Raw genomic sequence first — 48,423 nt, 5'->3', positions numbered from 1 at the left:
GCCCCCGCTGCGCCCCGCGCCGCCCCCCCCCCCCCCGCCGCCCCCCCGCCCCCCCCCCCCCCCCCCCCCCCCGCCCGGCCCCCCCCCCCCCCCCCCCCCCCCCCCGCCCCCGGGGGGGCGCCCCCCCCCCCCCCCGCGGCTCGGTAGCGGGCCACCGAAGTGACAGTTCGATTGGCCATCGGGCCTGGGGCGGCAAGGTGGCGCCAAGTATCCACCACGTGATCATTCGGAGTTTGTGAAGACATCTGAAGATCGCGTGATGGCCGTGGCCGACAGCGTAGACCCCGACCGCTGGATCGTCACCTGCAACGACCTGATGGGGCGGATCGCACACCGGTTCAGCCGGGTCGAGCCGCGTCGCGCAGCGGATGCCTACGTCCGGGGCCTGTTGTCGGACGTGGAGCGGAAGAACTGCTGGAACCTGGCCGAGCACGCTGGGCTGACGGGGCCCCCAGACCATGCAACGCCTGCCGCGGACCGCACGCTGGGACACCGGGGGCGTACGCGATGAGGTGCGCCACTACGTGAGCGAACACCTCGGCGGCAATGGAGTCCTGATCGTCGACGAGACCGGTTTCCTCAAAAAGGGCTGCCGATCGGCCGGGGTGCAACGTCAATACACCGGTACGGCAGGCCGGATCGAAAACAGTCAGGTCGGCGTGTTCCTGGCCTATGCCACCCCACGCGGGCGGGCATTGACGATCGCCGTCTTTACCTGCCTGAGCACTCCTGGCTGGCCGACCAGCCCCGCTGCCGATCCGCCGGCGTGCCGGACCCGATCGCGTTCGCCACCAAACCCGCCCTGGCCGCGGACATGATCGCCGCGTAGAGGTCGTGGACCACCAGCCGCTTCGGGCCCGCTTCCTCCAGTTCGACCAGGTCGATGTACCAACCGCCTTCGAGTGCGTCGACGAAGGTGACCGGCCTGGTGATCTGTATCCCTTCGTCGGCGATTACGAAGCAGCGATCGGTCGTGGGTCGGCCGGGAACCCGCCACGGGGGAAGGATCTCAACGTCGTAGGCCACGATGTTGTCGCCGGTTCGAACACCGGAGCACCATTGCCCACTGCGGTGGCGGACACGTACCTCTTGAAGGGTCACGAATCGCAGTATGATTGCGTCGGGATGCAGCGCGCCCCGGCCGTTGTTTCTGCAAGGAGTTGTCCGGGACGGTTATGTCACTGCTCCATGCCCCAGTCGTTGAAGTGGACATGGAGCGGGGTGACTTGACGGATGCCGAGTGGGAGCGGCTACGGCCGTTCCTGCCCGTCAGTGACGGACGTTGTGGCCGGTGGCGGGATCACCGGCAGGTGATCAACGGGATCTTGCACCGAGTGCGGACTCGGGTGCAGTGGCGTGATCTGCCGGAACGGTACGGACCGCGGAAGAAGCCCCACCGCCTCACGGCCGACAAGGCCTACAGCAACGGGCCGGTTCGGGACTACCTACGCCGCCGCGGCATCCGGCACACCATTCCCGAGAAGACCGACAGCCAGGCCGCCCGACTGCGCAAGGGCTGGAGGTCACGCTGTGCTACGACTGGATCGACAGTCGGCACAGGCCCCATGACGAGCACTGCTCCCTGCGACGGTGCTCGCACCGTGGAACGCCGCCGTACTCGGCGATCCCGGTCACGGGTGGTCTCCTTCCTCCTCGCGGCCATGCAGATAGTCCTCGAAGGTGGGGCGTCGATCTCTTCGGCGCGACCACAGGGTTACGGCCACCAGTACGAAGGGGGCCATCGCGAGCCTGAGCGCCCGGCGGCCCAGCCGACGGACCACGGTGAGCAGTTCCTTGAGCGTCTGCCAGGGGTGTCTCAGGGCCACGACGGTCAAAATGAAGGCCGCGCCGCCGAGGCTGATCCCCGAGAAGTCGTCGGGGTCGTGTCGCCCCTTCTCCTCGGTCACAGAGCGGAACTGCAGGCGAAGGGCAGGAGCTTGATGCTGCGGACCATGGAACCTCCCAAGTCAGCATGAACATCAGGGTCGCATTTGAGCCGCGATTGTGAGCGTACATCCGGGAGCTTCACATGGCTCCCGACCATTGAGTCGACGGGATCTCATCGAAACAGCAGAAACCGCACATCCAGACCGCCAGGGGACGAAAGCGGGCAGCTCGGAGGCACCCGGCAGCCTGAACCGATCATGCTCTCATGGCGGAAAGCCGACGGTCATGTCCCCAATCAAGACAGGGCGAACGTTGGCTGCTGCGGCACTAAACAGCGGGGGAAGTCTCAGAAGTCGGCACCCAGTTGAACTCCGGGCAGAACCGGGCGTAGGTGACCAGCTTCCAGGTGGCGTAGTCATCCGTCCGGCCAGCCGAGCGCAGCAGGTGCTTGACCCAGGTGTGGGCGATGCGTTCGTCCCGGCTCATCTGGGTGTCGATCTCGTCGAGCATGCGGCACGCGACCGTGAAGTCCTCTTCGGTCAGGGCCGACAGGTCGATCTCGACTCCGTTCAGGGTGAAGGCGGAGACCAGCCGGCTGGTGTTGAAGCGGGTGCGGCGCTCATCCTTGAACGCCGCGTGTGAGGAGAGCGCCGCCATCAGCTTCTGGCGGCCGTCCACCGGGGAGCCGATGCCCAGGTCCAGGTCGCGGGTCTCCAGGTTGAGCTGGATGCCGAACGAGCCGACGTCGCGAGGCATCCGCCCGGTCCACGACTCGACCAAGCGGGCCGCCCTTCGCACGGATCTGCAGGAGCGGATCGTCCTCAGCCCGCCGGTTCAGCCAGAACCCTTCCGCCCGCGCGAACTCATCGTCGGAGAACTGAGCGGGGTCGGCCCATCTGGCGGCCAGGATGGCTTCTATGTTCAGGGCGCTGCGCAAGGCTGTCCCGCACGATCCACGGCAGCTGCTCGCCCTTCTTCACACGGAGATCAACGACGAGCCGGACCGGGGGATACGCCAGAGATCATTTGTTGCGACCTCTTAGTCGTCCGCCCTGCCAAAGCGACGTGTTGGGGCATGGGGAGGAATAGCTCACAAAGCGTCCACCGATAGGTCACCTTCTGCAAGCGCTTGGCAATCGGGAACGGATTCCGGGGGATTACAACGGTGACATGATCCCCGTTCCCACTCCCGCGTTGCTCAAGCAGATCGCGGCAAACGAGAACAATGTCTACGCCTCCTACCGTCGGCTGATCGATGCTGCCCTCGCGAAGCAGGCCACGCGTGGCGACTCCTACCAGCGGCTCGTCGTCCAGTGGAGCAAGCTCAACCTCATCCCTCCCGGGGAGGCCAAGGAGGGTACGGCACGACGCAGGGCGGCCGAGCTGCCGCAGTTCGTCACTGATCTCAACCAGCTTCTCGCCCCCGCGGCTACCCAGGCGCAGCAGCCGGCGGAGGATTTTCCACCGGTGGCAGGGAGCCCGTGGATCATCCGGCTGCTGAAACTGGTCGAGGAGAAGGTGGTCCGCCCGATCGAGACTGGTTCGCCGCGAGCGATGGCGAGTGTGCGGACCTGCTTCGGGGACGAGGCCGCCGCGGCGGCCGCCCCCCGGTTCCGGGAGATCCTGCAGCAGCTGCAGGCCATCCATACCCGCTCAGACGGCAAGAGCAAGGGGATGCTCTACAACCCGGAGCTGCCCCGCTCGATGGGGGCGCTCGGGCGGGGCAGCGGCGCGGCCGCACGCATCGACCTGTCCTCCGAGTTTCGCCCGCACCTCATGTCCGACGTGAAGGCTGCCTCCACCCTGGTGCACGAGGGTTCGCACACGCTCGCGGTGGAGCCCACTGTCGACTTCGCCTACCGCGACGCCCACGCCCACTACTTGCTGCCGCCGAAGCTGGCTCTCCTCAACGCGGGCAACTACGAGCAGGTGGTCATCGACCTGATCGGCGGAATGCCGGGCCAGCTCAACGCCGGGGAGGTCCAGGCGCTACGGGACGGTGCCGGCGACTCGCTGGCGCAGGTGCACGCACTGATGTGCTCACGAGTGGTCCGCGCCTGGGTTCGCGTCTACGACCTGATCGGCCTGGCCGCGAACGGGCGGATCACCCCCCAGGAACTGCGCGGACTGCCGCCGATGCCTTCAGACTCCGAACCACTGCTCACCGCTGTGCTGAGAGAGCTCTTCGCCCAGCTCGAAACCCTGATGAGCGCGGTGAACACCTACCTCGTCCTCAGGCTCGGCGCCCAGCCGGGAGGCGGGCTCAACCGCGCTCCGGAGCAGCGCACCAAGGACGATCCCGGCGCGCACCCGCAGCCGGCAACGCCCGACGACACCCAGCCCCTGACCTTCGAGTCGACGCCCACCGCGACCACAATCACCGTCTCCTTCGGCTGGGCCTCGCAAGGCGCCCCGGACGCCGTCGCCAGAAACATCCTCTTCGAGCTGACCGACCACATCTGGGAGGGCAAGCAAGCCGCCTTCAGCGGCTCAGAAGTGGCCCACGTCGTCCAGTCGATCCAGCTCACCGACCGCCCAGCGCTCCGCATGATGCTTGAGGACTACTACGCGAGTCTGAGCAGAAAGACCAAGATCGACTAGGGCGTTTTAAATGATCACGAGGCGCTGACTGTGGGTGTCGGTGATCGATAAACAACAAGGTCTCCGGTAGTTGGTTAACGGCGTCAGGACGGACTGGAGGTGCCGGTCACACGATGCTGACCGGTGGTGAGTCCGGGAGCGCGGCGCTCGGGGGCCTGGAGAAGGGGACAGGGAAGATCCTGTCCCCTTCTAGCAACCGGCGAGGGGCCCGCTACTGCGGCGGGTTCTCCTCCGCGTCACGCAATGCCTGGCCGGAGGCGTTCTTCAGGTTGGCCACCCAGGCGTAGAGCCGCTGTTTGAGCGTCTGGCTGGCACTGCTGTAGGAGTTGTCGAGTTGGTAGGGGTCCACGGACAGGTCGTACAGCTCATGCTCGCCCGTGTCGTAGGCGACGTAGTTCAACGGACCGTGCGTGCCGAGCGTGTTGGGCTTGGCTCGCAGGCCGACGTAGACGGGGGCTCCCCCGGTAGCCAGCGCCTGCGCATCACCGGGATCCTGCGGTTCCAACAGGTTGTTCTGGGTATTCGTGTTGAGAGTGCTAGGCCCGGCGTGCTCGTTCAGGAAGGCCAGACGCCACCGCGACGGCGTGACCCCCTTGAGGAACGGTACAAGTGACCGGCCGTCGACGAAGCTGGGCGGTGTCACCCCGGCGAGTTCGGCGAAGGTGGGCGCTAGGTCGACGTTGAGGGTGAAGGAGTTGACAACCGCTCCGGCGGGAACGCCGGGCCCTCGGATGACCAGCGGGATATTGAGGTCTTCCTCGTAGGCAGTGTTCTTGCCGGAGTTCAGCCGATGCTGTCCCTGGTGGAAACCGTTGTCGGAGGTGAAGACGATGTAGGTGTTGTCGAGCACGCCCTGCGCCCGCAGGGTGTCGATGGTGTCCTGGACAAGGTCAGTGACCGATCGAAGTGACTCCCTGCGCTTCTCGTACAGGGCGTCGATGTTGTCTATCTGGGTCTGTGTGAGCTTGGCCTTGTTCCGTATCCAGGCCGGCTTGTCGCTCACGTCGTCTTCGTTGAACGACGGAGTCCGCGGAGCCTTGGCGCCGGCGTAGATGCCGGCGTAGCGGGGCGGCGGGGTCGCCGGCCCGTGGGGAATGTAAGGAGCGACGTAGGTGAAGAAGGGCTTGTTCGGGTAGTTGGTGGTGGTGTTCTTGATGAAGGTGGTCAACTTGCGCGAGATCACGTCGACCCCGTAGTCCGACGGTGCGCTGCCGTAATGGACGGTCGTGCCGTTGTCGTTGACGTCGTAGTTGTACTCGGAGTAGGGGCTTCCGCCGTTGGGGCTGAACCAACGGGTCCATCCGGGTGGGATATAGGTGCTGCTCGGCGCCCCGTTGGGATAGCCGTTCAGGTACTTGCCGAAGAACCCCGTCCGATACCCGGCGCTCTGGAGCCACGTCGCGATCGTCGAATTCTCCAGCCCCTTGTTGTACACGGACTCGAATCCACCGCCGCTGGCGGCATCGTTCGTAAAGATCCCCGTGTTGTGGGCGAACTGCCCGCGCAGCGTCGACGTTCGCGACGGGCAGCAGAGGGAAAGCTCGACGAACTGCTTGTTGAATGTGGTCCCCTGGCTGGTCAGGAGCGTCTGGAGCCCGGCGTCCTTGCCGAAGACGTCTTCGTCGAGATCGTCGGTCAGAATGAAGACGATGTTGGGTTGCGTCGTCGCCGCCAACGCCAGCGAACCCTCGAATCTCAGACCCGCGTAGACGGCGCTCGCGAGCAGGATGAGCAGGGTCAACGAGAGCGTCAATCTCCGACGATGTGCCGTGTACGATTTCACACCTGCGCCCTTTCTTCCTGTGCTTTCAGATTTATTGCCGTGTGTCCTCGCAGTTGTCTCGGCGCATCACCCCCTTGCCGGGTATAGGCAAACCGCCGGGTTCGTCACCCCTGGTGGTGGTCTTCACAGTGCTCACCCCGGAGGCAGACAGCCCCGATGCCCGCCGATGCGGCAGACATCGCGAGACAGGGATACGGTGGCGGCGCACGCGGCCGTATGCCACGCGCGACGCGGGATGGGTCCATCCAGGACGGCACGCCGGCCGCATGCAGGCATGCGCCGCGGCTGGTGACGCCTGGGCTGGATGAGGGTTGGAGAGTGTCAGCGGGCGGATGCCGGGCGACACAGGGCACTGCTCACCCGTGCCAGATCGATGTGCCGCCGCACGATGGCGTGGAACTCGAATCCACAGCGGGCGTACGGCGTCATGGGTCTATCGAACTCATAGAATCCCTATACGTCAAGTAGGGAATTTCGGCATATGGGTGCCATGTTGCTGCCGTGGCTCGTCTGTCGGACTTTCCCCGGGTGACAGGGCGGCTGGCCAGATGGGAGCTGCTGGCCTTGGCGGCGCGCGCGGTCGGCTCGCGCAGTGCCTCGGGCCGCATCACGATGCCCTTGCCGTCCACGGACAGCACCAGCACCCATCGGCCGGGGCGAGGCTGCGGGCGCAGCGCGGAGTAGAAGTCGTCGATGTCGGCCGCGGCGGCCTGGGCGAGTGCTTCAGCTTGTCGTTCGCCCAGCTTGACGCCGGTGTTACGGCCGATCGCCGCTGCGGCAGATTCGAACGAGCCTCGGACCGACTCGATCGCGGCCAGCCGCCGCAGCCCGTGCGAAACCTGCGGTGGCGCGGGTACGTGCGAAAGAAGCCGCCCGGCGCGGCCTCGCGTTCGAGGGTGAGATAGTCCGGCCCGGCGCAGGTAGTAGCTGAGCTGCAAACCGGCAGGCCCGGCTCCGATGATCAGATGACGATGGACGTGCTCGCCGATCCGTTCGTGGTCATCGGGCGGGGCGCTCCACGGGGGGTGTCGTGCTGCCGTAGCCCTCTGTGATGACCCGCTGGGCGGCCATCGCGTACGCCTCGGGGTCGTCGGGGGCGAACGTCGCCAGCCCGTCGACGTAGCGGTTGAACATGCAGAACGCCGCCGCGATCAGCACCGTGTCATGGATCTCGACATCCGTCGCGCCCTCCGCCCTGGCCGCCGCGACGTCCTTGTCGGAGACCTGCTGCCCGCCCTGCTGTACGGCTGCCGCGATGCCGAGCAGAGCCCTCAGCTTGGGCGAGACGGGAGCGGCGTCCACATCGGTCCGCACCTGCTCGACCAGGTCCATCCCCTCAGCGAGCTGGGCCGCAGCGAACGCGGCGTGCGAGGAGTAACAGAACTTGCAGCGGTTCAGCGACGACACGTACGCCGCGATCAGCTCCCGGTCCCCGCGCGACAGCGTGCTCTCCCCACGCAGCAGCACCTCGGCCAGATGGTTCAGCGGCGCGGCGGTCTCCGGGCGGTAGTTCATCAGCCCCATGATCCCGGGAGCATCGGTGTTCAGAGTGATATGCGGCATTCCGTTTCCTTCTGTGGTGGGGTGTTCAGCCGGCGTGCTGGGATTCGGCGAGCAGCGCCAGGTAGCCGTCGGAGGCGATGCGCTCCGCCCGCGCCGCGTACACCTCGGGGTCGTCGGGGGCGAACGTCGCCAGCCCGTCGACGTAGCGGTTGAACATGCAGAACGCCGCCGCGATCAGCACCGTGTCATGGATCTCGACGTCCGTCGCGCCCTCCGCCCTGGCGGCCGCGATGTGCTTGTCGGAGACCTGCTGCCCACCCTGCTGTACGGCTCCCGCGATCCCCAGCAGCGCCCTCAGCTTGGGCGAGACGGGGGCGGCGTCCAGGTCCGCGCGCACCTGCTCGACCAGGTCCATCCCCTCGGGAAGCTGGATCGCGGCGTATGCGGCGTGCGAGGAGTAACAGTAACGGCAGCGGTTGAGAGACGAGACGTAGGCCGCGATCAGTTCTCGCTCCCCGCGCGACAGCGTGCTCTCCGCCCGTAGCAACACCTCGACGAGCTCGTTCAGCGGGCGCGCCGTCTCCGGGCGGAACCGGAAAAGGCCGCGAATGCCAGGCTCGTCGGAGTTGAGGGCGATGTGGGGCATGGACACTCCCTACAGGGTGGACGGCGGACAAGCCTGGGCTCACGGTCTGGCTCAGAGAGGTCTGAGCTCACACGGGAGGTCTGAGCTCACACGAGTCTGGACTTCACGGGGGTTTGAGCTTTCGGTCCGAGCTTTACACAGGTTTCGGCGAATGGTCTATTCGCGGCAAACGCCCTCATGATCTGCACATGGGCGCTCGGCTGTCAACGGGCGAGTTACGCTCATGGCGCATATTCACGGCTCATTTATCGAATTGCGGCATCGCCGAAACCCCCGCCGCTTGCGGCCTATCTCCGGCATCTGAGCGTCTCTTGTCGTCCTTCCAAGGCGGCGTAGCTTCACGGAAGCCACCCTCTTTACCCCTTCCCTCAAAGAGGAGCGCCTAATGTCCGAACACCCCAACGCCACCATCGCCCGCAGCAGTTACGAGGTGCCGGCGATGACGTCGGCCGCGCCGATGACCTGGTCTTGGGCGGTGTGTAAGCGGTGCGGGTCGAGCAGGCTGGTCACCAGCCGGTAGGAGCCGGTGCCCCGCCCCGTGGCGGTGGTGATGGCGATCACGCACTCCACGACGCGGACCGCGAGCCCGCCCAGCATCGAGAGGTTGGGAGCCGTCGCTGCAGCGGCGCAAGACCGGCAGGCGGCGGTCATTTCGGACGCGGACCAGCACGTGGGCGCCGGTGCCGGTGATCGCGCAGTTCAGCTTCTGGGCGGCGATGTTACGGTCGGCCAGCACAATCATGCCCTCGCGCAGGCGGACACCTAATCGACAGCCACCCGGTGCCGGCCGGATGCGACTCCCAGGGCACCTCCTCCGGCGAGAGGTTCAGCATGAAGGCGACCTCCACGCTGGTGCCGGATTCCGGCTCGTCCACTCCGGCCAGCAACCGCAGCAGGGTGGACATGCGCACCGTTCTCGCTGATCAGCCCGATCCGGTGGCCGGGTGCGGCGGTGAGCGAGACGCCGTCGAGCACGCGCCGTGCCCCCAGTGTCCGTACGAGATCGCGGGCGAGCAGCGCGTCACTCACCGGCGGGCCCCCCGGTCTCCAGCAGCCGCCCCCCGGACAGCTCCAGCCGGCGCCCCACCTTGATCTCCGCGAGGAACCGCTCGTCGTGGCTGACCACCACGAACGCCCCCTCGTACGCGCTGAGCGCGCTCTCCAACTGCGCCACGCTCACCAGGTCCAGGTTGTTGGTCGGCTCATCCAGCAGCAACAGCTGGGGCGCCGGCTCGGCGCACAACACGCAGGCCAGCGTGGCGCGCAGCCGTTCGCCGCCCGACAACACGCCCACCGGCAGGTGCGCACGCACGCCGCGGAACAGGAAGCGGGCCAGCAGGTTCATCCGCTCCGCTTCCAGCATGCCGGGTGCGAACGCGGCCAGGTTCTCGGCCACGGTGCGCTCGACGTCGAGCAGGTCGAGCCGCTGCGACAGGTAGGCCACCCGGCCGTCGGCCCGCCTAATCGTGCCGCTGTCGGGCTCCAGGTCGCCGCTGATCAGGCGCAGCAGGGTGGACTTGCCCGCGCCGTTGGGACCGGTCAGCGCGATGCGCTCGGGCCCGCGGACGGTCAGGTCGATGCCCGGCCCGGCGAACAGGCCGCGGGCCTGCAGGCGTTCGCCGTGAAAGACTGTGCGCCCGGCGGGCACATTGGTGCCCGGCAGCTCCAGCGCGATCCTCTGGTCGTCGCGCAGCACCCGTCCGGCCTCGTCGAGCCTCGCTTTGGCATCGCTGACACGGGCGGCGTGCATCTGGCCCGCCCGCCCAGCGGACTCCTGGGCGCCCCGTTTCATGTTCCCGGCAAAGATCCGCGGCAGGCCGGCGTTCTTGAGGTTGCGGGCGGCGTTGCCGGCCCGGCGCTCGGCGCGCTCGCGGGCCTGCTGCATCTCCCGCTTCTCACGCTTGAGCTCCTGCTCGGCGCTGCGCACGTTGCGTTCAGCGGCCTCCTGCTCGGCGCGCACGGCCTCCTCGTACGCGGTGAAGCCGCCGCCGTAGAAGCGGATCTCGCCGCGGTCGAGCTCGGCGATGCGGTCCATGCGGTCGAGCAGGGCCCGGTCGTGGCTGACCACGAGCAGGCAGCCGTTCCAGTCGCCGAGCACGTCGTAGAGCCTGCGGCGCGCGCCGAGGTCGAGGTTGTTCGTCGGCTCGTCGAGCAGCAGGACGTCAGGCCGCTTGAGGAGCTGCGCGGCCAGGCCGAGCGAGACGACCTGGCCACCGCTCAGCGTGGCCAGCGTGCGGTCGAACGCGAGGTCTCCGAGCCCGAGCCGGTCGAGCTGGGCACGAGTGCGCTCCTCGATGTCCCAGTCGTTGCCGATCGTGGTGAAGTGCTCCTCGCTGGTATCGCCCGATTCGATGGCGTCCAGCGCGGCGATCACCGGGGCGATGCCGAGGACCTCGGCCACGGTCAGGTCGCCGGTAAGGGGCAGGCTCTGCGGCAGGTAGCCGAGCACGCCGTCGACGGACACGCTGCCACCGCGGGGCGCGTATTCGCCGGCGATCAGCTTGAGCAGCGTGCTCTTGCCCGCGCCGTTCGGGGCGACGAGGCCGGTGCGGCCGTCGCCGACGGTGAAGGACAGGTCGCTGAAGACGGGCGTGTCGTCAGGCCAGGAGAAGGACAGGTGGGAGCAGACGATGAACGCATCGGACATGCGAAAGACCTCGTACGAGAACGCGGGCGCGCCGAAGCCGCCCGGCAAGGGGGACAGGGATTCGGGGAATGACGACAAAGGCCACATCGGCGGCGGTCATGTGCGCCTGCCGGGGCCGATCAACCTCCGGTATCACCCGGAGATGTCGTCGTCACCTGCCACGTCTGGTCTCCCAGCTTCCGATCTCAAGCGTCTTTCACCATAGCAGTCGCCGGCATCAGCGGGTAACGGCCGTCTGGGTCTCCTTCTTGCGAGCCCGGTAGGCCGCCGCTTTGATCTTGTTGCCGCATGACTCCATGCCGCACCACTCCCGGCGCCCGCCGCGCGACCGGTCGATGAAGATCTTGGTGCACTCGGGGTTGGCGCATTCCTTCATCAGCGGCACCTCTGGCCCGCTGAGCAGCTCGATGGCGTGCCGGGCCACGGTGGACAGCGCCTGCACGGGGGTTGCCTCAACCCAGCGCCCCTTGGCCGTGAGCTGGGGCGCCGCAGGGGGCTTGCGCGCGGTCTCGTTCAGCAGGGCGAGCGCCTCGTTGTCGTACGCGTCACCGGCGAGCCGGGCGGTGACCAGTGCGTAGATGGCCTCGCGTACCGCCACTGCCTGGGCCAGATCCGCCTCCTGACAGGGGGAGGCGGCGTCGACGACGCCGGACTCCAGGTACCAGGCGTCGAGCCGGTCGGGGACGTCGAGCGTCTCCACGCGTTCCGTGCGGCGCGCGCGGAGCGTGCAGGCGAGGTCGAGCGCGGGGTTGCCGCACAAAAACACGTGCTTCACATCACCAGTTTGACAGGTGACTTCAAGGCACACAATCGCCGTCACCCCTTAAATCGGTGACGGCGGGAGGCGGACTTGTTCGGTCCAGAAGGCGCCCCTCTCGTTCGACGATCCGGCCGACAACTCGCTGTGGCCTTCGTCGATCCTGCCGCGCTGGTCGCGTGGGCGAAGCGCGCGGACGCCGGTCCGTACGCCAGGATCGGCGTGCCGGACCGGATCGTGTACGACAATCCCCGAGACCATGGTCATGCTGGCCGCCATGACGGCAGTGACAGAGCGGATCCGGGTGCGGTCGGAAGTGCTGCTCGCGCCCCTGCGCGATCCGGTGCTGCTGGCCAAGCAGAGCGCCAAGCTCGATCGGTTGTCCGGCGGCCGGTTCACCTCGGTCTCGGGATCGGTGCGCGGGAGGACGACTTCCAGGCCGTGGGCGCCGATCATGCCGGACGGGGGCGGCGGATGGACGAGCAACTGGCGACCATGCGCCGAATCCGGGCCGGCGAACCGGTCGCCCCGGGTCTCGGGCCGGTCGGTCCGGCCCCGGTGAGCGCGAGCGGCCCTGAGCTCCTCTTCGGCGGGTTCGCACGGCCGGCGCTGGCCCGGATCGCACGCTGGGGCACCGGCTACATATGCCGCTCCCACCTGAATACGCGGTGGCGCTGTTCGAACCTGCTGGCGTGACCTTCTCAGTCAAGGGGTGGCTGCTGCTGTTCGCCGCTCGCCGATGAGCGCCCCGCTTGATGCGCACTCCAGCTACCATGGACTGGCAAGTCCAGTCCGGAGGGCGGTCATGCGCACTCTGACCCGCAAGGGGGCCGCGACGCGGCAGCGCATTCTCGAGGGTGCGGCAGCGCACATCCGCGAGCACGGCGTGGCCAACATGACGCTCGACGACGTGCTAGCCAGGACGGCGACGAGCAAGAGCCAGCTCTTCCACTACTTCCCGGCCGGCCGGGAGGAGCTCCTGCTGGCCGTGGCCCGCTTCGAGGCCGACCGGGTGCTGGAGGACCAGCGGCCCCAGCTCGGCGACCTCACCTCCTGGCCCGCCTGGCAATCGTGGCGGGACAAGGTCGTCGACCGCTACCGCAGGCAGGGCCGCCTGTGCCCGCTCAACTCCGTCATGTCACAGCTGGGCAGCCGCACGCCCGGCGCCCAGGCCGTGGTCACCGAGCTGATGCACCGCTGGCAGGCCGAGATCGCCACCGGCGTGCGGCACATGCAGGACGCCGGCGAGATCGACCCGGGCCTGGACCCCGACCGCGCGGCTGCCGCCCTGCTCGCCGGCATCCAGGGCGGCGTACTGATCCAGATGTCCACCGGCGAGATCGACCATCTGGAAGCCGCCCTGGATATGGGCATCGCCCACCTGCGCGCCAGCAAGCTTGCGTCGCCTTGACGGAGGGCTCACCCTCCGGGAGCGGCGGGCGCGACCTGTCGCCACGCCCGCCGTCCCGCCTATTCGTGCTCAGAAAACCTGGGCGAAGCAGGCGAGGGCGACGGCCGTCGCGAGCACGGCCAGCGACAACGCCTTCATAAGATTCGATATACGCAACGGGATGCTCCCTTCCGTGGTGAAGCCGCCGACGCAGGACGCCGGCCGGCGGCGGGTCAGGCGACGGCGGTCGCCCGGATGGTGACGGGGATGTTGCCGCGAGTGGCCTTGGAGTAGGGGCAGATCTGGTGGGCGGCCGCGCCGAGCTCGGCGGCGGTCTGCTCGTCCACGCCGCCGAGCTCGAGGTTGAGGACGGCGGCGAGGCCGAACTCGCCGCCGTCGCCGTGGCGCAGGGTCACCTCGGCCGTGATGCTCGTGCTCGTGAGCCTCACCTTGCGCTGCGCCGCCGCCCTCCTGACCGCGCCGAGGAAGCAGGCGCCCCAGCCGGCGGCGAACAACTGCTCGGGGTTCGTGGCTCCCCCGGCCCCGCCCAGCTCCTTGGGGATGGCGAGGGTGGTGTCGAGGAGACCGTCGTCGGCCGCGACGCGGCCTCCGTTGCGGCCCTCTCCTGTCACGGTGACGACCGCGGTGTAGCTGGCAGCCATGGCAGTTCCTTCCCGACGCGCATCTCTCATTCTGAACGGGCACACCATCGGCGTCACCCGTCTAACTGGTGACGATGCTCGCAGCATCACCGTCACCTGTCAAGGCAGTGACGATTGGCCATCTTTGGACTTTAAAGTCCATTTTTGGATACGCAAGCTGACAAGTGTTCGTCCCAACCTCCTCGAATCTGCTTGCGAACGGAGTGGCACCCTCATGTCCGTGGATCACCACTACCTGCTCGGACGTTCCGGGCTGCGCGTCAGCCTGCTGGCACTGGGCACGATGAATTTCGGCACCGGCGGTTTCCATGCCGCGTACGGCAAGACCGAGGAGGAGGCCCGCCCGATCTTCCGCCGCTATCTCGAAGCGGGCGGGAACTTCATCGACACCGCGAATTTCTACATCGCCGGCGAGAGCGAGACCATCCTCGGCAACCTCATCGCGGAAGCCAAGATGCGCGACAGGGTGGTGCTCACCACCAAGTTCACCAACAGCGTCGCCCCCGGAGATCCGAACGCGGGGGGAACGGCCGCAAGCACATGATCAGAGCGGTCGATACGTCACCGCGCCGCCTGCGCACCGACTACATCGACCTGTTCCTGCTGCACACCTGGGACCGGATCACTCCCGTCGAGGAGGTCATGCGGACCTTCGACGACCTCACCCAGGGCCGGAAAGATCCGCTACGCGGGCCTGTCCGACGTGCCCAGCTGGTACGCGGCGCGGGCCCAGACCTACGCCGAGACCCACTCCCTCGTACCGGTGGTCAGCCTTCAACTGCCCTACTCCCTCATCGACCGGGCGATCGAGCTGGAGCACGTCGCCATGGGACTGAGCCTGGGACTCGGCATCACCGCACGGAGCCCGCTCGGCGGCGGCTTCCTCACCGGCAAGTACCGCAGTGCCGACCAGGGCTTGGCCGGAGACGGTCGGCTCAGCGGCGCGGGCTCCCCCGGACGCTCGTGGACGGAGCGGGAATGGCGGCTACTGGCGGCGGTCGAGAGCGTCGCCGACAAGCTCGGCGTGACGATGGCCCAGGTCGCGCTCAACTGGGTCGCCACCCAGCCCGGTGTCGCCTCGGCGATCGTCGGGGCGAGCAGCGCGGACCAGCTCGACGCCAAACATGGCGGCCCTCGACTTCGAACTGCCGGCCGAGCTGCGCGCCGAGCTCGACGAGGCGAGTTCCGTGCCGCCCCTGTCGGTCTACCAGATGTTCACGCCCGACTATCAGAGCTGGCTGGTCAGTCCGGGCGTCAAGGTCGGGGACAAGCCTGCCGGGTATGCCCCCGCCGTACGGAACTGGGCACCCGAAAGCAGCGGTTGACGGACTTCGCATGCTGTGCGTGCGGCTAGTCCGTCACTCGGCCGTGGCTGCCACGAAGGCCGTCACGGCACGGGCGAAGGCGTCCGGCTGTTCGACGTGACCGAGTGGCTCCTCAGCCGATGGCCCTTCTACCGGGTCCTCTCTAAAGTTAGAGCTCGCTGAGAGCCGACGAACCTGGGACATCAACCGGGTCCGCCTCTTTCAGGACCTCGGTCATCTCGGCCAGTCGTGGAATCATCTTCGTGATCTCCTTCTCGGTGATCTCGCCGCTGCGGGCGTCAAGGACGAAGCGGTTCGGTTAGCCCCGGCCAGGGCCTGCGCCCGCTGCGCGACCCGGACGCCCCAAGCGATGACGACGGCGAAGAGGAGTAGGGGGGCCTTGGGGCCAATGGGTACAGCGTTGGACTCTCCCACCGTGGGAGAGTCCACCATGGTGGCGTGCAAGACGAACTTCTCACCATCGGGCGCTTCGCCCGCCTGTGCCGGCTCAGCGTCAAGCAGCTACGGCACTACGACGAGATGGGGCTATTGCCTCCGGTCCGCGTGGATGCCAGCTCCGGCTACCGCTATTACACACCTGAACAGGCACGTGATGCCCTGACCATCGCCCTGCTCCGTGAGATGGATCTTCCCCTGGCTGTGATCGCTCAGGCGCTGGCTGCCGAGCCTGAGTCCAGGGCACAGATCCTGCGCGCTGAGCGGGACCGGCTGGCCGAGCGGATCAGCAGGGACCAGGCACGGCTGGAGATGCTGGAGCGGCTGGCGGAGGGCGGCCTGCCCGGCTATGAGGTGACGATGGGCAGAGAGCCGGAGCGACGGCTGGCAGTGGTGCGAGCGGTCTGCACCCCTGCGGAGATCGGAGAGAAGGTCGAGGAGTGCGTAAGCCGGCTGCTGCCCGTACTCGGCAAGGCGAGAATCGCATGGAAGCTGCCACTGTGGGCGCTGTACCCGCTGGATCTGGAAGAGCGGATGGAGATCGCCGTCGGAGTGCAGACGCCGCAGGGGGACGGGACGCCCGGCCTGGAGTTTGAGGCGCTTCCCGGCGGACCCATTGCCGAGACCATGCACATCGGGCCCTATGCCCAACTGCCCTTGGCCTACAACGCTCTCTTCTCCGCCATCCACGAGCGCGGGCTGCGCCCGCAAGCGCCCGTACGTGAGGCCTATCTCGTCGGGCCGGCAGAGGCGCCGCAAGAAGAACTGATGACCCGGCTGATCATCCCCGTCCAGGAAAGCATGGCATGACCACGGTAATAGACATTGATGCCCGGGGTACGCAGCACTGCGAGACGACAGCTCTGGGGGTGCTGCTGCGGCACCAGGGACTCGACCTGTCCGAGCCCATGCTCTTCGGCCTCGGCTCCGGTCTGTCGTTCATCTACTGGGACGGCAAGAACATGGGCTTCCCCTTCCTCGGGGGACGGGTCAAGCCTTTCGACCTCACCAGAAACCTGGCCACCAGGCTCGGGCTGGAGCTCCTGGTCCAGGAGACCACCTCCCCCCGCAGGGCTTGGGAGAACGTGGTGGCCCCCATCGACGCCGGCCACCCCGTCGGACTGCAGCTCGACAGCTACTACCTGGACTACTTCGGGTCGAAGGTGCACTTCGGCGGTCATGTCGTGGCCATGCACGGCTACGACGACCACGACGCCTACCTGGTGGACACCGACCAGCAAGGCGGAACGGTATCCACCAGCCTGACCAGCCTCGCCGAGGCCAGGGCCGCGCGCGGCCCGATGACCGCCAAGCACCGGTCCTTCACCCTCACCGCTCCGAGGAACCTGCCCTCCCCACACGGCCAGATCATTCCCGCCATCACCGCCTGCGCGGACGCCTTCCTCAACCCGCCCATCGCCAACCTCGGCTACCGAGGCATCGAGAAGGCCGGAAAGCTGGTGCGCACATGGCTCCAGCGGACCGACAACCCGCAGCGGGACCTACCGCAGGCTGCCCTCTTGATGGAGAAGGCCGGCACCGGCGGTGCCCTCTTCCGTAACCTCTACCGCGACTTCCTCGACGAATGCGCCCAACTGCTCGACAGCAGCCACCTGCGCACCGGCCACGGGCTGTACACCGAGGCAGCCACCCTATGGACGGAAGTCCCAGCACTGATCACAAAAGCCGGTGAATCAGGCAGTGCGCAGTGCCTCGTACAGGCAGGCACCATCCTCTGCGATCTTTCACGCATAGAGCGCTAGGCCATGCAGGCGCTGAGCCGCCTTGGGGAGTAAAGCCCGGAACGCGATCCAGCCCGGACAGGCTTCAAAAAACATCGTTAACTGAAGACCCTTGACCAGGCGCCCGGAGACGCCGAAACGCCTTCAACAACTCCTTCAAAACCCCGGTCTTCAGCAGCCTTCGGAAGCCGTTTTCTGATCCGAGCGTGCCGCCCGCTCAGCCGTCGTAGGACCTGCTCGACGCCTCGAAAGCCCGCCGGGTGCCGGCGCATCTTCGCGGAGAAGAAACCCGGCATGGACACCGACCGGTCCGAGCTCACCACGGCGCTAGCGTTCATGCAGCCTGGCGAAACGCGAGCCAGAGTGATGCCAATCTGAGCCAATATGGCTTGCCGATGGCATCACGGTGTGCCATAGTGATGCCATGGACCTGACCCCGTATGTGACCTCCCTCGGTCGCGAGCTGCTGACCGCCGTCGAAACCGGTGATGGTGACGCCAGTGTGCTGATCGAGCGGTTGACTGTGTCGATGGAGTCGGCGATCCGGCTCACCCTGCTCGAGGCGTTGTCGGCGGCTGCCGACGAGATCACCCGAGACCTGGCTCCCGGTTCGGTCCAGGTGCACCTGCGTGGACGTGACCCGAACTTCGTCGTGACGGTTCGGCAGGCGGAGCAGCCACTCGAGGACACCCCGGATCTGGGCGCGGTGTCGGCTGATGACGCCGCGGCGAGCTTCGAGGACGGCCCAGTGGCACGGATCAACGTCCGCCTCCCGGAACAGCTCAAGGCCGCGATCGAGGAGGCGGCGGGCAAGGAAGGTCGCTCGCTCAACGCCTGGCTGGTGCGGGCCGCCTCGACCGCGCTGCGTGCCCCGGAGCGCGACCACGGCTCCGACCGGCGCGGCAAGCGCAGCGCGCAGCGTTACACGGGCTGGGCTCGCTAGCCCACGCCGACACCCAGGACCACTTTCTTCCTACATCTCTGACCAGCGGAAATGTCTTCTGACTCATTCTGAGGGGATAGCCATGCCTGTTTTTGCCACGCCTGAACCGATTTCCGCCACCATCGAGCTCTCCGTCGGTGACGTGCAGATCATCGCGAGCGACCGGACCGACACCGTCGTCGAGGTGCGGCCGAGCGACGAGTCCGACGAGTCCGATGTGGACGCCGCGCAGAAGACGCGCGTCGAGTACGCCAACGGCACGTTGACGGTCCGTGGGCCGAAGGCCCGCATGCTCGACTTCTCCAAGAAGACCAGGTCGGTCGACGTGCTGATCGAACTTCCCACCGGCTCGCACGTGCACGCGGACCTGTCGGTAGCGGACCTGCGCGGCGTCGGCACGCTGGGGGAGTGCCGGCTCAAGGCGTCGGTCGGGCATTTCCGCCTCGACCGGACCGGACCGCTTCGACTGGCCACCTCCGGTGGCGACATCACCGTCGAAACGGTCGCGGGCAACGCCGATGTCTCCACCAGCACCGGGCGCGTGCACATCGGCGAGATCGGCGGCACCGCCGTCATCAAGAACTCCAACGGCAACACCGACATCGGCACCGTCACCGGCGAACTGCGGGTGCGCTCGGCCAACGGCGACATCTCCGTCGACCGGGCCGACGCCATGGTGGAAGCCAAGACCTCCAACGGAACCATTCGCGTCGGCCAGGTCACGCGCGACACCGTCACGCTGCACACCTCGACCGGCCACCTCGAAATCGGTGTCGCCGCCAGCACCGCCGCATGGCTCGACCTGAACACCTCGCACGGGCGGGTGGAGAACTCGCTGGACGGTCTCAGCGAAGCACCGGAGAAGTCCGAGCAGACCGTCGAAATCCGCGCGCACACGTCGTTCGGCGACATCACCGTCCGCCGTTCCTGACCAGATCTCGAAGGGGTTCTCATGACCACGCCATCCCAATCTGCGATCACGGCGACCGGACTGCGCCGGTCGTACGGCGACCACGTCGTGCTCGACGGCGTCGACCTGAACGTCCCGCGCGGCACCGTTTTCTCGTTGCTCGGCGCCAACGGCGCCGGCAAGACCACCACCGTCAAGATCTTGTCCACCCTGATCCGCGCCGACGGGGGCAGCGCGCGGATCGCGGGTCACGACCTGTCCGCCGAGCCGGACGCGGTGCGTGCCGCGATCGGCGTCACCGGCCAGTTCTCGGCGGTCGACAACCTGCTGACCGGTCAGGAGAACCTGACCCTGATGGCGGATCTGCACCACCTCGGCCGGAAGGCGGGCAGGCGCAGGACCGCCCAGCTGCTCGAACAGTTCGACCTCGTCGATGCAGCCAAGAAGACAGCGGCGACCTACTCCGGCGGGATGCGGCGGCGGCTCGACCTCGCGATGACGCTGGTCGGCTCACCGCAGGTGATCTTTCTCGACGAGCCGACCACCGGGCTGGACCCGCGCAGCCGCCGCGCCATGTGGCAGATCGTGCGGGAGCTCGTGGCGGGTGGCGTCACCATCTTCCTCACCACCCAGTACCTGGAGGAGGCCGACGAGCTCGCCGACCGGATCGCGGTGCTCGACCACGGGAAGATCGTCGCCGAGGGCACCGCGGACGAGCTCAAGCGGCGCATTCCCGGCGGCCACGTCCTGCTGCGGTTCGCCGACGAGCGCGACCTCGAATCCGCCGCGCGCGCCGTGGGCCAGGTATCCCGCGACAGCGACACGCTCGCCCTGCGCGTACCGCACGACGGCAGCCTCAGGTCGCTGAAGGCGCTGCTCGACCGACTTGACCACAACGGGGTCGAGGTCGACTCGCTGAGCGTGCACACTCCCGACCTCGACGACGTCTTCCTCGCTCTCACCGGCAACAAGGAGAAGGTGACCGCACGATGAGCACTGTGTCGTACGCCCTGACCGACTCGGCGACGATGCTTCGCCGCAACCTCAAGCGCATGGTGCGCTACCCGTCCATGACACTGCAGCTCATCGGCATGCCGATCGTCTTACTGCTGTTGTTCGTCTACGTCTTCGGCGGCACGCTCGGCGCCGGGCTCGGCGGCGTCTCCGGCGGACGTGCGGAGTACGTCAACTACGTCACCCCCGCGATCATCCTGATGACGATCACCGCCGCGGTCCAGGGCACCACCATCTCGATCGCCATGGACATGACCGAGGGCATCGTCGACCGGTTCCGCACCATGGCCATCGCCCGCGTGTCCGTCCTAACCGGACACGTCATCGGCAGCCTCATCCAGACGATGCTCAGCATCGCGGCGGTCATCGGCGTCGCGCTGCTCATCGGCTTCCGGCCGTCGGCGGGACCTGGCGACTGGCTCGCCCTCATCGGTGTCCTGGTGATGATGACCTTCGCCTTCATCTGGCTGTCGGTCGCGTTCGGCCTGGCCAGCAAGACCGTTGAGTCGTCGAGCAACGTCGGTATGCCGCTGGTGCTGCTCCCGTTCCTGGGCAGCGGGTTCGTCCCGACCGGCTCGATGCCCACCGTCCTGCGCTGGTTCGCCGAGTACCAGCCGTTCACGCCGCTCATCGAGACCCTGCGCGGCCTGCTGATGGGCACGCCGATCGGGAACAACGCCGTCATCGCGGTCGGCTGGTGCGTCGTCATCGCGCTCGGCGGCTACCTCTGGTCGAAGAAGCTGTTCAACCGCGAGTCCACCCGCTAAGCCTCACCCGCTAAGCCGCACTTGAGCCAAAGAGAGACGATGCAGCGCCAACAGGCACCTGGTATCGCGGACGGGCTGCGGCACTCGGTAGGTACTCGGGAGCATTTCTCGCAACTCCCGGTCACCTTCGCTCACCACCCACGGCGACGGGACAAGCCCTCACCGACATCGACGACCGCATCAAGACCGCCATGTGGCAGCCCGACTACCACGAGGTGCGGCCGATCTGATTCCCCGCCCGGAATCCAGCCAAGTGGATGGCCCGGGGGCGGCTACACACCCGGTTGTGGGGAGCGCTCTCTCGCGGCGGCGGGAGGTGCTGCTGGACGTCGAAGACGTCACCGGGAACGCCGGGTCCGCAGGAAGCCCGCGAGATCGTCCATGCCCCCAGTATGACCTTGGTGCCGGTGAAGGTGGTCCTGCCATTACCAGGAAGTCCCGTCCGATGGAAGAAGCGTCCCTGAATGCCGGGCGCCGTGGCGCCCAGGATCGAACACAACCGATCCGAAGGAGTTTCCATGAAGACGCTGATCGTCTACGCCCACCCGGAGCCGAAGTCGCTTAACAGCTCGCTGAAGGACCACGCGGTGTCCACATTGGAGACCGCCGGGCACGAGGTACGGGTGACCGATCTGTACGCGATGAACTGGAAGGCGGTCGTGGACGCGGAGGACTTCGGCCCCAACGCATCAAATCCGCTGCACGTCGCCCACGACTCCGGCCGGGCCTTCGACGCCGGGACGCTCACCCCGGACATACTCGCCGAGCAGGAGAAATTGCTGTGGGCCGACACGATCATCATGCAGTTCCCGATGTGGTGGTACACGATGCCCGCGATCCTTAAAGGCTGGGTGGAGCGGGTGTTCACCTTCAACTTCGCGTACGGCGTCGGTGAGCACACCGACGTCAGCACCCGGGTACGGGTCCGCCCCCGGTTCGAGGAGGCGCTGCGGACGGCGCGGGAGGTCAAGGCGCACGCCCCGCACTGCCGGGTCATCTTCACCGTGTACGAGATGAAGCGCCTCCGCCGCGACGCCGCCGAACTCACCGCACTCGCAGACCACCTCACCGCCCACGGCCTGGTCCTGGAGATGCTCGCCGGGCCCCTGCCTGGCATCTACGACCCCACCGGGCCGGGCAAGCTGCTGTTCGCATTCTTCGCAGGGACACCGAGCGGGAGAACATCCGCGATCCGCCTTGGAGGGGCTCGATACCGCCGCCGCCCAGGTCAGGGGCCGTAAGGTGGGCTCAGTACGCCGTAAAGGGGGAGGCGCGATGGGAGAGCTGTCCGTCTGGCATTGGCTGATCGTCGCCCTGGTTCTGGTGATGTTGTTCGGCGCGAAGAGACTGCCGGACACCGCCAAATCTCTGGGGCAGGCGCTGCGGCTGTTCAAGGAGACGAGCCGGATCGGGGATGACGACGACGCGGACGCCGCGATCGGCGAGCGCACGTCCACCGCCGCTCCCGCCCTGTCGATCGAGGAACAGGCACGCCGACTTGAGTAGTGCGGCATCATGGCGCCCTGTTTCATCCGAGTGATGAGCCGGACGCCCTTTATCGGGACGACGTAGTGGGGGTAAGGCGTACGCTGCGCCCTACCTCCACCGTCGATGTGTCGATCAGGCCTGGACGGCCCGCCGCTGCCGCCACGCCAGCCCCGCGGCCTGCAGGACGAAGAACACGCCGCCGGCCGCGGTGTAGAGGATCAGGATGCTGATGCTGGGATCGTCGCCGAGGGCGGCGGGCAGGTAGGTCGCACCGGCGATGACCGAGAAAGCACCAGCGATCAGCATCGGCCACTGGCGGCCGAGCTCGGGGCTGCGGCGGCGGATGGCGACGGTGAACTGGGCGATGCCGGAGACGATGGCCCAGACGCCGAAGGTGAAGAGCACGGCACCGATGCCGCTGATGGCTGCCAGGCCGAGAGCGAGAGCCGCCAGGGCGCTGAGCGTGGTGTTGAAGATCTGCAGCTTACGGGCCCGGGTGCCGGGATCTTCGCGGGCGTCGAGCAGCGAGGCAACCACATCGATGAGCGGGTAAATGATCAGCAGGATGACGGAGGTGGCGGTGAGCGAGTCGTTGACGGCCGAGAAGCCGGCGGCCCAGGCGATCGCGATGAGGCCGCGGACAAGGTAGATGCGAAGCAGGGTGGCCATCCGAGTTCCAGCTTTCTTCCAGGCTTGTCGTACGCGAATCACTCTGGCCGACCGGACCCGTCGATGGCCCCCGGGAGACACCCTGGCCCTGCCCCTGGTCCCCGACCCATCCGACCCGCCCGTGGGACGACCCGGCGGGCGCACGGCGCCAACCAGGGGATGAGCCACGCGGTCCTCCGGCGGGTACGCGACGGCCAGCGCGGTCAGCGCCGTCTGAGCTTGGGCGCCGACGGCGACGCCGGAAACCGGGCGGCGGCGGGTCGTCGATGACGACATTCGCGACCAAGCCCACGACGGTGGCAGAGCCTCCGCGCGCGATTGCGGGATGGCGAGCATGAACGGTACGGCGTGTCGAGCACGCTGAAGTCCAGGTGTGCCGCCAGATTTCGAAGGCGCGGCTTAACGTTTCCTTGTTCCTCGGCGAACGACGGCGACCGCCGGTTCACGGTCGCGGTGAATTCCAGGCCAGCCCGGCACCGGCTGTCGACGACCAGGCAGTTCCCCGGGGGCGACCGGAGGTAGGCTCCTTTCACCGGAGTGCAGAAGACTCAGCTCGGTGTACCCTCCGCCGGGGGAGGACGAGGTGCCGAGTAATACCGAAACACCGGCGTTGCGCGGCCGGCGGCGCGAGCGAGACACGCTCGACCGCTTGCTGCGTGACGTCCGTGCCGGGCACAGCCGTGTACTGGTGCTGCGCGGCGAGGTGGGCGCCGGCAAGACCGCGCTGCTGGACTATCTGAGCGAGCACGCCTGGGCCGGCCGGGTGACCCGGACGGCCGGAGTGGAGCCGGAGTCCGAGATCGCGTACTCGGCGCTGCAGCAACTCTGTGCGCCGCTGCTGGGCCACCTCGACCGGCTGCCCGAGCCGCAGCGTGACGCGCTCGCCACCGCCTTCGGACTCAGCCTCGGCAACCCACCGGAGGGCCTGGTCACCGGGCTCGCCGTGCTCGGGCTGCTCGCCGAGGCCGCGTCGGAACAGCCGCTTGTCTGCGTCGTGGACGACGTGCAGTGGATGGACCGGATGTCCGAGGTCATCCTCACCTTCGTCGCCCGCCGGCTGGATGCCGAGTCGGTCGCGCTGGTCTTCGCCTCGCGCAGCCCGGGGGACGAGCGGATCCTCAGCGGCCTGCCGGAGCTGCGCGTCGACGGGTTGCCCGCCGCGGACGCGCGGGAGCTGCTGGACTCGGTGCTGCCCGGACCGGTCGACGACCGCGTACGCGACCGGATCGTCGCCGAGACGCGCGGCAACCCGCTCGCCCTGCTTGAGCTGCCGCGTGGCCTCACGCCGGCGGAGCTCGCGTTCGGGTTCGGCTCGCAGAGTGCGACGCCGCTGGTGAGCCGGGTGGAGGAGGGCTTCCAGCGGCGCATCGCCGCGTTGCCGGCGGACACCCGCTGGCTGCTGCTCACCGCTGCCGTCGAGCCGGTCGGCGACGTGACGCTACTGTGGCGCGCGCTCGAGCGGCTGGGCATCGGGCCCGACGCCGCGCCGGCGGAGGCCGCGGGGCTGGTGGAGATCGGCACCCGGGTCCGGTTCCGCCACCCGCTGGTGCGCTCGGCCAGTTGGCGGTCGGCTGATGCCGCCGAACTGCGCGAGGTGCACCGTGCGCTCGGCGAGGTGACCGATCCGGCGCAGGAGCCTGACCGCCGTGCCTGGCACCGGGCGCACGCCGCGGTCGGACCGGACGAGGAGGTCGCCGGGGAACTGGAGCGGTCGGCCGACCGGGCGCTGTCCCGCGGCGGCCGATCCGCGGCCGCGTCCTTCCTCGAGCGCGCCGCAGAGCTCACCCCCAACCCCGAGCGGCGCGCCGCGCGTGCCCTGGCCGCCGCGGATGCCCGGCTCGCCGCGGGCGAGCCCGCCCTGGTGCCGGACCTGCTGGCCGTCGCGGAGCTCGGTCCACTCGACCCGTTGCAGCGTGCCCAGGTGGAGCGGCTGCGAGCCCAGGTGGCGTTCGCGCTCAACAACGGACGAGCGGCGGGTCCGCCGCTGCTCACGGCCGCCCGCCGGCTCGAGGCGCTGGACCCTGCCGCGGCGCGGGAGACATACCTTGCGGCCCTGGGCGCGGCCGTGAACGCCGGCCGGCACGGCGGCGGCGACCTGCGCCGGGCGGCCAAGGCCGCCCGTGATGCGCCCGCGGGCGAGGAGGTGGCCGGTCTGTTCCTGGCTGGTCTCACGACGTGGAGTCTGGACGGGTACGCGCCCGCCGTCCCACTTTTCGTCCGGGCACTGAACGCGCTCACGGAAAACGAGGATCTGGAGCTGCTCTGGCTGGCCGGACCGGTCACGCACGAGGTGTGGGACGACGCGGCCTGGCACCGGCTCACCGAGCGGGCGGTCGGCTTTGCCCGCTCCACCGGCGCATTGTCCATCCTGCCGACCGCACTGGCGTTCCGCGCCAGCGCGCTGATGTACGCGGGCCGGTTCGCGGACGCGTCGGAGCTGCTCGACGAGGCCGATGCCCTCGGACAGGCGACCGGTCTGGCCGCGCATCCGGCCACCACGCTCGTCCTGGCCGCTCACCGCGGCCACAAGCTGCCGGCCCTGGAGCTGGCCGAGGCCACGGTCAAGGACGCCGAGGAGCGCGGCGTGGGCAGGCTCCTCAGCGTGGTCGGGTACGCCAAGGCGGTGCTGTTCAACGGGCTCGGCAACTATCCGGCCGCGCTGGAGGCGGCCCGGGAGGCGGCCGAGTACGAAGATCTCGCCGTGCTCACCTGGACGCTCGGGGAACTGGTCGAGGCGGCCGCGCGCGCCGGGGAGGCCGCTGTGGCGGCCGAGGCCCGCGAGCGTCTCGCCGAGCGGACCGGCGCCGCCCGGACCGACTGGGCTTTGGGCACACTGGCCGTCGCTGACGCGCTCGCCGGACCTTCCGGGCAGGCCGACGAGAGATATCGCGAGGCGATCGAGCGGCTCGCCGCCGGCCGGCTCGGTATGCAACTGGCCCGGGCACGCCTGCTGTACGGCGAGTGGCTGCGCCGGGAGAACCGGCGCGGCGACGCCCGGATCCAGCTGCGTACGGCGCACGAGGCGTTCACCACGATGGGCGCGGAAGGCTTCGCCGAGCGGGCCGGCCGGGAGCTGACCGCCACCGGCGAGACCGTCCGCAAACGGACCCTCGAAACGCGCGATGAGCTCACCGGCCAGGAGGCGCAGATCGCCCGGCTGGCCGTGGCCGGGCGGACCAACCCCGAGATTGCCGCCACGCTGTTCCTCAGCCCGCGTACCGTCGAGTGGCACCTGCGCAAAGTGTTCATCAAGCTGGGCATCGGCTCGCGCCGCGAGCTCGCCGCGGCATTGCGCCGGTGACCCCAGCAGCTCCTCCCTGTGGGCGGAGCCGGGCTCGGTGCAGAACCTGCGGCCCCGGTGCTGACACCGGGGCCGCCGCGTTGTTTAGAGTGAGGTCAGGCGGTGACGCAGCGGTAGTTGGCGGCCACCGCCGGGTCGCCGTGTCCCGTGTACCGGGCCACCTGCGGGTAGCGGCAGATGTTGCGGGTGACCGTCTTGCCGTTCGCGTCGGTGATCGAGGCGGCGAGGGTGGCCGGAGCCTCCCCCTTCTCCACCCAATTCACCAGCGCGCCCAGGTCGTCGGTCGGTTGCGGGCCGATGCCGTCACCGCAGTGGTTTACGCCGGGCAGCAGGAACAGGCGGTAGAAGTCGTCGACCCGCTTGTCGCCGCCCAGCACGCGGTTGACCCGCTCGCGGTAGTCGACCGTGCCCTGGGTGGGCACCAGCTGGTCGGTCTGGCCGTGCCAGCTCAGCAGCTTGCCGCCGGCCCTGGCGAACGCGGACAGGTTGGGGTCGTCGGTGCCGATGATGTCGTTGTACTGCTGCTGGGACCGGCGGAAGATCTGCGCGAACTGCTGGTAGGTCAGCGTCGTGGTGTCGAACGAGGGGTTCTGCGTCACGAAGTACTTGACCCAACTGTTGGCGACGAAGAACGGCGCGCCGACCTGGGCGAGCCAGCCGAAGCCAGCACCCTTGTTCGGCCCGTACCACAGCTTCTTGCCGGTGGGGGAGATCGGTCCGGCCCAGATCTTGCGGACCGCGTCGGCGGTGGCGGCGGAGATCGTGATCTCCTTGCCGTCGCAGACGACCTTGGTGCCGATCAGCCGACGGGCGTCCCAGTGGCAGTCCCGCGGGTTGTCGATGATGCCGTCCTTGACCCCGTCGAGGGTGTCACAGGCCTTGATCGCGGCGGTGTTGAACTGCTCCAGCTCACACTGGGTGGGCTGGACCTTCTCCTCGTGGAAGACGACCTGCGACCACAGGGTGGCGACAGCGAACCGGTCCCAGTTGATCGCCGGCGCCTTGGCCAGGATTCCGTCGAAGTCCGTCGGGTAGTCCTGGGCCTCGAGGTAGCCCTGGCGGCCACCGGTCGAGCAGCCGTTCCAGTATGAGTGGCGCACCGGGTTGCCGTAGAACTTCTTCGCCACGTCCTTGCCGACGATGGCCATGTCGTGCAGCGAGCGGGAGGCGAAGTTTTTCAGCAGCGGAGTGTTGACCTGGCCGGCCGAGGTGAGCGCCCAGCCGCTGACGTCGATCGGGTTCTGGCCGATGCCAGCGTCGGTGGCCGCGGCGACGTAACCGTTCTTCACCGCGGCGACCAGGGGGGCTCCGAAGTCGCCGGCGAGGTAGGCGCTGCCGCCGGTGGCCTGGAACCGGCCGGTCCACTTCTTCGGGTCCTGCGGCAGTGAGACCTTGACGTTGACGTGGTCGTTCGCTCCCGGATGGGTCAGCGTTACGGTGACGTCGCACCAGGCCGGCACGTCGGTGATCGGCGCAGGCGTGGGCAGCGGGGGCGCGTCGGGGAACGTGACCGTCCCTCCGGCGTGCGCGACCGCCGCCACCGACTCCACCTTGGCGCCCGGCGGCGCGGAGACCGGAACGGCGGAACACACCGTCGCGGCGACAGTGCCGCTGTGATAGGTGACGGCACCGGCAGCCGGGGGCGCCAGCGCCGCCGACAGCGGTACCACGGCCGCCATCAGCAGGATCAGTCGTTTCATGCCCGTCACCCTCCCGTGGGGCATGCGGGCCTCGCCCCAGGGAGATTCCCTGGGGCGACCCCTGGTCGGGCCAGTGCCCGGGGTGCGTCGCGCCCGGAATCCGCGATCGAGTCGGTGAATGCCCGGATCCGCCGGGCGGTCAAGGCCCGAGGGGCCCCCAACGAGCAGGCCGCGCTCAAGTGCGGCTACATGGCGATCATGAGCCTGGACCGGCAGGGAAGGGCCGCAAACGCTGGGTCACCCGGTGGAAGGCCGCTTGATCGCGTTCGCCATCACCTTCGAAGGCGCCCAGCCTCCCGATAGAAGACACAACCACCGTTTACTCGGGTATTCGGTATATCGGAAGCTGAGCTCTTCAGCGCGGTGCCCGTCCTCCCTAGTGCCTCGCGTGAGGGTGCCGGTCGCGGCGAACTCCGCGATCGCGCGCTCCCTGGCGAGGATGTGACGTCCGTCAGTGCTGAAGCGTTCGGAGACGATTTGTCCCCCAGACTGGAGGACATCCTCACCTCCTGGGACACGCTCATGCGACGACGTGATCTGCTTCCGCGTCTCCGGAGGGGTTTTCCTGCTCCCGGTCCAGCTCAGCGTCCTGGGCGTGCCCAGCCCCGCGATCACCCCGACGGACCGCGGCACGGCTACGCGGTCAAAGAGGCCCTGCGCGACGCCACCGACGGCAAGCTGGACCTGCCCACCGGCACCGTCTATCCCGCGCTGCACCGGTTGGAACAGGCGGGGCTGATCACTGGGTGCTGGTCGGTGGTGAGTGGCCGGCGGCGCCGAACCTACGAGCTGACCGAGGCGGGGCGGCGCTCGCTGAGCGGGGCGCGCGACCAATGGCAGGAGTTCGCCGCCACCATCTCGGCGGCCCTGCGAGGTGCGCCGTGGCCAGCCACAAGCTGATCGACCGCCACCTGCAGGCGCTCGCCGAGCGGCTTCCCGCGCCTATGGCCGAGGAACTCGCCGACGGCCTGACCGAAGCGTACGAAAATCAGCTGGATCGGCTCGGCGACCCGGACGCGGCGGCCCGGGCAGCGCTCGCCGACTTCGGCGACGTCGACACGATCACGGCCGCCTTCGTGCGCGTCTCGCCCGGCAGGGGTACGGCGCTCCGCCTCCTGTCCGCGGGCCCCGTTGTCGGGCTGAGCTGGGGAGCCGCTCTCATCGCTGGCCAGGCATGGAGGTGGCCGGTTCCTCTCGCGCCGCGTCTGATCTTTGGTTCGCTGCTGGCTCTGGCCGGGCTCACGCTGTTCGTCGCCGTCCGGGAACGGCACTGCTACCGGACTGTACGGCTGGCCGCGCTGACCGGCGCCTCAGGCCTGGTGATCCTCGACGCCGTCCGTCAAGCGCAGCGACGACCAGAAGGGCTTCGTCGTGCTGCCCAAGCGGTGGATCGTCGAGCGTCTCTTCGCCCACCTGATGCGCGGCCGCCGCCTGGCCCGCGATTATGAGCGGCGCACGGCCAGTGCCGAGGCGATGGTCTACTGGTCGATGACCATGCCGAAGGCGGCGGCCATCTCCTGGCAGGTCACCGGCCCCTGCCCGAGCCGGGCCCGGCCCGCCCCCAACTGCAGGATGCGCTGGTAGTCCACCGACAGCGCCGACCATGCCAGCCCCTCACGCCACACGGGCACCTGCGACTTCGGCTGCGCCGCCTCCGCCGACTGCGAGCCCGTTCCTGACCGCCCTTCGGCGCCCGACGCACTCTCGTCGGCCCGGGCACAGTCCTCCCGGTCTCCTCCGCCGGGGCCAGCACCTCGCCGACCTTCGAGCGGGCAATCGCCCACTCCTGCCATTCCCGCTCGGCCACGACCAGTTCGGCCTGGATATGGTCTGCTTCCTCCCGCAGCGCGTGCGTCCACCCCGACGGCGAGTACCCAACTCGCGCTGTTCCAGCAGTCCGACCACCGACGGCATCCACGACCCCCACAGCAGCGACGACACGACAAGCCGTCACTCCCACCAGATCACTGAACCTATGCCCCACCAGCGAAAACGCAGTCCTCACGTCCGGAAAGACAACAGCTTTTCAGTCAGCTCATCCATTGACGTCGACCGCGACAGGGCTGAGATAGAAACGTGTCCAGTCGATGCGTCCGTCGCGGGTCGTCATGATGACTGGCCCACGCATGACGGCCTGGGTGCCGTCCGCGGCTGTGCCGACCATCTCCCATTCCGACCACAGTTCGGCATCGGCCGTGGCGCGGCGCAGAACCTCGGCCCGGATGTCGGGCAGCCGACCGAAGATGGCGGTCCAGTTCATGAGCACTCGGTCATTCCCGGTGAAGCCTTCTTGCGGCCGATGCGGGGTCTCGGACCGATAGTTGGTGGTGAAGCAGTCAGCGACCTGGTGAGGGTCGTGAGAGTTGATCGCATCCTTGAGCCGGTCGATCGGGTCATCCGTGTTCATCGCGTGCTCCTGGTTCCGCGGGTTGTGGCGCGCTGGGCACGGTCTGAATGTGCGCTTTACGCCTGGCGCCTCGTCAGGGGTGTGGCCGTGGAGCGCCCGGCAGGATTTCGCCGCTCAGGACGACGGGGTCGTTGTGTCTTCGCCGCCGGGCCTGGTGAAAGAGGTGGCCTGTGCCACGAGTGCAGCGATCTCGGGGTGTTTGGCGAAATGGCGAGCCTGTACCTGCTCGATCTTTGCTTTGATCTCGGGGTCGGCGGAGTCCGTGATGTCGAAGGCCTCAAACCGCGCGAGATATCCGATACCTTCCAGTTCAAGGCGGACGTGCGCGGGATGGTTCAGGTACTCGTGGTAGCCGTCGAGGTCTTCGATCACGAACACGGCTCCGTATGCGAAGCCCCCGGTGGGGTGTGGGCCCACCACGTACGACTTCACGGCAGGACTGGTCTCGCCGACCTGGCGTAGCAGGTCGAGGCAGGCGTTGAGTTGCTCCTCGCTCAGGTCGGGCTTGGGCGTCAAGCGGTTGATGTGGAAGATCATGGCCTTCTCCTCAAAACTCGGTACGGTACCGTCTTCTGTATTCCTAGCATGGATCTTGCTCAAGACGCAACCGTTCCGTCTCGGGTATGGTGAAGCCGGTGACCTCATCGCTGAAGCCCGGCGAGGGCGGTGCTCGCCGCGGTCGGCGCGGGCCCCGCCTTGATGACCGCACCACCACCGCGATTCAGGCGGCCTTCTTCGAAGAGCTGGCCGCCGTCGGCTACGGACGTTTGTCGGTGGACTCGATCGTGAAACGCGCGGCGGTCAGTAAGGCCGCCGTTTATCGGAGGTGGCCGAGCAAGGCCGATATGGTGGCCGCGATGATCGCGGAAGTCGCAACGGGCACAGTCGAGATGCCGGACACTGGGTCTCTGCGCGGCGACCTGGTGGCGTTCCTCACCGTCACCTACGATGGCATGCGTCACCCGCTGGCCGCCCGCATCATTCCCGCGATTCTTTCTGAAGCGGGCAGAGACGACGCTCTGGCGGCGACTCTTCGTGAAACGGTCGAGGCGCCGCGCCGCGCCCACGCCGAGCGCATGCTACGCCGGGCGATCGAGCGTGCCGAACTCCCGACCGACTGCGACCTGGATCTCGCGCTCGACCACATGATCGGCACGCTCTACTTTCGTGTGCTCGTGCGGCGGCAGGACCTGGACCGCCCCGCGATCCAGCGTCTGGCCGACGGAACGATCGCCGCGCTAGCAGCGACGCGTCTACCTCGATCCTCCGTCTGACCGATCTTGATGCCGCCCACCCGCGGCGCGCGAACACGATCCTCTACACCCGGCAGAAGCCCACCAAGACGAACACCGCCAATCACCCAGGCTAAGGGCTTGCAGGGAATCAAGGTGTTGTTCCCGTCCTCGGACTCGTTGCGCCACTCGGCGAACTGGTCCCGGTAGGAGGAGAGCTGCGGGTCGCCGGACTGCCCGCCGGGCAGGTGAAGCAGACCTGTGGCGTGATGTCCGGGTGCCACCACCAGGCCCATGGCCGGGCCGAAGCCGGTCCGGAAGGCGTGCACGGACTCGGCGCAGCCGGGAACGGGTACGCCCGGCAGGTCGAGCAGTTCGGCCAGTTCGGGTGCGGCGCCCGACAGGGGGTGGTGGATGCCGGTCGGGTTCAGCTCGCCCCAGCGCACCTTGCCCGGGGCGCGGCCCGGGGAAGGTGCGGGGCCAGCATCAGCCAGGCCAGGCGCAGTTCCGCCAGCAAGAAGGTGTGGAAGGTGCGGTGGGGAGGGGGCGCGAGTCGGTCGTCGCCGGACGACAGAAGGGCGCGCAGTGGCTCCTCGTGATCGTGCCGGCTGTACCTGGATTCCGGCTCTGTGGCCCGGCAGGAGGCCAGCAGGCAGGAGAACAGCGACTCGCGGACCGCTTCACGGAAAGGGATCAGCACGGGCAGTCCCACCGCGTCCACGCCCGCGGTGCCGTCCCAACCGCGCGTGCTCGCCGCACCGACGCGAACGCACCCGCCGGGTCCGGATCACCGCTGTCGTTGTGGGCGTCCTCGGCGAGCGTGTTCAGCAGCAGATCACGGTAGTACGTGTAGAAGCCGGCGTCGGTGTCGCGTTGTAAGTCCAGGAGGTCCTGCGGGGTCAGGTCAGACCGGTCCGTGAGCAGGGCCCCGATCCGGGCGGCCCGCACGCCGCCGAACTGGTTGCGGCGCCAGCCCCTGCCGTGCTCGGGTACGGCGCTGCTGGCGCTGATCACGAGGGCGTCGGCCGGATCGATGACGCGGGGCAGCTCGGCCGGGGCGCGCAGCCGCACCCAGGAGCGCGCACCGCAGTCGGGGCCCAGGATGCGGCGAGGTCCGGCGTGAGCAGGGAAGCGGCCGCACACGGTCCAGGCCACCCAGCCGGTGCTGTCGCACAGCACCACGTTCATCGCGGGCGCAGCCGCAGCCGTGGCGCTGGTGACGCCTTCGTCGACGTCTGCGGCGCGGGCCAGGGCGATCAGTCCCAGATCGAGCCCGCCGGGTTCCCGTGCCGTCCAGCGCAGGGATGTGAAGAGCCCGTCATGATCCGGCCCGTACAGCGGGCCCCAGACCGTCTCGCGCACCGCAATATCGACCGGCGCGGACCCGCGCACGGCGATCCGCTCGGCCCTTCGGCGGCAGGGGAGAGTCCGGCCGGGTGCGTGCACGTAGCGGTTTGTGTGCGCTCGCAATCCGCATGACGACGGTGTGCCGTCCGAGCCAACGTCAGGGCCGGTTCATCAACCGGCACCACGGTCGATCAGCGTGGTGGTCAGGCACTCGTACAGCCATTGTGCCGAGCGTTCGAGCGGCCACCCGCAGTCGTCGGTGAGCGTGAAGTAGGAGCCGTTGCCGAGGAAGTACCAGAGCACGTCGGTTGCCGCTGCCACGGTCAGACCGGGTCGTAGGGCGCCCAGCTCGTGAAGTCGTGACGCGGTGGCGGCCAGCCCGGCGCGCAGGCTCGCGTGCGCGACGCCGAGGCTCACCCGCACGGCGGCGTCCTTGGGCGCGGCGGCCGTCACCTGGCGCATGAGCGGCCCCCACTTGCCGAACTCGTCGCACGTGCCGTCGACGATCATCCGCAACAGTGCGACGGGGTCGGTCTGTGCCGCGATGCTGTCGTGGATGCCGCCGGCCTCCGCGGCGTGCACGCCGTCCTCGATGAGCGTGCGCAGCAGGCCGCTCTTGCCACCCCCGGCCGCGTAAACGGTGGGCACGGCAACGCGGGCCGCACGCGCTATGTCCTCGACGCGCGTGTCGAAGTAACCGCGTTCGACGAACAGCTGCCGGGCCGCGGTGAGGATCGCCTGCCGGGTGGCCGCCGCGTATTCGGCCCGTCGGCCGGAACCGTGTGTCGCCATCCTCCGATGATAGCTATAGTCATTCAATATAGTTACCTATCAGAAAGGAGCTGTGATGATCTTCCCCGTGCTGGAGGACCTGGCGCGCCTGCTCGACGCGATCACGCCGGAGCAGGAGGACCTGCCGACGCCGTGCGACGAGTTCGACGTGCGAACGCTGCGGCTGCACCTGCTCGGCTGGTTGGACTACTTCCAGGCCGCGCTCGCCGACCCCGCCGGCGACGTACGCCCCGATCCGGCGGCCCGGGTGAACGAGGACCGGTCTGGCGATCGGTCCGACGACTCCGCGGCCGTCATCGAGAAGCTCACCGCGACGCTGCGGGCCGCCCTGGACAACGCGGTGGCCACGCAGACCGTCAACGTGCCGATGCTCGGCGGCGCCTACCCGGGCAGCGCGGTGATCGACCTGTTGCTGGTGGAGGTGCTCGGGCACGGCTGGGACCTGGCCCGGACCACGGGCCTGTCGTGGCAGCCGGACCCGGCGACCTCCGCGCACGCGCTCGCCGTCCTTCAGGCGATCGTCAAGCCCGAGTACCGCGGTCCCGGCCTGCCGTTCGGCCTCGAGGTGCGGGTGTCCGCCGATGCACCCGCCCTGGACAGGCTCGTCGCGTTCACCGGCCGCGACCCGGGCTGGGCGCCCCGCGGAGACCTGCCGGGCGGGAGCCTGTGAGGCCGGCGTTCTCCCGGATTGTTAGTGCCTGTTTCCGATCCCCGGTCTAGCTCGCAGGTGTTATCGACGTGAGACCGGCGGGCTCTGGCAGCTCGCCAGGCGATCGTTGCCCCTGGGCAGAGCGCTTGGCGTTGGCAAACGGGTGCACCACAGGGGGGCATCGAGGCAGTCTCACTGCGGCGGGGAACCGATGGACGGTGATGCCGGGACTAGCCCGGCACACTGCGAGAGAGGAACCGCACGATGAAGCAGTCTGAGCTGGAGAGCAAGATTCAGACGCTGGAGACGGGTCTGGCCGTCCAGGAGGCGACCATGGCCGGGGCGCAGGCCACGCAGGCGGCGACGCAGGCAGGGATGACCTCGACGTTCGGCGCGACGCAGGCGGGGACGTGGTCGGTGATGGCCGTCGGCAGTGTTGCGCTGGTGGTGGGGATGTTCCTCGGCATCACCATCGCCAAGAACTGATAGCCGGCCCCGCCCTACCGGGTGCCGCCTGTCTCACTTTGCCGCCCTTTGTCTGACCTCGCGGTCCGGCGGGGGGGGGCCGCTGCAAGGGGGCTGTGGCCCAGCGGGGACCCCGGTCGCCTCACACAGGGAACGTTCCCATTGGCGTGCGGGAGTGACCATGGTGGTCTTGGGATCACCCGTTTGCGTAGAGCTGATCCAGGATCTGCGGCCCTTGGTGGTCCGGCGGGTCATGAGGGTAATGGCTGCCCAGGTGATGAGAGTCTTTCTGGACTATCTGGACCGTCGTCCTACGCGCGCGACGTGGTCAAACGGCATTGAGTTCGGTCCGTTCCGGGCAGTGATCGAGCAGCCGCCCGAGCGCCTCGGCGGCGTGCAGGCCGCGCCGGGACGGCGCGGTAGTGATCCAGCGGGCGACCTGACGGGGCGAGGGCGGCCGCTGCCGCGGTGAGTCGATCGGCAGGCCGCGACGCAGCGGCGCGATGGCCATCTTGACCCGCTGGTAGTGACCGCGGTAGCCCTTGGCGACGATCTCCTGATGCAGCACCGTCGCGGCGTGCTCCCTCCTCCCCCCGCTGCCCCAGGTACTCCAGGCTAGGATCGAGGCTCGTGGGCCTGCGTGGCCGCGGCCGGCGTACGCACTCCTGCCAGGTGGCGGCCCGCGCGTACTTGCGCACGGTGCGCCGGTTCAGGCCCAGCTGGCCGGCCGCGGCGTTGAGCGAGCGGCCGGTGTCGGTCACCGCATGCACCGCCTCGAAGAGGTTCTTCGCGTGGCGGCGGGCTGGGGTGTCGGCCTGGTCCGATGATGCCGCCGGACCCGGCGGCAGGGCCGGTTCGGGCTCGGGAACTGCGGTCGGCAAGCAGCCGCAGTGAGCGGCAGCGACATCCCCGGCCCGCTTCGACAGGCCCTGCCACAGATGGAAGCGGTCACTGACCTGCACCGCGTCCGGGGCGCCGTCGGTGATGCCCTGTAATGGTGGAGTCGGGTATTGGAACTGTCCGAATGCCTCGGGTTCAGCCCCTCGGTCGCTGGCTGACGTCGGCGGCGCAGGAGGCCCAGTCGCCGGCGGCGATCTTCTGCCGTTGGATCGCGCTTTGGATATGGATCCCCAAGGTCTTGGCCAAGATCGCTGCGGGGAGTTCGGCGGCGAGCGCGAACAGAGCGGTGTCATCCGACGTCATCGAGCCGGTGTGGTGAAGGGGAATCCCATGGATCACTTCGAGCAGCAGCTGGCACAGCTGATGCGCGACACCGAGGAGCACCGCCGGGTGCGGGTGAACGCCGAGGCGGAATCGGGTCCGCAGTACGAGCCGTTGCGGTTTGTGTCCTTCGGGTACTACCTCTTGTGGCGGAACGTGAGCCTATTCGGGAGCTGCCGGAGGTCGGCTGGGCCTGGCGGGGCCAGCATGGATAGTACCGCGGGCTGTTCACCGACATTTTGGTGCATAGGGTCGCCCTGTGGGAACAGGCGGGGCAGTCCAGGCGTGCTGCCCCGCCTGTTCTCACACGGTTACCAGGGCACTTCGCCGTTCTCATCCTGAAACGTTCCTGTCGGACCGTCAGCATCGAGGGTGGCAAGACGCACGACGACCCTGGCACTCTCCTCCGGCGTCCTTCCGATTCCGAATGCCGCGGTCATGTCGGTCGCGGTGGTGCCGGGCTCGACTGCATTGAACTTGATGCCCGGCTGGGACTTGGCGTACTGGACTGTCAGCATGGTGGCTGCGGACTTGGACGCGGAGTAGAGCGCCAACGGCAAGTTGAACTCAGGTCGCTCCGGATTGGTCACCGCCCAGAAGGATCCGGCGCTGCTGGAAACGGTGACCACAGTGGGGTTCGAGGACTTGCGAAGCAGAGGAAGCGCCGCTTCCGTGACACGCACGATTCCCACCGCGTTGGTGTTGAAGGCCCGGAGTGCCGTGGGACCGTCGGTGACTCCCTGCCCCAGGATGCCCGCGTTGTTCACCAGGACGTCGAGTCGGCCCTCGGTCGAGTCGATAGTCGCCAGAGCGCTGCTCACTGATGCGTCGTCGGTCACGTCGAGCTGCACGAATCGTGCGCCAAGCGCCGCCGCGGCCTTCTCACCTCGCTCGACGTCACGAGCGCCGATGTAGACGACGTGACCCAACGCAAGGAGCTGTCTGGCTGTCTCGAACCCGATGCCCTTGTTGGCCCCAGTGATCAGAGTGATGGTCATGCGTACCCCTACGAGTCATGTGGCCCGGCTGGGCCGTTAGCGATGTTGGGACTGTTCTGTGAGTTTCTGGCGCTGATCCGGAACTCAGCCGGTCAGTTGCCGGAGAAGTTCGCCGGCGTCGTGCAGGGCGGTCATGTGCACGAACCGTCCGTTGCGGACCTGGTAGATGGCGCACTCGATGATCTCGAACGAGGCGCCGGTAGGAGTCACGCCGAGCCATTCCTTCACCGGGGTACCCGTGTTGACGAGTCGCGCGGCCAGACGGTCACCGTCGAAGAGCAGCTCCTTGAGCTCCCAGTGGAGGTCCGGAACCGCGTCCACGTCATGCTTTTGAACCGCGATGAGGTCGTCCCGGGTAGCTGGCTCACCGTTCAGGGTGGTCCGGTCGTCGATGAACTCGTCCATGCCGTCGAACTTGTGGGCGTTGAGCGCCTCGATGTAGCGCAGGTAAAAAGCGCGCAGATCTCTGTCGGACACAAGGTGACCCTTCTGTGGGGCGGCTCCGGATTGGAACTGCAACGGGATGCTGATGAGATGCGACGCCCTCTACGGCCTAGCCGTGCCGGCCGTTGCTGAAGCGGATATGCGCTGACGAGAGTTCCTTTCGGCCGATGCGCTGGACTCTCGCAGACGGGTGCCGGGGGATGACCGACGGTGGTGGTGCGGGGAGCCTGAATGACAGGCCTGGGCGTTTGCCAGTGCCGAACGGGCGATCCGTCTGCCGACCTCGCCTGGGCCAAGAATCCCCGCTGTCGTCAATGCACCCTCGGCCGCCAGCCGGGCGGCACTGGCCAGGCCGATCCCGGTACTGTCCCCGGTGACGAGAGCGGTCTTCCTCTTGAGCAGTCCCACATGGTTAGCCCCTTCAGCTTCTGTAGCGATCGCTGCGGAAGTTGAACGTTAGCACTTCCGCAGCGATCGCTGCGGAAAAGGTAGGCTGCGGAGGTGGAGAAGCAACAGAGCGGCCTCATCGGCCGCCCCCGAGGATTCGACGCCGACGAAGCTCTGGAGCGCGCCATGCTGGTCTTCTGGGAGCATGGCTACGAGGGAGCCAGCACGGCGATACTGACGAACGCGATGGGCATCTCCACCACCAGCATGTACGCAGCCTTCGGCAACAAGGAGAAGCTGTTCCGCAGGGTCCTGGAGCGCTACACCGAAGGCCCGAGCGCATACCTCGCCCGAGCCCTGGAGGAGCCGACCGCCCTCCATGTCGCCACCGCAATCCTGGCCGGCACCGTTCGAACCACCACCCGCCCGGCCCATCCACATGGCTGTCTGGGCGTCCAAAGCGCCCTGACCACCAGCGACTCCGGACAGGAAGTCCGCGACCTCCTCGTCGCCTGGCGCAACAACGGCTACTGCTGCATCCAGGAGCGGTTCCAGCGCGCCGTCGACGAAGGCGACCTGCCTCCGCAGACCGATCCAGGGCTACTGGCCCGCTACCTCACCACCTTCGCCTACGGCATCGCCGTACAAGCCGCGAGCGGTGTCGGCCGCGACGAGCTCCGGGAGATGGCCGACGCCGTACTACGCAACTGGCCACTCATCTGAGGCACGCCCGGAGTGTGTTTTCGACCACCAGGGAAGGAGCTTGACGCCCTCTGGGTACCAGCCTGTCTGCGCGAGATCCAACGCACACGGAGGTGACGGCTTCACACAGCCGCTGCTTCCGGCGGTCGGCTCGGTACGGCCGTCGGCATGCCGGGCCGCAGAAGGCCGAGCCCCGGCTGAGCCGGCGCCCGTCAGCCTTGGGGTGACGTCCTTCGACGCTGCCCGGGCGAGGGGGTCCGCCACCGTTGTGCATGCGAGCCGGGCGACGGATCGCAGCTCGGCGTCCGAAGCGCCGGCACGGCTCAGTACGGCCAGCGACTGGTTGACAGCGACAACAAAAGTGGCGAGTTCGTCGAGCGTTCGGGTGTCGGCCGAGGAATCCGCCAGTGCCGCGCGTATCCGTTGGCGCTGCATGTCGAGCAGGCCACTGTGGGGGCGTTGCCGGTGGCAAGCACCACAGCCTCGGCGTCGATTCCCGTCCCGTCGGATAGGCACACCCGCACCGGATCGTTCCATCCCGAAGAGGTGATGGCGGACACCGTCTCGGTCACCAGCGTGAGCTCGGCGACCGGCCATGCGTCCTTTTGCGCGGTGCCGAGCACATGACGCAGGTAGCGGCCGTACGCCTGGCGCGGCAGGAAGTCGGAGTCGGCCACATCCAGCCCTTCGCGCCGGGCCCAGCGCAGGAGATGGCAACGGCATCCCTCTCGCCGTGTCCCTCACCGGCGGCAACCGCAACGACGTCACCCAGCTGATCCCGCTGATCGAGGCGATCCCACCGGTGCGAGGCCGGCGCGGGCGACCACGCAAGCGGCCCGCCTGCCTGTACGGCGACCGAGGCTACGACCACGACAAGTACCGCCGCTGGTCTGGGCCAAGGGCATCAAGCCGAACATCGCCCGCCGCGGCACCCCGCACGGCTCCGGCCTGGGCATCCACCGCTGGGTCATCGAACGCACCATCGCCCTGCTGCACTGGTTCCGCCGCCTGCGCATCCGCTGGGAATTCCGCGACGACATCCACGAAGCCTTCATGACTGTCCTGTCTCAACCGACCTGCTCGCAGCCCGAGGTTCTGACCTGGTCAGATAGCAGATCGTTTGAAACGCCTTAACTTCGTGAGTCTCAATTGACCTGCTCGCTCAGGCGGCTGTGACGGTCAGCGTCTCCTTTATCTGCTCGGTGGGCATGGCGTCTCAAACGACCTGCTCGGTGACGTCGTTTCCTGCATTCAATAACCGTGTTCGGTGAGCTAGGTCCTACTCGTCGGCAGGGGTCATCAGTGCAGCCTGGAAGACGGCTTGGTGTCGGGCGATGTGTTCGGCGTCAGCGCGGTAGAGGGTGTCGTCTCCTGTCGCGATATGGGCGGCGAACGCCTCGTTGCCCGCGTCGGCTTGGTCATGCATATGCCGGATCAGGTGGTCCAGCCGGGCCAGGGCGGTGTTGGTCAGCGCACTCCTATCGGTGTCGCCAAGACGGTAGGCGTCGGCGAACAGGCGCAGCCGACGTGCCTGCTTGTGAACCGCAGGAATGCCGACCTCGCGATGAGGGTCGGCCAGAGGCACGAACCGGTAGGCAGCATAGGCGACATCCCAGATACGCGGCCCTGGATGCGCGGTGTCGAAATCGATGAACGCAACCGGACGCCAATCACGGAACACGCAGTTGTAGGGGGCGATGTCACCGTGGCAGATCACCTCGGCCGGACTCTGCGGGGCGAAATACCAGCTGACGTTGGACGGTGCAGCAAAACCGGCGGTGGCCTCGTGGTAGTCCCGCAGCAGCGCGGCGACGCCGAGCAGGGCTTCGTCCGACTGTGCGTACTCAGGCAACGGGTAGTCGGGCACTTGGCCGGGCAGGAAGTCGAGGATCTCCCGGCCTTCGTCATCGATTCCGTGACTGGCAGGAGCACCGGTGAAACCAACCGCCACGAGATGGTTCAGCAGCGCGTGAACGGCCGGCGTCCAATGCCCCGTGGGCCGCCGCACCGTGGTGCCGATCCTCACGACATGATTGACACCTCCGCCGGTCAGCTCTTCTTCCTCAATCCGCGGTGATGTCATCGTTCGGAACTCCTTGTAGCTGAGCAGGTCCATCGAGCGGTTGCGGGCCGAGGAGATTCCGCTGCGAACATGATTGGTTCTATTTCATCGCAAGCCGAGTCGTTCCGGATACTCCTCTCTCATCTGCGGGCCAGCGCCAGATAGCGCTCCTCGGTGTCGTGGTAATCGAGCAGAGTCCAGCCAGCGGCATGCAGCAGGGGACGGACGTTCTGCTCGGCCCGTACGTCGTCAGGGGTGAGGGTTCGGCCGCGCCGTGCCGCGAGCACCGCACGGCCCACGGGATGAAACAGCGCCAGCCGTCCGCCGAGGCGAGTCACCCGGGCCAGCTCGGACAGCACGGCCGCCGGCTGGAGGACGTGGGAGATCAGCCCGGACGCCAGCACGCCGTCGACCACGCCCTCGCGGAGCGGAAGCCGTCCGACATCGGCGATCAGCAGCTGGCCGTACTCGCCCCGGCCCCGGTCGCGAGCCGACCAGATCATCTCCGGTGTGACATCCACGCCCACCACGTCTCCGGCGGGCCCAATCGCGTCTCGCAGCAGTGGGAACGCGCGGCCGGTTCCGCATCCGGCGTCCAGGGCCAGGCCCCGGGCTGGCAGGGCTAGCTCGGCGATCGCGGCGGCGAAGGCTGGGGTGTCGTCGGGGTACTTCTCCTCCCAGGTGGCCGCTCTAGCGGCGAAGAACTTCCTGGTCTCCTGGAGGGATCGGTCATTCATGGTCTTCGTCTCCTGTGCGGGGGAAGGGGGTGGACGAACGATTCGACCATGGGAGGTCCTCGTCATGAAGCTGAGTGCGCGCAACAAGATCCCCGCCCGGGTGACCGCGATCACCGCCGGCGAGGCGACCGCTAACGTCGAACTCGACGCCGGCGGCATCCGCCTTGTGGCGTCGATAACGGTGGAAGCCGCCAAGGACCTGGGCCTTTCCGAGGGTGACCAGGTGACCGCGATCATCAAGGCATCGGATGTGATCCTTGGGGTGTGAACCTCCTCTTTTCGTACGGCACTCTCCAACTGGAGCAGGTACAGCTCAGTCAGTTCGGCCGGCTGCTGACAGGACGGCCCGACGCCCTGCCCGGGTACACCATGACGATGATCCGGATCACCGATCCTGAGGTCATCGAGGCGAGCGGCGCCAACATGCATCCGCTGGTGGTCGCCTCACGGGATGGAGTGGTCGAAGGCACCGTGTTCGAGGTCACGGACGCCGAACTCGCCGCCGCCGACGCCTACGAGGTCGACGACTACGCACGGGCCGAGGTCTCTTTGCGTTCCGGGGTCCGGGCCTACGTCTACCTGTCACGGGACGAGGTCACGGAAGGCCGATGACCAGACGCATCGAGACGCCGTAGCGTTCTCCGCCGCAACCGGCAGTTGGCTGAACGACCTGGCCACGGCCCGGTCCGAAGCCGCGCAGACGATCGACCGTAGGCCGCGACGCCGCCCGCGCTGGGTGCTGGCGGTCGACGGAAAGGCGCTGCGCGGCACCCCGCACCACACCCCCACCGGCCGCGCCACACACCTGCCCGCGGTGACCGACACCCGCACCCTGGCGGTCCTCGGCCAGGTCGAGGTCGACGGCAAGCAACGAGATCACCGCGTTCGCGCCGCTGCTGGACCCGTCGACCTGACCGACACGGTGATCACCGCCGACGCACTCCACACCCAGCGCGAGCACGCCGTCTTCCTGGTCGAACGCAAGAACGCGCACTACATCCTGACCGCGAAGAAGAACCAGCCCCCTGTACAAGCAGCTCAAAGCCCTGCCCTGGCGCAAGGTCGCCACCAGCCACAGCGAAACCGTCAAGCCCTGGGTTCGCCCTGGCGACCATGACCTCGATCGCCCAAACCGTGCAGGCGGCTGGTCCGCGCATGTTGTTCGTCACCGTTCCCTGGCGGCCCTATCAGGACGGGCACCGGATCGAGTGGAAGCAGCCCGAGGCCGACAAATTCTTCGCCCAACTCAAGGGCGACTAGTTCCCGCGCCCAGTGCGACACCCGCAGTTCGATTCACGCTCCCCAACCCCCTTTATGCAGGTGCGGGGAGCGTTTCAATCGTGAGCCGGGGCGACGGGCATTGGGTCTCTTCATCCACTTCGGCACTGCTCCCAGTGCGGTGATCGATAGACTTCGGCGGATACGTTGGCCGTCGATGCGGAGAATGCCCTGTGAGGCGTTTCGTTGCCCTCAATGCCGCCCTGATAAGTGCCGTCCTGATAGCCGTTTCCGTACCGGCCGAGGCGGCCGAGGTCTCGACGGCGGAACGGCCCGCCGACACGTTGGCGAAGCTGCGGGCGCAACTGGTCGCCGGGCACGGCGTCAAGGTGGTCGAACGCCGGTGGACCTACATCGACCACAAGCTCTCCCCCACGGTCGACTGGATCGAGGGCGTCCTGCAGTTCAACCGCAGCGGGGTCGCCGGGTACGACGTCAGGGTCAAGTCCGGCCCGATGAGCGGCCGGATCCGCTCGCTGGCCATCGGGCCGTACACCTATCAGTCCGGGGGATCCATCGCCCAGTCCCTACCCAAGGGCAAGAAATGGCGACGAATGCCGAGCAAGCCGGGCAGACGCAGCCCGTTCCTCACCCAGATGATGATCGTCGAGCCCGCCACGATGAAGGCCGTGCTGGCGACCACCACGCATTACGAAAGCGGCGTCTACCGGGGCGCCATCACGCTCGGCCGGTTGTACGCCGTGTCCCCGTCGTACCACGCGGACGTCGCCAACAAGCCCGATGCCCGGGAGTCGGAGCTGACGATCAACTGGCTGCTCGCGACCAACTCCAAGGGCCTGCCGAGCTACCTGGTCACCAAGCTGGCCGACCCCGACGACAGCCTTGGCTACGTCGCCAGAAACAGCGAGGTGCTGTTCACGTTCTGGGGAAAGAAGGTCGACCTCACGCCCCCGCCCCTGAACACGATCAACTCCTGAGCCGGGAGGCCAAGAGCCGAGCCCTGCCGCCGACACCGCCCCCACGGCTCGCCACAGCCCGGGTGTCCTGCCAGAGCGCGTGTGGCCGCCGACGCGAGGGCGCGGCTCGCCGTACCGGAAACCGGCTGGTGGGCGGGTCGGCGGCTCGACCTCTGGTCAGTCTTTGGGCCGCAGGCGAGGCCGTCGGCGTTGACGTCAAGACGGTGCCTGTCCCTGCCGTGGACGGGCAGCGGGTCGAAGCCGTGGCTGGCCCACAGCGACGCATACGCCGGGTCGGTAGGAACTACGCCGGGGCGGCGAGGGACCCATGCCGGGTCGGCGGGGGCGACTCAGAAGGCGGCGATGGTCGCCGAGCGGATCGTCGCCGAGGGCTACGGGAGCACGACGCCCCCCGTGGAGCGCCCCGCCCGATGACCGCGAACGGATCGGCCGAGGACGTCCATCGTCATCTGACCATCGGGCCGGGCCCGGAGGGTTGCAGCTCAGCTACTACCTGCACCGGGCCGGCGCCGACTATCTCACCCTCGAACGCGAGGCCGCGCCGGGCGGCTTCTTCCGCACGTACCCGCGCCACCGCAGGCTGATTTCGCTGAACAAGGTGCACAACGGTGAGAAGGACCCGGAGATAACCCTGCGCTGGGACTGGAACTCGCTGCTCAACGACTCGCCCGAGCTGATGTTCCCCCGCTACTCGCAGGAGTACTTCCCGAGCGCCGGCGACATGGTGCGCGAACCATGACCCAATCGCCGTCCCGGGTGGCGCCCCAGGCGGACCGCGTCGGCTGGTAGGCCACGCCCGCGCATGGGAGCGGATGACAAATTCGGCGAATAGCAAAATTAGGGGAAGTTGGGCTTTTGTTGCTGTTCCGAAGGGTGATAAGGGAGTTACTTGTCGCCAGTAATTCCTATTTGTTGAGGCGTTCGATCATTCACTGCTGAAACCTGAAGCCGAAGAGATGTTCCGGCTTGAAAGAGCTTTGGAATGGTTGCGACGATGGCGCCCCCGTTGCCGGCGGCGGCACGGCCGGGCGCCGAGAACACGCTGGTGGCGTGGGCGGCGCGGTCGGCGAGCCGCCGGGTGACCATACCGGTCGGCGACGGGTTGCGGTTTGTGTTCTACGGGCGGGTGTCGACGGAAGATCATCAGGATCCGGAGACGTCACGGGCGCGGCAGCGGGCGCAGGCCGTGGCGATCGTGGCAGGATTCGGGCGGATCGTAGGCGAGTATTTCGATTCCGGGCAGAGCCGGGTGCTTCCATGGGCGCGGCGTCCGCAGGCCGCGGCGCTGGTAGCGGCGATGGCCGATCCCGGCCGCGGGTTCGACGCGATCGTGGTGGGGGAGTACGAACGGGCGTTTTACGGCAGCCAGTTCGCGTTGATGGCGCCGTTGTTCGAGCATTACGGCGTGCAGTTGTGGATGCCGGAGGTCGGTGGCCGAGTCGACTTCGCATCCGAGGCGCACGAGCAGGCGATGATCGCCTTGGGGATCCAGTCCAAGCGGGAGATCACCCGGACCCGGATTCGGGTGCTGACCTCGATGGCCGCCCATACCATCGCGCAGGGCCGGTACCTGGGCGGCCGACCGCCGTACGGATACCGCCTGGCCGATGCCGGCCCGCATCCGAACCGGGCTCATGCGGTGTGGGGGCGGCGGGCGCTCCGGTTGGAACCGGACGAGCAGGCCGCGGCCATCGTGAGGTGGATGTTCGCACAGCGGCTGGCTGGGCACAGCCTGGCCCGCATTGCCCGGGCGCTGAACGACATGCAGGTACCGTGCCCGTCGGCCGCCGACCCGGAGCGGCAACCGCCACCGGGCGGGTTCGGGGTGGGGCACGACGTCCGTGGGCGCCATCTTGAGCAATCCCCGCTACACCGGTCGGCAGGTGTGGAACCGTCAGCCCACCGAGCATGAGTTGATCGATCCGGGCAACACCGGGCTGGGGCATCGACAGGTGCAGTGGTGGGGCCTGCCCGACGGGTGGGTCATCTCCAAGCGGCCGGCGCATCCGCCGCTGGTCAGCGAGGCTGACTTCATCGCAGTCCAGGGCATGCGCGCCGACCGCGAGACCACCTGCCCGGACCGCCGCTACCTGCTCGCCGGGATGGTGCACTGCGGGGTGTGCGGGCGGCGGCTGGAGTCATGCTGGGCCAACAACCGGGAGGCCTACCGCTGCCGCCACGGCCACACTACCGCCAACGGCTCCGACACCGCGCGGCCCAAGAACGTATATGTCCGCCAGGACCGCATCCTGCCGCATTTACAGGCCTTGTACCTGCTGCTGTCCGGGTCCGATCCGGCCGACTGGCCGGCCACACCGCCTGACGTCATGGAGGTCATCGAGACCTGCGAAACCCGCGAGATCACTCTGATTTACGATCCGTGTCGCGCGCGCTTCGCACGGACACGCCCAGGAAGGTGAGCGTCATACTCGACCGTGCCCGCTGACGGGGGCGGTCACGATCCGTCCGCGAGATTCCCCGACGTTCGGAAGGGAGGCACCGCCAAACGCCCCGCATCGGCCAAAGGCCGGGCACGGGCGGCGTCTCAGTATGCCCAGGTTTGCCCGGCTATGTACAAGTAACGTGTCCGAGGGCCGACACCAACCAAATCCCAATGGGCGCTGACCACCGAGTTCCTTCTTGGATCCGCGGGGGTGTGAGATGCGCTCTGACCGCTGGATCCGGCGTACCACGACCGCGAGCGTCCTGGTCGTCGCCCTGATTGCCGCCGTCGTCTCCTTCCGCCACATGCACCGCCTCGCCCTCGACCACGGTGAGGATCCTCTGGCAGCTGCCCTTATCCCGCTTGCTGTTGATGGAACCATCGTCGCGGCGTCGATGTCCCTTCTCATGGCCAGCCGGTGCGGCGGTCGTGGAGGTGTGCTGCCCTGGCTGCTTCTCGTCGCGAGCAGTCTGGCCAGCCTGGGCGCGAACGTCGCGGTCGCTGAGCCGTCCCTGATCGGTCGAGTGATCGCCGCCTGGCCATCGTTCGCTCTGATCGGCGCTTACGAGCTGCTGATGAGCCAGATCCGCAGGTCGGCCGGACAGCAGGAACCGGTTGAGACGTCGGATTGGGCCAGCCCTGAAGCTGTGGGAGCTGCCGTTATCGGAGCGGAGGGCGACGGGGCCGATGAAGAGAACGTCGTTCAAGATGGCGCAGCCGGCCAGCGCGCACTTCAGTGTGCTGCGTGGCGGTGGGCACAGAGAAACCGTCGGCTGGATGGTGCTCTACCTACAGGTGCCGACATCGCCCGAGCCTTCGAACGGAGCCCTCGCTGGGGACGGCTCGTGAAGAGCATCGGATCTGCTGGGAAACTTGGAGGACCCCTGTCACCTGTCGATGATTCTCAAGGTTGAGGGCCGTGATCAGGTCGGTAGAGGCGGGTGAAACTGACCGAGTCCCCGATGGGAAGCTGGAAGCGGCCGCAATGATGGTCGGTGACCGGGCCATGCGAGACTGGGCCGACCGCGATCGCCAACAGGCTGCGCGATATTCTCGGCGACTCGCCGTTCCACGTGACCGCCCTCACTCACTTCCAGGGGCGCGGGGAGCACTGTCTCGGTCTCCCAGTCTTGATGGTGACCGGGGACCATTCTCGCGTCCGCGGGAAGCACCCATCCTCACACGTGGTATGGCACGGCTCACCGGGACCATCCCCGCGTGCGCTGGGAGCACTTGCACGCGCCACATCCCTCGTGCTGGTGATCGGGGCCATCCCCGCGTGCGCGGGGAGCACGTGCCAAGGGTGATGGAGTATTCAGCTAGACAGGGACCATCCCCGCGTGCGCGGGGAGCACAGGAACGCTGACCGGCCGCTCTTACCGACTGTGGACCATCCCCGCGTGCGCGGGGAGCACTTGGGCACGTTCGCCCACAGTGAGATCACGTGGGGACCATCCCCGCGTGCGCGGGGAGCACGGAATCCTCGGCCTTGTCATCGGGTGGTGCACGGGACCATCCCCCGCGTGCGCGGGGAGCACGTACGTGTACGGCTCGCCCGGGTCGTCCCACAGGGACCATCCCCGCATGCGCGGGGAGCACAGGCCACGGTCACGGGACTTCCACTGATCGCCGGGACCATCCCCGCGTGCGCGGGGAGCACGACCCGCATCCACTCCTGACACAGCCAGGACAGGGACCATCCCCGCGTGCGCGGGGAGCACACGGCGCCGTCCTCTCCCGGATCGACGAGGGACCATCCCCGCGTGCGCGGGGAGCACAGGACGACCTCGTGATCGGTCGGCATGCGCGCGGGACCATCCCCGCGTGCGCGGGGAGCACGCATGGAGCGGCCGGAGCCATGTCCTGTTGTGGTGGACCATCCCCGCGTGCGCGGGGAGCACGCTGTGCTTCCGAACAGCGGCAGGTAGTCGTTGGGACCATCCCCGCGTGCGCGGGGAGCACGATGTTCTGCAGGAGGTCGGTGTCGTCGGCCAGGGACCATCCCCGCGTGCGCGGGGAGCACCGGCCAAGCGGCTCTCGTCCACTGGGATAAGCAGGACCATCCCCGCGTGCGCGGGGAGCACAGCCTATGCATGCGGGTTCATGATCCTTTGCAGGGACCATCCCCGCGTGCGCGGGGAGCACGACCGG

Annotated in this window: 56 protein-coding genes, 5 pseudogenes and 1 CRISPR repeat array; of the genes and pseudogenes, 33 read left to right on the top strand and 28 right to left on the bottom strand. The window is 68.0% G+C overall.

Annotated features, from left to right (window positions below):
* Window positions 1-316: 316 nt before the first annotated feature.
* Window positions 317-820, top strand: a pseudogene (locus ABH927_RS32690) (IS701 family transposase); the annotation flags it as partial.
* Here the strand turns inward: ABH927_RS32690 and ABH927_RS32685 are convergent.
* Window positions 712-1,101, bottom strand: a complete 390-nt coding sequence (locus tag ABH927_RS32685) for a hypothetical protein (RefSeq protein ID WP_370028066.1) — start codon at window positions 1,099-1,101, stop codon at window positions 712-714. The pseudogene ABH927_RS32690 and the gene ABH927_RS32685 overlap by 109 nt on opposite strands.
* 110 nt (window positions 1,102-1,211) lie before the next feature.
* Here ABH927_RS32685 and ABH927_RS32680 point away from each other — a divergent pair.
* Window positions 1,212-1,388: pseudogene (locus tag ABH927_RS32680) on the top strand (transposase); the annotation flags it as partial.
* 243 nt (window positions 1,389-1,631) lie between these two features.
* On the opposite strand, the gene ABH927_RS32675 reads toward ABH927_RS32680, so the two are convergent.
* Window positions 1,632-1,907 (bottom strand): hypothetical protein, encoded by a 276-nt coding sequence (locus tag ABH927_RS32675; RefSeq protein WP_370028064.1) that lies wholly within the window; start codon window positions 1,905-1,907, stop codon window positions 1,632-1,634.
* 307 nt (window positions 1,908-2,214) lie between these two features.
* Entirely contained in the window at window positions 2,215-2,643 is a 429-nt protein-coding gene (locus ABH927_RS32670; protein ID WP_370028058.1) for a hypothetical protein, read from the bottom strand.
* Window positions 2,644-3,057: 414 nt separating this feature from the next.
* Between ABH927_RS32670 and ABH927_RS32665 the strand changes: the two genes are divergently transcribed.
* Window positions 3,058-4,488: a hypothetical protein gene (locus ABH927_RS32665; RefSeq protein ID WP_370028056.1), complete on the top strand. Its 1,431-nt coding sequence runs from the start codon at window positions 3,058-3,060 to the stop codon at window positions 4,486-4,488.
* Window positions 4,489-4,699: 211 nt separating this feature from the next.
* Here ABH927_RS32665 and ABH927_RS32660 read toward each other — a convergent pair whose 3' ends face one another.
* The 8 genes from ABH927_RS32660 to ABH927_RS32625 form a co-directional block, all read right to left on the bottom strand.
* The gene (locus tag ABH927_RS32660; protein ID WP_370028054.1) at window positions 4,700-6,241 is read right to left on the bottom strand and encodes a sulfatase; all 1,542 of its coding nucleotides are present in this window, start codon (window positions 6,239-6,241) and stop codon (window positions 4,700-4,702) included.
* Window positions 6,242-6,592: 351 nt separating this feature from the next.
* Window positions 6,593-6,700 carry a putative leader peptide gene (locus tag ABH927_RS32655; RefSeq protein WP_370028053.1) on the bottom strand — a complete coding sequence of 36 codons (108 nt, stop codon included), beginning with the start codon at window positions 6,698-6,700 and terminating at the stop codon, window positions 6,593-6,595.
* Window positions 6,697-7,209: a hypothetical protein gene (locus ABH927_RS32650; RefSeq protein ID WP_370028051.1), complete on the bottom strand. Its 513-nt coding sequence runs from the start codon at window positions 7,207-7,209 to the stop codon at window positions 6,697-6,699. The genes ABH927_RS32655 and ABH927_RS32650 overlap by 4 nt, the downstream gene beginning before the upstream one ends.
* A 61-nt stretch (window positions 7,210-7,270) precedes the next feature.
* On the bottom strand, window positions 7,271-7,834 hold the full coding sequence (locus tag ABH927_RS32645) for a carboxymuconolactone decarboxylase family protein (protein ID WP_370028049.1): 564 nt from the start codon (window positions 7,832-7,834) through the stop codon (window positions 7,271-7,273).
* A 25-nt stretch (window positions 7,835-7,859) separates the two neighbouring features.
* On the bottom strand, window positions 7,860-8,420 hold the full coding sequence (locus ABH927_RS32640; protein WP_370028047.1) for a carboxymuconolactone decarboxylase family protein: 561 nt from the start codon (window positions 8,418-8,420) through the stop codon (window positions 7,860-7,862).
* Between the two features lie 423 nt (window positions 8,421-8,843).
* Window positions 8,844-9,017: a hypothetical protein gene (locus ABH927_RS32635; protein WP_370028045.1), complete on the bottom strand. Its 174-nt coding sequence runs from the start codon at window positions 9,015-9,017 to the stop codon at window positions 8,844-8,846.
* A 424-nt stretch (window positions 9,018-9,441) separates the two neighbouring features.
* A complete protein-coding gene (locus ABH927_RS32630; RefSeq protein ID WP_370028043.1) occupies window positions 9,442-11,067 on the bottom strand; it encodes an ABC-F family ATP-binding cassette domain-containing protein in 1,626 nt (541 codons plus the stop codon).
* A 217-nt stretch (window positions 11,068-11,284) separates the two neighbouring features.
* The gene (locus ABH927_RS32625; protein WP_370028041.1) at window positions 11,285-11,842 is read right to left on the bottom strand and encodes an ABATE domain-containing protein; all 558 of its coding nucleotides are present in this window, start codon (window positions 11,840-11,842) and stop codon (window positions 11,285-11,287) included.
* Window positions 11,843-11,894: 52 nt separating this feature from the next.
* Between ABH927_RS32625 and ABH927_RS32620 the strand changes: the two genes are divergently transcribed.
* Together ABH927_RS32620 and ABH927_RS32615 are read left to right on the top strand one after the other, a co-directional pair.
* On the top strand, window positions 11,895-12,386 hold the full coding sequence (locus ABH927_RS32620; RefSeq protein ID WP_370028062.1) for an LLM class flavin-dependent oxidoreductase: 492 nt from the start codon (window positions 11,895-11,897) through the stop codon (window positions 12,384-12,386).
* 243 nt (window positions 12,387-12,629) lie between these two features.
* A complete protein-coding gene (locus tag ABH927_RS32615) occupies window positions 12,630-13,235 on the top strand; it encodes a TetR/AcrR family transcriptional regulator (protein ID WP_370028039.1) in 606 nt (201 codons plus the stop codon).
* A gap of 212 nt (window positions 13,236-13,447) precedes the next feature.
* Here the strand turns inward: ABH927_RS32615 and ABH927_RS32610 are convergent, their stop codons facing one another.
* On the bottom strand, window positions 13,448-13,876 hold the full coding sequence (locus ABH927_RS32610; RefSeq protein WP_370028037.1) for an organic hydroperoxide resistance protein: 429 nt from the start codon (window positions 13,874-13,876) through the stop codon (window positions 13,448-13,450).
* A gap of 220 nt (window positions 13,877-14,096) precedes the next feature.
* Here ABH927_RS32610 and ABH927_RS32605 point away from each other — a divergent pair, with 220 nt between their 5' ends.
* The 11 genes and pseudogenes from ABH927_RS32605 (at window position 14,097) to tatA (ending at window position 22,518) form a co-directional block, all read left to right on the top strand.
* Window positions 14,097-14,420: an aldo/keto reductase gene (locus ABH927_RS32605; RefSeq protein ID WP_370028035.1), complete on the top strand. Its 324-nt coding sequence runs from the start codon at window positions 14,097-14,099 to the stop codon at window positions 14,418-14,420.
* Window positions 14,417-14,485: pseudogene (locus tag ABH927_RS32600) on the top strand (hypothetical protein); the annotation flags it as partial. The gene ABH927_RS32605 and the pseudogene ABH927_RS32600, both read left to right, overlap by 4 nt.
* A 70-nt stretch (window positions 14,486-14,555) precedes the next feature.
* Window positions 14,556-15,230 (top strand): aldo/keto reductase, encoded by a 675-nt coding sequence (locus ABH927_RS32595; RefSeq protein ID WP_370028060.1) that lies wholly within the window; start codon window positions 14,556-14,558, stop codon window positions 15,228-15,230.
* Between the two features lie 409 nt (window positions 15,231-15,639).
* Complete coding sequence (locus ABH927_RS32590; RefSeq protein WP_370028033.1) at window positions 15,640-16,446, top strand: MerR family transcriptional regulator; 807 nt, start codon at window positions 15,640-15,642, stop codon at window positions 16,444-16,446.
* Window positions 16,443-17,399, top strand: coding sequence for a BtrH N-terminal domain-containing protein (locus ABH927_RS32585; protein WP_370028031.1), 957 nt, complete (start codon window positions 16,443-16,445; stop codon window positions 17,397-17,399). The genes ABH927_RS32590 and ABH927_RS32585 overlap by 4 nt, the downstream gene beginning before the upstream one ends.
* 403 nt (window positions 17,400-17,802) lie before the next feature.
* Window positions 17,803-18,321 (top strand): toxin-antitoxin system HicB family antitoxin, encoded by a 519-nt coding sequence (locus ABH927_RS32580; RefSeq protein ID WP_370028029.1) that lies wholly within the window; start codon window positions 17,803-17,805, stop codon window positions 18,319-18,321.
* Window positions 18,322-18,403: 82 nt separating this feature from the next.
* Window positions 18,404-19,252, top strand: coding sequence for a DUF4097 domain-containing protein (locus ABH927_RS32575; protein WP_370028027.1), 849 nt, complete (start codon window positions 18,404-18,406; stop codon window positions 19,250-19,252).
* 21 nt (window positions 19,253-19,273) lie between these two features.
* Window positions 19,274-20,224 (top strand): ATP-binding cassette domain-containing protein, encoded by a 951-nt coding sequence (locus ABH927_RS32570; protein ID WP_370028025.1) that lies wholly within the window; start codon window positions 19,274-19,276, stop codon window positions 20,222-20,224.
* Window positions 20,221-21,012, top strand: coding sequence for an ABC transporter permease (locus ABH927_RS32565; RefSeq protein WP_370028024.1), 792 nt, complete (start codon window positions 20,221-20,223; stop codon window positions 21,010-21,012). The genes ABH927_RS32570 and ABH927_RS32565 overlap by 4 nt, the downstream gene beginning before the upstream one ends.
* 518 nt (window positions 21,013-21,530) lie before the next feature.
* The gene (locus tag ABH927_RS32560) at window positions 21,531-22,253 is read left to right on the top strand and encodes an NAD(P)H-dependent oxidoreductase (RefSeq protein ID WP_370028022.1); all 723 of its coding nucleotides are present in this window, start codon (window positions 21,531-21,533) and stop codon (window positions 22,251-22,253) included.
* A 34-nt stretch (window positions 22,254-22,287) separates the two neighbouring features.
* Window positions 22,288-22,518, top strand: a complete 231-nt coding sequence (tatA, locus tag ABH927_RS32555; RefSeq protein ID WP_370028020.1) for a Sec-independent protein translocase subunit TatA — start codon at window positions 22,288-22,290, stop codon at window positions 22,516-22,518.
* Window positions 22,519-22,632: 114 nt separating this feature from the next.
* Here tatA and ABH927_RS32550 read toward each other — a convergent pair whose 3' ends face one another.
* Window positions 22,633-23,169, bottom strand: a complete 537-nt coding sequence (locus ABH927_RS32550; RefSeq protein ID WP_370028018.1) for a DUF308 domain-containing protein — start codon at window positions 23,167-23,169, stop codon at window positions 22,633-22,635.
* A gap of 583 nt (window positions 23,170-23,752) precedes the next feature.
* Here ABH927_RS32550 and ABH927_RS32545 point away from each other — a divergent pair.
* On the top strand, window positions 23,753-26,470 hold the full coding sequence (locus ABH927_RS32545; RefSeq protein ID WP_370028016.1) for an AAA family ATPase: 2,718 nt from the start codon (window positions 23,753-23,755) through the stop codon (window positions 26,468-26,470).
* A 95-nt stretch (window positions 26,471-26,565) separates the two neighbouring features.
* On the opposite strand, the gene ABH927_RS32540 is transcribed toward ABH927_RS32545, so the two are convergent.
* Window positions 26,566-28,170 (bottom strand): tannase/feruloyl esterase family alpha/beta hydrolase, encoded by a 1,605-nt coding sequence (locus ABH927_RS32540; protein WP_370028014.1) that lies wholly within the window; start codon window positions 28,168-28,170, stop codon window positions 26,566-26,568.
* A gap of 477 nt (window positions 28,171-28,647) precedes the next feature.
* Here ABH927_RS32540 and ABH927_RS32535 point away from each other — a divergent pair, with 477 nt between their 5' ends.
* Together ABH927_RS32535 and ABH927_RS32530 are read left to right on the top strand one after the other, a co-directional pair.
* Complete coding sequence (locus ABH927_RS32535) at window positions 28,648-29,070, top strand: PadR family transcriptional regulator (RefSeq protein ID WP_370028012.1); 423 nt, start codon at window positions 28,648-28,650, stop codon at window positions 29,068-29,070.
* Between the two features lie 438 nt (window positions 29,071-29,508).
* Window positions 29,509-29,643 (top strand): annotated as a pseudogene (locus ABH927_RS32530) (IS5/IS1182 family transposase); the annotation flags it as partial.
* A gap of 5 nt (window positions 29,644-29,648) precedes the next feature.
* Here ABH927_RS32530 and ABH927_RS32525 read toward each other — a convergent pair.
* From ABH927_RS32525 to ABH927_RS32515, 3 genes are all read right to left on the bottom strand, one after another.
* The gene (locus ABH927_RS32525; protein ID WP_370028010.1) at window positions 29,649-29,801 is read right to left on the bottom strand and encodes a hypothetical protein; all 153 of its coding nucleotides are present in this window, start codon (window positions 29,799-29,801) and stop codon (window positions 29,649-29,651) included.
* A gap of 404 nt (window positions 29,802-30,205) precedes the next feature.
* Window positions 30,206-30,577, bottom strand: a complete 372-nt coding sequence (locus tag ABH927_RS32520) for a nuclear transport factor 2 family protein (protein ID WP_370028008.1) — start codon at window positions 30,575-30,577, stop codon at window positions 30,206-30,208.
* Between the two features lie 114 nt (window positions 30,578-30,691).
* A complete protein-coding gene (locus ABH927_RS32515; RefSeq protein ID WP_370028006.1) occupies window positions 30,692-31,114 on the bottom strand; it encodes a Dabb family protein in 423 nt (140 codons plus the stop codon).
* An 86-nt stretch (window positions 31,115-31,200) separates the two neighbouring features.
* Between ABH927_RS32515 and ABH927_RS32510 the strand changes: the two genes are divergently transcribed.
* Window positions 31,201-31,851 (top strand): TetR/AcrR family transcriptional regulator, encoded by a 651-nt coding sequence (locus ABH927_RS32510; protein ID WP_370028005.1) that lies wholly within the window; start codon window positions 31,201-31,203, stop codon window positions 31,849-31,851.
* Here the strand turns inward: ABH927_RS32510 and ABH927_RS32505 are convergent.
* The 4 genes from ABH927_RS32505 to ABH927_RS32490 all read right to left on the bottom strand — a co-directional run bounded on the left by ABH927_RS32505 (window position 31,737) and on the right by ABH927_RS32490 (window position 33,948).
* Entirely contained in the window at window positions 31,737-32,255 is a 519-nt protein-coding gene (locus tag ABH927_RS32505) for a penicillin acylase family protein (RefSeq protein ID WP_370028003.1), read from the bottom strand. The two genes, ABH927_RS32510 and ABH927_RS32505, sit on opposite strands and share 115 nt — an antisense overlap.
* A complete protein-coding gene (locus ABH927_RS32500; protein ID WP_370028001.1) occupies window positions 32,237-32,509 on the bottom strand; it encodes a hypothetical protein in 273 nt (90 codons plus the stop codon). The genes ABH927_RS32505 and ABH927_RS32500 overlap by 19 nt, the downstream gene beginning before the upstream one ends.
* Window positions 32,503-33,255, bottom strand: coding sequence for a penicillin acylase family protein (locus tag ABH927_RS32495; RefSeq protein WP_370027999.1), 753 nt, complete (start codon window positions 33,253-33,255; stop codon window positions 32,503-32,505). The genes ABH927_RS32500 and ABH927_RS32495 overlap by 7 nt, the downstream gene beginning before the upstream one ends.
* Window positions 33,256-33,327: 72 nt before the next feature.
* Window positions 33,328-33,948, bottom strand: a complete 621-nt coding sequence (locus tag ABH927_RS32490; RefSeq protein WP_370027997.1) for a TetR/AcrR family transcriptional regulator — start codon at window positions 33,946-33,948, stop codon at window positions 33,328-33,330.
* A 55-nt stretch (window positions 33,949-34,003) separates the two neighbouring features.
* Between ABH927_RS32490 and ABH927_RS32485 the strand changes: the two genes are divergently transcribed.
* Together ABH927_RS32485 and ABH927_RS32480 are read left to right on the top strand one after the other, a co-directional pair.
* Entirely contained in the window at window positions 34,004-34,618 is a 615-nt protein-coding gene (locus ABH927_RS32485; protein WP_370027995.1) for a TIGR03086 family metal-binding protein, read from the top strand.
* A 243-nt stretch (window positions 34,619-34,861) separates the two neighbouring features.
* Window positions 34,862-35,083, top strand: a complete 222-nt coding sequence (locus ABH927_RS32480; protein ID WP_370027993.1) for a hypothetical protein — start codon at window positions 34,862-34,864, stop codon at window positions 35,081-35,083.
* 307 nt (window positions 35,084-35,390) lie between these two features.
* On the opposite strand, the gene ABH927_RS32475 is transcribed toward ABH927_RS32480, so the two are convergent.
* The 4 genes from ABH927_RS32475 to ABH927_RS32460 all read right to left on the bottom strand — a co-directional run bounded on the left by ABH927_RS32475 (window position 35,391) and on the right by ABH927_RS32460 (window position 37,758).
* Window positions 35,391-35,630: a hypothetical protein gene (locus ABH927_RS32475; protein WP_370027991.1), complete on the bottom strand. Its 240-nt coding sequence runs from the start codon at window positions 35,628-35,630 to the stop codon at window positions 35,391-35,393.
* A gap of 467 nt (window positions 35,631-36,097) precedes the next feature.
* The gene (locus ABH927_RS32470; RefSeq protein ID WP_370027989.1) at window positions 36,098-36,346 is read right to left on the bottom strand and encodes a hypothetical protein; all 249 of its coding nucleotides are present in this window, start codon (window positions 36,344-36,346) and stop codon (window positions 36,098-36,100) included.
* Between the two features lie 248 nt (window positions 36,347-36,594).
* On the bottom strand, window positions 36,595-37,281 hold the full coding sequence (locus ABH927_RS32465) for an SDR family NAD(P)-dependent oxidoreductase (RefSeq protein ID WP_370027987.1): 687 nt from the start codon (window positions 37,279-37,281) through the stop codon (window positions 36,595-36,597).
* A gap of 84 nt (window positions 37,282-37,365) precedes the next feature.
* A complete protein-coding gene (locus ABH927_RS32460) occupies window positions 37,366-37,758 on the bottom strand; it encodes an ester cyclase (protein WP_261585333.1) in 393 nt (130 codons plus the stop codon).
* 468 nt (window positions 37,759-38,226) lie between these two features.
* On the opposite strand from ABH927_RS32460, the gene ABH927_RS32455 reads away from it, so the two are divergent.
* Complete coding sequence (locus tag ABH927_RS32455) at window positions 38,227-38,835, top strand: TetR/AcrR family transcriptional regulator (protein ID WP_370027985.1); 609 nt, start codon at window positions 38,227-38,229, stop codon at window positions 38,833-38,835.
* Window positions 38,836-39,137: 302 nt separating this feature from the next.
* On the opposite strand, the gene ABH927_RS32450 is transcribed toward ABH927_RS32455, so the two are convergent.
* Window positions 39,138-39,491 carry an FAD/NAD(P)-binding protein gene (locus ABH927_RS32450; protein ID WP_370027983.1) on the bottom strand — a complete coding sequence of 118 codons (354 nt, stop codon included), beginning with the start codon at window positions 39,489-39,491 and terminating at the stop codon, window positions 39,138-39,140.
* Here ABH927_RS32450 and ABH927_RS32445 point away from each other — a divergent pair.
* Window positions 39,473-39,948, top strand: a pseudogene (locus tag ABH927_RS32445) (transposase); the annotation flags it as partial. The gene ABH927_RS32450 and the pseudogene ABH927_RS32445 overlap by 19 nt on opposite strands.
* Window positions 39,949-40,093: 145 nt before the next feature.
* Here ABH927_RS32445 and ABH927_RS32440 read toward each other — a convergent pair.
* Together ABH927_RS32440 and ABH927_RS32435 are read right to left on the bottom strand one after the other, a co-directional pair.
* Entirely contained in the window at window positions 40,094-40,930 is an 837-nt protein-coding gene (locus tag ABH927_RS32440; RefSeq protein WP_370027981.1) for a phosphotransferase enzyme family protein, read from the bottom strand.
* A gap of 86 nt (window positions 40,931-41,016) precedes the next feature.
* Complete coding sequence (locus ABH927_RS32435; RefSeq protein WP_370027979.1) at window positions 41,017-41,613, bottom strand: class I SAM-dependent methyltransferase; 597 nt, start codon at window positions 41,611-41,613, stop codon at window positions 41,017-41,019.
* Between ABH927_RS32435 and ABH927_RS32430 the strand changes: the two genes are divergently transcribed.
* From ABH927_RS32430 to ABH927_RS32390, 9 genes are all read left to right on the top strand, one after another.
* The gene (locus ABH927_RS32430) at window positions 41,612-41,881 is read left to right on the top strand and encodes a molybdopterin-binding protein (RefSeq protein ID WP_370027977.1); all 270 of its coding nucleotides are present in this window, start codon (window positions 41,612-41,614) and stop codon (window positions 41,879-41,881) included. The two genes, ABH927_RS32435 and ABH927_RS32430, sit on opposite strands and share 2 nt — an antisense overlap.
* A complete protein-coding gene (locus tag ABH927_RS32425; RefSeq protein WP_370027975.1) occupies window positions 41,878-42,225 on the top strand; it encodes a gamma-glutamylcyclotransferase family protein in 348 nt (115 codons plus the stop codon). Before ABH927_RS32430 ends, ABH927_RS32425 begins: the two co-directional genes overlap by 4 nt.
* A 124-nt stretch (window positions 42,226-42,349) precedes the next feature.
* Window positions 42,350-42,730, top strand: a complete 381-nt coding sequence (locus tag ABH927_RS32420) for a hypothetical protein (protein WP_370027973.1) — start codon at window positions 42,350-42,352, stop codon at window positions 42,728-42,730.
* Window positions 42,727-42,873: a hypothetical protein gene (locus ABH927_RS32415; RefSeq protein ID WP_370027971.1), complete on the top strand. Its 147-nt coding sequence runs from the start codon at window positions 42,727-42,729 to the stop codon at window positions 42,871-42,873. Before ABH927_RS32420 ends, ABH927_RS32415 begins: the two co-directional genes overlap by 4 nt.
* Window positions 42,874-43,064: 191 nt before the next feature.
* Window positions 43,065-43,829 carry a hypothetical protein gene (locus ABH927_RS32410; RefSeq protein WP_370027969.1) on the top strand — a complete coding sequence of 255 codons (765 nt, stop codon included), beginning with the start codon at window positions 43,065-43,067 and terminating at the stop codon, window positions 43,827-43,829.
* A 475-nt stretch (window positions 43,830-44,304) separates the two neighbouring features.
* Window positions 44,305-44,568: a hypothetical protein gene (locus ABH927_RS32405; protein ID WP_370027968.1), complete on the top strand. Its 264-nt coding sequence runs from the start codon at window positions 44,305-44,307 to the stop codon at window positions 44,566-44,568.
* A gap of 243 nt (window positions 44,569-44,811) precedes the next feature.
* The gene (locus ABH927_RS32400; RefSeq protein WP_370027966.1) at window positions 44,812-45,741 is read left to right on the top strand and encodes a recombinase family protein; all 930 of its coding nucleotides are present in this window, start codon (window positions 44,812-44,814) and stop codon (window positions 45,739-45,741) included.
* Window positions 45,683-46,249, top strand: coding sequence for a recombinase zinc beta ribbon domain-containing protein (locus ABH927_RS32395; RefSeq protein WP_370027964.1), 567 nt, complete (start codon window positions 45,683-45,685; stop codon window positions 46,247-46,249). The genes ABH927_RS32400 and ABH927_RS32395 overlap by 59 nt, the downstream gene beginning before the upstream one ends.
* Before the next feature lie 241 nt (window positions 46,250-46,490).
* Window positions 46,491-47,186, top strand: coding sequence for a DUF2637 domain-containing protein (locus ABH927_RS32390; RefSeq protein WP_370027962.1), 696 nt, complete (start codon window positions 46,491-46,493; stop codon window positions 47,184-47,186).
* A gap of 230 nt (window positions 47,187-47,416) precedes the next feature.
* Window positions 47,417-48,417: direct repeats of the CRISPR family, unit length 28 nt; unit sequence GGACCATCCCCGCGTGCGCGGGGAGCAC.
* Window positions 48,418-48,423 lie beyond the last annotated feature (6 nt).

The sequence above is a fragment of the Planotetraspora sp. GP83 genome, assembly GCF_041262585.1.
Lineage (GTDB): Bacteria > Actinomycetota > Actinomycetes > Streptosporangiales > Streptosporangiaceae > JAOEGB01.
Note: the sequence above shows the minus strand (reverse complement) of the source record. Positions and strands in the feature narration are given on the sequence as shown.

Bases quoted from the DNA above. Each gene is read 5' to 3' on its own strand.
- ABH927_RS32670 (WP_370028058.1), bottom strand. From the start codon at position 2,643: ATGCCTCGCGACGTCGGCTCGTTCGGCATCCAGCTCAACCTGGAGACC.
- ABH927_RS32665 (WP_370028056.1), top strand. From the start codon at position 3,058: ATGATCCCCGTTCCCACTCCCGCGTTGCTCAAGCAGATCGCGGCAAAC.
- ABH927_RS32655 (WP_370028053.1), bottom strand. From the start codon at position 6,700: ATGACGCCGTACGCCCGCTGTGGATTCGAGTTCCACGCCATCGTGCGG.
- ABH927_RS32645 (WP_370028049.1), bottom strand. From the start codon at position 7,834: ATGCCGCATATCACTCTGAACACCGATGCTCCCGGGATCATGGGGCTG.
- ABH927_RS32640 (WP_370028047.1), bottom strand. From the start codon at position 8,420: ATGCCCCACATCGCCCTCAACTCCGACGAGCCTGGCATTCGCGGCCTT.
- ABH927_RS32635 (WP_370028045.1), bottom strand. From the start codon at position 9,017: ATGCTGGGCGGGCTCGCGGTCCGCGTCGTGGAGTGCGTGATCGCCATC.
- ABH927_RS32630 (WP_370028043.1), bottom strand. From the start codon at position 11,067: ATGTCCGATGCGTTCATCGTCTGCTCCCACCTGTCCTTCTCCTGGCCT.
- ABH927_RS32615 (WP_370028039.1), top strand. From the start codon at position 12,630: ATGCGCACTCTGACCCGCAAGGGGGCCGCGACGCGGCAGCGCATTCTC.
- ABH927_RS32610 (WP_370028037.1), bottom strand. From the start codon at position 13,876: ATGGCTGCCAGCTACACCGCGGTCGTCACCGTGACAGGAGAGGGCCGC.
- ABH927_RS32585 (WP_370028031.1), top strand. From the start codon at position 16,443: ATGACCACGGTAATAGACATTGATGCCCGGGGTACGCAGCACTGCGAG.
- ABH927_RS32580 (WP_370028029.1), top strand. From the start codon at position 17,803: ATGGACCTGACCCCGTATGTGACCTCCCTCGGTCGCGAGCTGCTGACC.
- ABH927_RS32575 (WP_370028027.1), top strand. From the start codon at position 18,404: ATGCCTGTTTTTGCCACGCCTGAACCGATTTCCGCCACCATCGAGCTC.
- ABH927_RS32570 (WP_370028025.1), top strand. From the start codon at position 19,274: ATGACCACGCCATCCCAATCTGCGATCACGGCGACCGGACTGCGCCGG.
- ABH927_RS32565 (WP_370028024.1), top strand. From the start codon at position 20,221: ATGAGCACTGTGTCGTACGCCCTGACCGACTCGGCGACGATGCTTCGC.
- ABH927_RS32560 (WP_370028022.1), top strand. From the start codon at position 21,531: ATGAAGACGCTGATCGTCTACGCCCACCCGGAGCCGAAGTCGCTTAAC.
- tatA (WP_370028020.1), top strand. From the start codon at position 22,288: ATGGGAGAGCTGTCCGTCTGGCATTGGCTGATCGTCGCCCTGGTTCTG.
- ABH927_RS32550 (WP_370028018.1), bottom strand. From the start codon at position 23,169: ATGGCCACCCTGCTTCGCATCTACCTTGTCCGCGGCCTCATCGCGATC.
- ABH927_RS32540 (WP_370028014.1), bottom strand. From the start codon at position 28,170: ATGAAACGACTGATCCTGCTGATGGCGGCCGTGGTACCGCTGTCGGCG.
- ABH927_RS32520 (WP_370028008.1), bottom strand. From the start codon at position 30,577: ATGAACACGGATGACCCGATCGACCGGCTCAAGGATGCGATCAACTCT.
- ABH927_RS32515 (WP_370028006.1), bottom strand. From the start codon at position 31,114: ATGATCTTCCACATCAACCGCTTGACGCCCAAGCCCGACCTGAGCGAG.
- ABH927_RS32510 (WP_370028005.1), top strand. From the start codon at position 31,201: ATGGTGAAGCCGGTGACCTCATCGCTGAAGCCCGGCGAGGGCGGTGCT.
- ABH927_RS32490 (WP_370027997.1), bottom strand. From the start codon at position 33,948: ATGGCGACACACGGTTCCGGCCGACGGGCCGAATACGCGGCGGCCACC.
- ABH927_RS32485 (WP_370027995.1), top strand. From the start codon at position 34,004: ATGATCTTCCCCGTGCTGGAGGACCTGGCGCGCCTGCTCGACGCGATC.
- ABH927_RS32480 (WP_370027993.1), top strand. From the start codon at position 34,862: ATGAAGCAGTCTGAGCTGGAGAGCAAGATTCAGACGCTGGAGACGGGT.
- ABH927_RS32465 (WP_370027987.1), bottom strand. From the start codon at position 37,281: ATGACCATCACTCTGATCACTGGGGCCAACAAGGGCATCGGGTTCGAG.
- ABH927_RS32440 (WP_370027981.1), bottom strand. From the start codon at position 40,930: ATGGACCTGCTCAGCTACAAGGAGTTCCGAACGATGACATCACCGCGG.
- ABH927_RS32430 (WP_370027977.1), top strand. From the start codon at position 41,612: ATGGTCTTCGTCTCCTGTGCGGGGGAAGGGGGTGGACGAACGATTCGA.
- ABH927_RS32435 (WP_370027979.1), bottom strand. From the start codon at position 41,613: ATGAATGACCGATCCCTCCAGGAGACCAGGAAGTTCTTCGCCGCTAGA.
- ABH927_RS32415 (WP_370027971.1), top strand. From the start codon at position 42,727: ATGACCTCGATCGCCCAAACCGTGCAGGCGGCTGGTCCGCGCATGTTG.
- ABH927_RS32400 (WP_370027966.1), top strand. From the start codon at position 44,812: ATGGTTGCGACGATGGCGCCCCCGTTGCCGGCGGCGGCACGGCCGGGC.
- ABH927_RS32390 (WP_370027962.1), top strand. From the start codon at position 46,491: ATGCGCTCTGACCGCTGGATCCGGCGTACCACGACCGCGAGCGTCCTG.